This is a genomic window from Variovorax paradoxus (assembly GCF_030815975.1).
Classification (GTDB): domain Bacteria; phylum Pseudomonadota; class Gammaproteobacteria; order Burkholderiales; family Burkholderiaceae_C; genus Variovorax; species Variovorax paradoxus_N.
In genome coordinates this window covers 1,784,811-1,839,192 of the sequence record NZ_JAUSXL010000002.1, presented here as the reverse complement: position 1 = coordinate 1,839,192, position 54,382 = coordinate 1,784,811, and the positions used below count along the sequence as shown (strand labels likewise).

At 68.3% G+C, this 54,382-nt stretch carries 57 protein-coding genes and 1 pseudogene (2 of these 58 only partly in view); 41 read left to right on the top strand and 17 right to left on the bottom strand.

Annotation, left to right across the window (positions count from 1 at the left end):
• Positions 1-884 carry the 3' portion of a CYTH and CHAD domain-containing protein gene (locus tag QFZ47_RS12440; RefSeq protein ID WP_307655918.1) on the top strand. The gene continues 703 nt to the left of window position 1, outside the view, so the window shows 884 of its 1,587 coding nt (coding positions 704-1,587); the start codon falls outside the window, past its left edge; the stop codon is at positions 882-884.
• 18 nt (positions 885-902) lie between these two features.
• Here QFZ47_RS12440 and QFZ47_RS12435 read toward each other — a convergent pair whose 3' ends face one another.
• On the bottom strand, positions 903-1,379 hold the full coding sequence (locus QFZ47_RS12435; protein ID WP_307655917.1) for an FKBP-type peptidyl-prolyl cis-trans isomerase: 477 nt from the start codon (positions 1,377-1,379) through the stop codon (positions 903-905).
• A 138-nt stretch (positions 1,380-1,517) separates the two neighbouring features.
• Here QFZ47_RS12435 and QFZ47_RS12430 point away from each other — a divergent pair, with 138 nt between their 5' ends.
• Genes QFZ47_RS12430 through QFZ47_RS12405 form a run of 6 tightly spaced genes read left to right on the top strand, consistent with a single transcriptional unit; the run spans position 1,518 to position 6,298 of the window.
• The gene (locus QFZ47_RS12430) at positions 1,518-2,300 is read left to right on the top strand and encodes an amino acid ABC transporter ATP-binding protein (protein WP_307655916.1); all 783 of its coding nucleotides are present in this window, start codon (positions 1,518-1,520) and stop codon (positions 2,298-2,300) included.
• Between the two features lie 32 nt (positions 2,301-2,332).
• Entirely contained in the window at positions 2,333-3,286 is a 954-nt protein-coding gene (locus QFZ47_RS12425) for an aminotransferase class IV (RefSeq protein WP_307655915.1), read from the top strand.
• 53 nt (positions 3,287-3,339) lie between these two features.
• Complete coding sequence (locus QFZ47_RS12420; protein WP_307655914.1) at positions 3,340-4,191, top strand: transporter substrate-binding domain-containing protein; 852 nt, start codon at positions 3,340-3,342, stop codon at positions 4,189-4,191.
• Positions 4,192-4,224: 33 nt separating this feature from the next.
• Entirely contained in the window at positions 4,225-4,905 is a 681-nt protein-coding gene (locus QFZ47_RS12415; protein WP_307655913.1) for an amino acid ABC transporter permease, read from the top strand.
• A gap of 2 nt (positions 4,906-4,907) precedes the next feature.
• Positions 4,908-5,576: an amino acid ABC transporter permease gene (locus QFZ47_RS12410; RefSeq protein ID WP_307655912.1), complete on the top strand. Its 669-nt coding sequence runs from the start codon at positions 4,908-4,910 to the stop codon at positions 5,574-5,576.
• A gap of 38 nt (positions 5,577-5,614) precedes the next feature.
• Complete coding sequence (locus tag QFZ47_RS12405; RefSeq protein WP_307655911.1) at positions 5,615-6,298, top strand: GntR family transcriptional regulator; 684 nt, start codon at positions 5,615-5,617, stop codon at positions 6,296-6,298.
• 7 nt (positions 6,299-6,305) lie between these two features.
• Here QFZ47_RS12405 and QFZ47_RS12400 read toward each other — a convergent pair whose 3' ends face one another.
• Positions 6,306-7,247 carry a LysR family transcriptional regulator gene (locus tag QFZ47_RS12400; protein WP_307655910.1) on the bottom strand — a complete coding sequence of 314 codons (942 nt, stop codon included), beginning with the start codon at positions 7,245-7,247 and terminating at the stop codon, positions 6,306-6,308.
• Positions 7,248-7,332: 85 nt separating this feature from the next.
• Between QFZ47_RS12400 and QFZ47_RS12395 the strand changes: the two genes are divergently transcribed.
• From QFZ47_RS12395 to QFZ47_RS12275, 24 genes and pseudogenes are all read left to right on the top strand, one after another.
• Entirely contained in the window at positions 7,333-7,713 is a 381-nt protein-coding gene (locus QFZ47_RS12395) for a DoxX family protein (protein WP_307655909.1), read from the top strand.
• Between the two features lie 35 nt (positions 7,714-7,748).
• Positions 7,749-8,615 (top strand): pirin family protein, encoded by an 867-nt coding sequence (locus QFZ47_RS12390; RefSeq protein WP_307655908.1) that lies wholly within the window; start codon positions 7,749-7,751, stop codon positions 8,613-8,615.
• Positions 8,616-8,974: 359 nt separating this feature from the next.
• Positions 8,975-9,766 (top strand): class II aldolase/adducin family protein, encoded by a 792-nt coding sequence (locus QFZ47_RS12385; protein ID WP_307655907.1) that lies wholly within the window; start codon positions 8,975-8,977, stop codon positions 9,764-9,766.
• An 88-nt stretch (positions 9,767-9,854) separates the two neighbouring features.
• Positions 9,855-11,423, top strand: a complete 1,569-nt coding sequence (locus QFZ47_RS12380) for an ABC transporter substrate-binding protein (protein ID WP_307655906.1) — start codon at positions 9,855-9,857, stop codon at positions 11,421-11,423.
• A 40-nt stretch (positions 11,424-11,463) separates the two neighbouring features.
• Positions 11,464-12,435 carry an ABC transporter permease gene (locus QFZ47_RS12375; RefSeq protein WP_307655905.1) on the top strand — a complete coding sequence of 324 codons (972 nt, stop codon included), beginning with the start codon at positions 11,464-11,466 and terminating at the stop codon, positions 12,433-12,435.
• A complete protein-coding gene (locus QFZ47_RS12370; RefSeq protein ID WP_307655904.1) occupies positions 12,432-13,283 on the top strand; it encodes an ABC transporter permease in 852 nt (283 codons plus the stop codon). The genes QFZ47_RS12375 and QFZ47_RS12370 overlap by 4 nt, the downstream gene beginning before the upstream one ends.
• Entirely contained in the window at positions 13,280-14,938 is a 1,659-nt protein-coding gene (locus QFZ47_RS12365) for an ABC transporter ATP-binding protein (protein ID WP_307655903.1), read from the top strand. The genes QFZ47_RS12370 and QFZ47_RS12365 overlap by 4 nt, the downstream gene beginning before the upstream one ends.
• A pseudogene (locus QFZ47_RS12355) lies at positions 14,938-15,910 on the top strand (2-hydroxyacid dehydrogenase). The gene QFZ47_RS12365 and the pseudogene QFZ47_RS12355 overlap by 1 nt, the downstream one beginning before the upstream one ends.
• Before the next feature lie 26 nt (positions 15,911-15,936).
• On the top strand, positions 15,937-17,307 hold the full coding sequence (locus QFZ47_RS12350) for an aminotransferase (RefSeq protein ID WP_307655900.1): 1,371 nt from the start codon (positions 15,937-15,939) through the stop codon (positions 17,305-17,307).
• The gene (locus QFZ47_RS12345) at positions 17,304-18,362 is read left to right on the top strand and encodes a histone deacetylase family protein (protein WP_307655899.1); all 1,059 of its coding nucleotides are present in this window, start codon (positions 17,304-17,306) and stop codon (positions 18,360-18,362) included. The genes QFZ47_RS12350 and QFZ47_RS12345 overlap by 4 nt, the downstream gene beginning before the upstream one ends.
• On the top strand, positions 18,359-19,285 hold the full coding sequence (locus QFZ47_RS12340; protein ID WP_307655898.1) for a DMT family transporter: 927 nt from the start codon (positions 18,359-18,361) through the stop codon (positions 19,283-19,285). Before QFZ47_RS12345 ends, QFZ47_RS12340 begins: the two co-directional genes overlap by 4 nt.
• A 40-nt stretch (positions 19,286-19,325) precedes the next feature.
• Entirely contained in the window at positions 19,326-20,057 is a 732-nt protein-coding gene (locus tag QFZ47_RS12335; protein WP_307655897.1) for a GntR family transcriptional regulator, read from the top strand.
• Positions 20,058-20,075: 18 nt separating this feature from the next.
• A complete protein-coding gene (locus QFZ47_RS12330) occupies positions 20,076-21,104 on the top strand; it encodes a histone deacetylase family protein (RefSeq protein WP_307655896.1) in 1,029 nt (342 codons plus the stop codon).
• Positions 21,101-22,156, top strand: a complete 1,056-nt coding sequence (locus QFZ47_RS12325) for a phosphotransferase (RefSeq protein ID WP_307655895.1) — start codon at positions 21,101-21,103, stop codon at positions 22,154-22,156. Before QFZ47_RS12330 ends, QFZ47_RS12325 begins: the two co-directional genes overlap by 4 nt.
• Positions 22,157-22,166: 10 nt before the next feature.
• Positions 22,167-23,450: an aspartate aminotransferase family protein gene (locus QFZ47_RS12320; protein ID WP_307655894.1), complete on the top strand. Its 1,284-nt coding sequence runs from the start codon at positions 22,167-22,169 to the stop codon at positions 23,448-23,450.
• A gap of 90 nt (positions 23,451-23,540) precedes the next feature.
• On the top strand, positions 23,541-24,746 hold the full coding sequence (locus QFZ47_RS12315; protein ID WP_307655893.1) for a M20 aminoacylase family protein: 1,206 nt from the start codon (positions 23,541-23,543) through the stop codon (positions 24,744-24,746).
• Between the two features lie 22 nt (positions 24,747-24,768).
• Positions 24,769-25,764 carry a tripartite tricarboxylate transporter substrate-binding protein gene (locus QFZ47_RS12310; RefSeq protein WP_307658932.1) on the top strand — a complete coding sequence of 332 codons (996 nt, stop codon included), beginning with the start codon at positions 24,769-24,771 and terminating at the stop codon, positions 25,762-25,764.
• A 456-nt stretch (positions 25,765-26,220) separates the two neighbouring features.
• Positions 26,221-27,135: a dihydrodipicolinate synthase family protein gene (locus QFZ47_RS12305; RefSeq protein WP_307655892.1), complete on the top strand. Its 915-nt coding sequence runs from the start codon at positions 26,221-26,223 to the stop codon at positions 27,133-27,135.
• A gap of 40 nt (positions 27,136-27,175) precedes the next feature.
• Complete coding sequence (locus QFZ47_RS12300) at positions 27,176-28,321, top strand: branched-chain amino acid ABC transporter substrate-binding protein (protein ID WP_307655891.1); 1,146 nt, start codon at positions 27,176-27,178, stop codon at positions 28,319-28,321.
• 14 nt (positions 28,322-28,335) lie between these two features.
• A complete protein-coding gene (locus QFZ47_RS12295; protein WP_307655890.1) occupies positions 28,336-29,271 on the top strand; it encodes a 4-hydroxyproline epimerase in 936 nt (311 codons plus the stop codon).
• A gap of 113 nt (positions 29,272-29,384) precedes the next feature.
• Entirely contained in the window at positions 29,385-30,488 is a 1,104-nt protein-coding gene (locus tag QFZ47_RS12290; protein ID WP_307655889.1) for an NAD(P)/FAD-dependent oxidoreductase, read from the top strand.
• Positions 30,485-30,736 (top strand): (2Fe-2S)-binding protein, encoded by a 252-nt coding sequence (locus QFZ47_RS12285; RefSeq protein WP_307655888.1) that lies wholly within the window; start codon positions 30,485-30,487, stop codon positions 30,734-30,736. The genes QFZ47_RS12290 and QFZ47_RS12285 overlap by 4 nt, the downstream gene beginning before the upstream one ends.
• Positions 30,733-32,028 carry an NAD(P)/FAD-dependent oxidoreductase gene (locus QFZ47_RS12280; protein WP_307655887.1) on the top strand — a complete coding sequence of 432 codons (1,296 nt, stop codon included), beginning with the start codon at positions 30,733-30,735 and terminating at the stop codon, positions 32,026-32,028. Before QFZ47_RS12285 ends, QFZ47_RS12280 begins: the two co-directional genes overlap by 4 nt.
• 32 nt (positions 32,029-32,060) lie before the next feature.
• A complete protein-coding gene (locus QFZ47_RS12275; protein WP_307655886.1) occupies positions 32,061-32,729 on the top strand; it encodes a GntR family transcriptional regulator in 669 nt (222 codons plus the stop codon).
• Between the two features lie 31 nt (positions 32,730-32,760).
• On the opposite strand, the gene QFZ47_RS12270 is transcribed toward QFZ47_RS12275, so the two are convergent.
• From QFZ47_RS12270 to QFZ47_RS12245, 6 genes are all read right to left on the bottom strand, one after another.
• Positions 32,761-33,084, bottom strand: coding sequence for a hypothetical protein (locus QFZ47_RS12270; RefSeq protein ID WP_307655885.1), 324 nt, complete (start codon positions 33,082-33,084; stop codon positions 32,761-32,763).
• Between the two features lie 87 nt (positions 33,085-33,171).
• Entirely contained in the window at positions 33,172-33,342 is a 171-nt protein-coding gene (locus tag QFZ47_RS12265; protein WP_175543319.1) for a hypothetical protein, read from the bottom strand.
• 96 nt (positions 33,343-33,438) lie between these two features.
• Positions 33,439-34,878 (bottom strand): ATP-dependent RNA helicase DbpA, encoded by a 1,440-nt coding sequence (gene dbpA / locus QFZ47_RS12260; RefSeq protein ID WP_307655884.1) that lies wholly within the window; start codon positions 34,876-34,878, stop codon positions 33,439-33,441.
• A gap of 89 nt (positions 34,879-34,967) precedes the next feature.
• A complete protein-coding gene (gene infA / locus QFZ47_RS12255) occupies positions 34,968-35,240 on the bottom strand; it encodes a translation initiation factor IF-1 (RefSeq protein WP_015867950.1) in 273 nt (90 codons plus the stop codon).
• Positions 35,241-35,301: 61 nt separating this feature from the next.
• Positions 35,302-35,562 carry a hypothetical protein gene (locus QFZ47_RS12250; protein WP_015867949.1) on the bottom strand — a complete coding sequence of 87 codons (261 nt, stop codon included), beginning with the start codon at positions 35,560-35,562 and terminating at the stop codon, positions 35,302-35,304.
• Between the two features lie 388 nt (positions 35,563-35,950).
• The gene (locus QFZ47_RS12245; protein WP_307655883.1) at positions 35,951-37,006 is read right to left on the bottom strand and encodes a sugar phosphate isomerase/epimerase family protein; all 1,056 of its coding nucleotides are present in this window, start codon (positions 37,004-37,006) and stop codon (positions 35,951-35,953) included.
• 127 nt (positions 37,007-37,133) lie between these two features.
• Between QFZ47_RS12245 and QFZ47_RS12240 the strand changes: the two genes are divergently transcribed.
• A complete protein-coding gene (locus QFZ47_RS12240) occupies positions 37,134-38,021 on the top strand; it encodes a gamma-glutamyl-gamma-aminobutyrate hydrolase family protein (protein ID WP_307655882.1) in 888 nt (295 codons plus the stop codon).
• 16 nt (positions 38,022-38,037) lie between these two features.
• On the opposite strand, the gene QFZ47_RS12235 is transcribed toward QFZ47_RS12240, so the two are convergent.
• From QFZ47_RS12235 to QFZ47_RS12225, 3 genes are all read right to left on the bottom strand, one after another.
• Positions 38,038-38,220: a hypothetical protein gene (locus QFZ47_RS12235; protein WP_307655881.1), complete on the bottom strand. Its 183-nt coding sequence runs from the start codon at positions 38,218-38,220 to the stop codon at positions 38,038-38,040.
• A gap of 94 nt (positions 38,221-38,314) precedes the next feature.
• Entirely contained in the window at positions 38,315-39,187 is an 873-nt protein-coding gene (locus tag QFZ47_RS12230) for an N-formylglutamate amidohydrolase (protein ID WP_307655880.1), read from the bottom strand.
• Between the two features lie 12 nt (positions 39,188-39,199).
• Complete coding sequence (locus tag QFZ47_RS12225; RefSeq protein ID WP_307655879.1) at positions 39,200-40,165, bottom strand: tripartite tricarboxylate transporter substrate binding protein BugE; 966 nt, start codon at positions 40,163-40,165, stop codon at positions 39,200-39,202.
• 112 nt (positions 40,166-40,277) lie between these two features.
• Between QFZ47_RS12225 and QFZ47_RS12220 the strand changes: the two genes are divergently transcribed.
• Positions 40,278-41,204 (top strand): LysR substrate-binding domain-containing protein, encoded by a 927-nt coding sequence (locus QFZ47_RS12220; protein WP_307655878.1) that lies wholly within the window; start codon positions 40,278-40,280, stop codon positions 41,202-41,204.
• A gap of 13 nt (positions 41,205-41,217) precedes the next feature.
• Here QFZ47_RS12220 and QFZ47_RS12215 read toward each other — a convergent pair whose 3' ends face one another.
• Positions 41,218-42,216 carry a tripartite tricarboxylate transporter substrate binding protein gene (locus tag QFZ47_RS12215; RefSeq protein WP_307655877.1) on the bottom strand — a complete coding sequence of 333 codons (999 nt, stop codon included), beginning with the start codon at positions 42,214-42,216 and terminating at the stop codon, positions 41,218-41,220.
• Entirely contained in the window at positions 42,213-45,161 is a 2,949-nt protein-coding gene (locus QFZ47_RS12210; protein WP_307655876.1) for a DNA topoisomerase III, read from the bottom strand. The genes QFZ47_RS12215 and QFZ47_RS12210 overlap by 4 nt, the downstream gene beginning before the upstream one ends.
• A 185-nt stretch (positions 45,162-45,346) precedes the next feature.
• Here QFZ47_RS12210 and QFZ47_RS12205 point away from each other — a divergent pair, with 185 nt between their 5' ends.
• Genes QFZ47_RS12205 through QFZ47_RS12195 form a run of 3 tightly spaced genes read left to right on the top strand, consistent with a single transcriptional unit; the run spans position 45,347 to position 47,015 of the window.
• Positions 45,347-45,988, top strand: a complete 642-nt coding sequence (locus tag QFZ47_RS12205; protein ID WP_307655875.1) for an SET domain-containing protein — start codon at positions 45,347-45,349, stop codon at positions 45,986-45,988.
• Between the two features lie 2 nt (positions 45,989-45,990).
• On the top strand, positions 45,991-46,815 hold the full coding sequence (locus QFZ47_RS12200; RefSeq protein ID WP_307655874.1) for a biotin--[acetyl-CoA-carboxylase] ligase: 825 nt from the start codon (positions 45,991-45,993) through the stop codon (positions 46,813-46,815).
• 11 nt (positions 46,816-46,826) lie between these two features.
• Positions 46,827-47,015, top strand: a complete 189-nt coding sequence (locus QFZ47_RS12195; protein WP_307655873.1) for a sporulation protein — start codon at positions 46,827-46,829, stop codon at positions 47,013-47,015.
• A 12-nt stretch (positions 47,016-47,027) separates the two neighbouring features.
• On the opposite strand, the gene QFZ47_RS12190 is transcribed toward QFZ47_RS12195, so the two are convergent.
• The 3 genes from QFZ47_RS12190 to QFZ47_RS12180 form a co-directional block, all read right to left on the bottom strand.
• Positions 47,028-48,470: a sensor histidine kinase gene (locus tag QFZ47_RS12190; protein WP_307655872.1), complete on the bottom strand. Its 1,443-nt coding sequence runs from the start codon at positions 48,468-48,470 to the stop codon at positions 47,028-47,030.
• 43 nt (positions 48,471-48,513) lie between these two features.
• A complete protein-coding gene (locus tag QFZ47_RS12185) occupies positions 48,514-49,185 on the bottom strand; it encodes a response regulator (protein WP_307655871.1) in 672 nt (223 codons plus the stop codon).
• 68 nt (positions 49,186-49,253) lie between these two features.
• Positions 49,254-49,739, bottom strand: coding sequence for a MarR family winged helix-turn-helix transcriptional regulator (locus tag QFZ47_RS12180; RefSeq protein WP_307655870.1), 486 nt, complete (start codon positions 49,737-49,739; stop codon positions 49,254-49,256).
• A gap of 146 nt (positions 49,740-49,885) precedes the next feature.
• Between QFZ47_RS12180 and recA the strand changes: the two genes are divergently transcribed.
• The 3 genes from recA to QFZ47_RS12165 are packed head-to-tail and all read left to right on the top strand — an operon-like array spanning position 49,886 to position 51,896.
• Positions 49,886-51,004 (top strand): recombinase RecA, encoded by a 1,119-nt coding sequence (gene recA / locus QFZ47_RS12175; RefSeq protein ID WP_307655869.1) that lies wholly within the window; start codon positions 49,886-49,888, stop codon positions 51,002-51,004.
• A 27-nt stretch (positions 51,005-51,031) separates the two neighbouring features.
• Entirely contained in the window at positions 51,032-51,487 is a 456-nt protein-coding gene (gene recX, locus QFZ47_RS12170; protein WP_307655868.1) for a recombination regulator RecX, read from the top strand.
• Positions 51,474-51,896 (top strand): SRPBCC family protein, encoded by a 423-nt coding sequence (locus QFZ47_RS12165; protein ID WP_307655867.1) that lies wholly within the window; start codon positions 51,474-51,476, stop codon positions 51,894-51,896. The genes recX and QFZ47_RS12165 overlap by 14 nt, the downstream gene beginning before the upstream one ends.
• A gap of 28 nt (positions 51,897-51,924) precedes the next feature.
• Here QFZ47_RS12165 and argC read toward each other — a convergent pair whose 3' ends face one another.
• The gene (gene argC / locus QFZ47_RS12160; RefSeq protein ID WP_307655866.1) at positions 51,925-52,848 is read right to left on the bottom strand and encodes an N-acetyl-gamma-glutamyl-phosphate reductase; all 924 of its coding nucleotides are present in this window, start codon (positions 52,846-52,848) and stop codon (positions 51,925-51,927) included.
• Positions 52,849-53,051: 203 nt separating this feature from the next.
• On the opposite strand from argC, the gene sucC reads away from it, so the two are divergent.
• Both sucC and sucD read left to right on the top strand, forming a co-directional pair.
• Positions 53,052-54,221, top strand: a complete 1,170-nt coding sequence (gene sucC, locus QFZ47_RS12155; RefSeq protein ID WP_307655865.1) for an ADP-forming succinate--CoA ligase subunit beta — start codon at positions 53,052-53,054, stop codon at positions 54,219-54,221.
• Positions 54,222-54,231: 10 nt separating this feature from the next.
• On the top strand, positions 54,232-54,382 hold the 5' portion of the coding sequence (gene sucD, locus QFZ47_RS12150; RefSeq protein ID WP_307655864.1) for a succinate--CoA ligase subunit alpha. 743 nt of this gene lie beyond the right edge of the window; 151 of the gene's 894 nt are visible here — the first part of the coding sequence; the start codon lies at positions 54,232-54,234; the stop codon falls past the right edge of the window.

Sequence of the window (54,382 nt, the reverse complement as noted above, 5' to 3'; positions counted from 1 at the left end):
GCCGCGCCATCCAGCAGGCCGTGGTCGCATCGTGCCTGGCCCAGATGCTGCCCAACGCGAGCGAGCTCGCCGCGGGCAGCACCGATGAAGAACAGATCCACCAGCTGCGCATCGGCATCCGGCGCCTGCGCACAGCGCTGCGCGAACTCGGGCCGCTCGATGCGGGCAGCGGAGGTTTCGATGCGGCCCAGTGGGAGCCGCCGCTGGTCGAGGCTTTCCGCGCGCTCGGCGCGCTGCGCGACCGCGAGCAGATCGTGAAGCTGGCGCAGCCGCAACTGCGCGATGCGGGCGCGCCGGAGTTCGATCCGCTGGCCGGCGATGAAGCGGGGGCCGATGCGCCGCTTTCACCCGGCGAAGTCGTGCGTGCGCCGGCATTCCAGTCGGCGCTGGTTTCGCTGATCGGTTTCACCGCGGCGACGCCAGCAAAACCCGGCGACATTGCGGGAGAAGCCGCGCCAGAATCAGCGCCGCTGAACGCCGGCGATGCGCACCGCCTCCTGCGCAAGCAGCTGCAGCGCCTGCACCGGCAGACCGTGCGCGACGGCCGGCGCTTCGAATCCCTGGCCCCCGAAGACCAGCACCGCACCCGCAAGCGGCTCAAACGGCTGCGCTACCTTGCCGAATTCGTGGTGCCGTTGTTTGCTGCCGAGGGGGACGCCGGGCGCTACCTGAAGCGCCTGCGCCCCGCGCAGGACGCACTCGGCGAATTCAACGACGAAGCCGTGGCGCTCGCGCTCTACCGGGACGCCACCGGTCGCGATGCGCGCGCATGGTTTGCCGTTGGCTGGTTCAGCGCGCGCCATGCGGCCGGCGCGAAGGCGTGCCGCAAGGCGCTGGGCAGGATCGGGAAGGCGCCGCGGTTCTGGAAGAAGAAGAAAAACTAAGCAGCAGAACGCGACCGTTCAGTGGTGGTGCCCGTGCGCCCCATGCACATGCCGATGCTCGATCTCCACCGGCAGCGCCGCGCGCACGTCCGTCACCTGGAGGCTGAACTTCAAGGCCTTGCCGGCCCATGGATGGTTGCCGTCGAGCAGCACGACCGGCCCCTTGATCTTCATCACGGTGAAGAGGTGTTCGGTGCCATCGTCGAGCCGTCCCTCGAGTTGCCCGCCCACCTTCACGCCCGGCGGAAAGTCGGCCTTGGGGATGCTGCGCACCAGCGACTCGTCGCGCAGGCCGAAGGCGTCTTCAGGGGCGAGGTTCAGCGTGGCCTGGAAGCCTTTTTCCTTGCCATCGAGCGCTTCCTCGATCTTGGGCAGCGTGTTCTCGTAGCCGCCATGCAGGTAGGCCATCGGCTCGGGGCTGGCTTCGATGAGCTTGCCCTGGGCGTCGGCGACCTTGTACTTGAGGGTGACGACTGTGTCTTTTTCGATTTTCATGGGGGGCGATTCTCCCGCAGGGGCGAACCGGCCGTGCCGCGGCTGACGAGCGCCCCCGCGATACACGTGGCACGGACTTTGCATAGATGGTACAACTCCCGATTGTCGATTGTCCGACAATCAATAACATCCCATTCCATGACAGCCGCCCCGCCCGTTCTCCGCATCCAGGCCCTGCACAAGCGCTACGGCAGCCACCATGTGCTGCGCGGCATCGACCTCGACGTGCTGCCCGGCGACCGCATCGCCATCATCGGTTCGAGCGGCTCGGGCAAGAGCACGCTGTTGCGCTGCCTCAATTTCATGGAAACGCCCTCTGCCGGACAGGTGGTCCTCAAGGGGCGCGCCGTGGGCCGGCCCGTGGCGGGTTCCGACACCCTGCGCTACGGCGAAAGCGAACTCAGCGAGGTGCGCAAGCAGGTCGGCATGGTGTTCCAGCAGTTCAACCTGTTCCCGCACATGACGGTGCTGCAGAACGTCATGGAGGGTCTGGTGACCGTCAAGCGCCTGCCCGCGGCGCAGGCCAGCGAGCGCGCCATGGCCGAAATCGCCAAGGTGGGCCTGGCGGAAAAGACATCCGCCTACCCGGGCCACCTGTCCGGCGGCCAGCAGCAGCGCGTCGCCATCGCCCGGGCGCTGGCGATGGAACCCGAGGTGCTGCTGTTCGACGAGCCGACCTCCTCGCTCGACCCCGAACTGGTCGGCGAGGTGCTCGGCACCATCCGCGCGCTGGCGGACGAGGGCCGGACCATGCTGCTCGTGACGCACGAGCTCGGCTTTGCCTACCACTTCGCCAACAAGGTGGTGTTCCTCGCCGACGGACTGCTGCACGAAAGCGGCACGCCCGACGAGGTGCTCAAGCACCCGAAGCAGGAGCGCACGCAGCGCTTCATCGAGCGCTTCACCGCCTTCCATTTCTGACTTCCACGCGAATCACAGCAGGACTCTCATTCATGCCCGCCGACAGCGCCCCTTCGAAGACCAGTTCCCAGGCCTACGCCCCCGATGCACGCAACGACGAAGTGCTCGTCTACGTGAACGGGCAGTTCGTGCCGCGCCACCAGGCGGTGGTGTCGGTGTTCGACGCCGGCTACGTGTGCGGCGACGGCGTGTGGGAAGGCCTGCGCCTGGTCGACGGCCGCATCGTGTCCTTCGACGCCCACATCGACCGCATGTACGAGGGCGCGAAGTCGATCTCGCTGGACCTCGGCATGACCCGGGCGCAGACGAAGCAGGTCGTGGTCGACACCTTCCTGCGCAACGGCATGCGCGACGGCGCGCACGCGCGGCTCATGGTCACGCGCGGCGTCAAGAAGACGCCCAACCAGGACCCGCGCTTCATCATCGGCAGCGCCACCGTGGTCTGCGTGGCCGAGCACAAGGTGGTCACGCCGGACGCCAAGCGCAACGGACTGAAGCTCTTCACCTCGACCTTGCGCTGCAGTGGGCCGGACGTGTTCGACCTGCGGCTCAATTCGCACAGCCGTCTCAACCTGATCCAGGCCCTGATCCAGGCCATCCAGGCCGGCGCGGACGAGGCGCTGATGCTCGATCCGAACGGCTTCGTCTCGAGCTGCAACTCCACCAACTTCTTCGTGGTGCGCCACGGCGCGCTGTGGACCTCGTCGGGGCGCTACTGCTTCAACGGCATCACGCGCGCCACCGTGGTGCGGCTCGCACGCGAGGCGGGTATCCCGGTGCACGAAGGCGACTTCACGCTGGCCGAGGTCTACGCGGCCGACGAAGCCTTCGTCACCGGCACGCTGGCCGGCCTCACGCCTGTGTCATCGGTCGACGGCCGCGCGCTGGTGCCGCTCGGCCCACTCACGCAGCGCCTCGACGCGCTCTACCGCGCCTATATCACGAGCGCAAACGAGGCCCACGGCGCATTGCCCGCGGCCGCCTGAACACCGCCACACCGCCTGCTCCCTTCAACTCCAGTCCACGGAAAGCCCATCCCATGAACGCCACAACTCCCTTCCGGCGCCTGCGCCGTACCGTCGCTCTTGCGCTCGCCGCCTCCCTGACGCTCGGCAGCCTCGCCGCCGGCGCGCAGACCAACACGCTGCAGAAGATCAAGCAGAGCGGCGAGCTGCGCATCGGCGTCGCGCCCGGCGACCCGTGGTACTTCCGCGATCCTGCCTCGGGCACCTGGACCGGGCTCGGCGTGCTGCTCGGCGAACAGGTCGCCAAGGAGATGGGCGTGAAGATGACGCCGGTCGAGACCACCTGGGGCAACAGCGTGGCGGCGCTGCAGGCCGGGCAGATCGATGCCATGTTCGTGCTCGACGCCACGGAAGAGCGCAAGAAGGCGATCGACTTTCCGGCCAGCCCTCTGCTCTGGTATGCGCAGGGCGTGCTCGCGAAGGACGGCCTTGTTGCAAAGAACTGGGCCGACCTCGACAAGCCCGAAGTGCGCATCGGCGTGGCGCTCGGCACGGCGACCGACCGCGACCTGACCACGCGCCTGCCGAAGGCGAAGATCGAACGCTTCACCAACACCGACGAAACCGTGGCGGCCTTCATGTCGGGCCGCGTCGACGCGATCGGCTTCTACCACCCGGCGCTGGTCATCGCGTATTCGAAGATCCGCAAGGGCAAGGTGCAGGTGCCGCAGCCGGTGGTTGCGCTGCCGACCAGCGTAGGCATCCGCCGCGAGGCCGACGCCGGCTTTCGCAACCAGCTCGACGGCTTGATCGGCAAGCTCTACGCCTCGGGCCAGACGCAGGCACTGTACGGCCAGTACCTCAAGACCAAGGGCATCGACCCGGCCACCGTGCCCGGCGTGATGAAGGAAACGCTCGGCCAGTAGCCCGAGCGGATCGAACTGGCCGGGCGAGCGCACATGAACTACGACTGGGACTTCAGCGGCGTCTGGGCGCACCGCGACATGCTGCTCGCGGGCTTCGTCGGCACGATGAAGATCGCTGCCGTCGCCATCGCGCTGGGCGTGGTGTTCGGCGTTGTGCTCGCGGCCCTTCGGCTGTCGGGCAGGGCGTGGCTCGCCAGGCCCGCGCTGTGGATCATCGAGTTCTATCGCAACACGCCGCCGCTGGTGCACTTCTTCTGGGCCTTCTACGCATTGCCGGTGCTCATCGGCGTGAGCCTCGACCCTTACGCGGCAGCGGTCATCGCGCTGTCGACGCAGTCGGGCGCGTTCTTCGCCGAGGTGTTCCGCGGCGGCCTGGTGTCGATCGAGCGCGGGCAGTGGGAAGCGGCGCGCGCCATCGGCATGCGCTCGCACCAGGCCTTGCGCCGGGTGGTGCTGCCGCAGGCGCTCGCGCGCATGCTGCCGCCGTTCATCGAGCGTTCGTTCGAACTCATCAAGACCACCGCGCTGGCCTCCACGCTGGCCTACTCCGACCTGCTCTACCAGGCCATGCAGGTCAACTCGATCACTTTCCGCCCGCTGGAGGTGTACACGGTGGTCGCGGCCATCTTCTTTCTGGCGCTGTTCTCGCTGAGCCTGCTCGCGCGCATGGCCGAGCATCGCCTGGCCATTTCCACCCGCGCTGCAGGACACTGACGATGGACTTCACCTGGGACTTCTCGGCCGTGCTGCTGCACTGGCCCGTGCTGCTCAAGGGCGTGGGCGTCACGGCCGGGCTGTGGGCCATTGCCTTTCCCTCGGCCATGGCGATCGGCCTCCTGATCGCGCTCGGTGCGCGGTCGAAAAGCCGCCTCGTGGGCACCGCGACGCGCGGCTACATGGAGCTGTTCCGCAACATCCCGATCCTGATCCAGCTGGTGTGGTTCTTCTACGCATTCCCGATCCTCACGGGCTGGCAGCTCACGCCCTACGTGGCGGCGCTCTTGGCGCTCTCGCTCAACGCATCGGCCTACTGCTCGGAGATATTCCGCGGCGGCATCGCCTCGCTGCCGGCGGGCCAGTGGGAGGGCGCGCGCGCCCTGGGCATGCGGCGCACGCAGGTGCTGCGCCGCGTGGTGCTGCCGCAGGTGCTCAAGCGCATGCTGCCGGCCTTCACCAACCGCGGCATCGAGCTGGCGAAGAACACATCCATCGCGTCCGTCATCGCGGTGCACGAGCTCATGTACCAGGGCCGCGCGCTGAGCGCCGCCTACTACCGGCCGCTGGAAATCCTGACGGCCGTGGCCGTGGTGTACTTCGTGCTCATCTACCCTGGCGCCTATGCGGCGAGCCGCCTCGAAAAACGCCTTGCCTTGCGCAGCCATTGACGCCCACCGCCCACGCCCCCGACATCTGACCCGCCGCGATGAAAACCCTTCCCGATTTCGCACCCGCTCCCTCGGCCACGCGGCGCGACTACGTGGCGCAGACCCTGCGCGACGCCATCCTCACCGGGAAGATCGCGCCCGGCACGCAGCTGGTCGAGAGCCACTTCGCAATGCAGTTCGGCGTCAGCCGCGGCCTGCTGCGCGAGGCGATCCGCGAGCTCATCGAAACCGGCCTGCTCGTGAACAAGCCCTATGCCGGCACCTACGTGACGGACATCAGCGAAGAGACCATGAGCGACGTGTACGAAGTGCGCCGCATCATGGAAAGGCAGGCGTTCATCCGCTTGTGGCCGCAGCGCGACGAAGCCTTTCGCGCCGAGATGACCGCGCGCTACGAGGCATTGGCCGAAGCGGCTTCCAGCAGCGAGCTTCATCGCGAGAGCGCGGCGGAGGCCCACTTCCACGGCCTGGTCTACGAGCGCTGCGGCAATCAGCTGCTGCTCGACGTCTGGCGCCAGATGACGCAGAAGATCCAGCTCGGCTTTGCGGTGTGCCGCCTGACCCACGCGCCCAAGCCCGACTTCGCGGAGAACCACCACCTGTTCCTCGAGCTGGCCATCGGCAACAACCTCAACGCGATGCTCGAAGAGCTCGATGCGCATTTGTTGCGGGGCTTGTCGACCATTCGGCACGCGCTGCGCAACACGGCCCCGCGCGGCTGAGCATGGTTCATGAAATCCGGCCGGCCAGCGCCCCCCGCAACATCTCCGGCAACGCCTCCACCGCACCGAGCTTCTCCATCACCATCCCGATGAACGCCGACACCGCCAGCGGCAGGTGCTTGCGGCTCGGGTACAGCACGCTCAGCCCCTGCCCCGTGCGCTGGTACTGCGGCAGCACCGGCACCAGCCGGCCGGCCTCCAGGTCGAGCCGGGCCATGGTGGGCGGCAGCAGCGCGATGCCCAGGCCGGCGAGCGTGGCCTTGCGCAGCGCCTGCGCGGTGTTGCCGCTGAAGCGGCCCGCGACCAGCACTTCTTCTTCCGCGCCGCCGGGGCCGGCCAGGCGCCAGAGGGTGCGGCCGCTCGGATGGGGCGAGGTGACGCAATCGTGGTTCGCCAGGTCCTGCAGCGTGGCGGGCGCGCCGCGCGCGGCGATGTAGGCGGGGCTGGCGACCATGCCGTCGGTCCGGGCGTCCAGGAGCTTGCGGCCCACATAGCCCGAGTCGGGCAGCGCGCCGCCGCGGAATGCGATGTCGAACTGCTCGGCGATCAGGTCGGCCCTGGCGTCGCTGAGCACGAAGTCGACGCGCACCAGCGGATGCGCGGCCAGGAAGTCGGCCACCCATTCCATCGGGAAGAAATCGAAGAAATCGGCCGTTGCCGCCACGCGCACCAGCCCGCTGGGCTGCTGGCTGCCGGTGATCAGCTCCTGCCCGGCCTCGGCCAGCCCGTCGACCGCGCCCGCGCAGCGCTCGTGAAACGCCTGGCCCGCGCTGGTGAGCGTGAGCTTGCGGGTGGAGCGCTGCATCAGCCGCGTGCCCAGCTGCGCCTCGAGCTGTTGGATGCGCCGGCTCACGGTGTTGGGCGGCAGGCCCAGCCGGCGCGCCGCCTCGGCAAAGCTGCCGTGGCGCACCACCTGCACGAACATGGCGATGTCATTGAGGTCGAGCATGGCGGCGATTCCTTCTATGGATGGATGAGTGCAATCCGATTCTGCCGTCTAGTCGATCAATGGGTGCGACCCTAACCTATGGCCCATGACTTCCTCATCTCTCACTTCCCCGACCCAGCGCCGCGTCGTCTGGGGCGTTCGCATTCTTCTGGCGCTGGCCTTCGGCGCAGCCGGCCTCGCCAAGCTGGCCGGCGTGCCGCAGATGGCCCAGGTGTTCGAGGCGATCGGCTTCGGCCAATGGTTTCGCTACGTGACGGGCGTGGTCGAAGTGGGCGGCGCGCTGCTGCTGCTGGTGCCGGCGACCGGCTTCTTCGGTGGGCTGCTGCTGGCCGTGACCATGGTCTGCGCCGTGGCCACGCACCTTTTGCTGATCGGCGGCAACCCGGCGCCGGCCGTGGTGCTCATGCTGCTGTCGGCCTTCGTGGCCTGGCGCCTGCGGCCCGTGCCGGCGGCCGGGGCAGCCTGATCTCTCTTCTTCTTCCATTGGTTCAGGAGCATCCCATGACCACCGCCGTTGCCACCACCACCGCCACCGAAGCCCGCGCCATCGTCTACCGCACGCGCGGCGCGCAGCACGGGCCGATCACGCGGCTCATGAGCCCGGGCGACCTGGGCGAATTCCTCAAGCCCTTCGTGTTCCTCGACCTCTTCGGCTTCGACACTTCCGGCAGTCGCAAGGGCTTCGGCATGCATCCGCATTCGGGCATTGCCACGCTGACCTGGCTGATCGAAGGCGAGACGCTGTACGAAGACACGACCGGCGAGCAGGGCGTGCTGCCGGCCGGCGGCGTCGAGTGGATGCGCGCCGGCAACGGCGTGTGGCACGACGGCGCGCCCGCGCCGGAGACGAAGCGCGTGCAGGGCTTCCAGCTCTGGGTGGCCTTGCCGGCCTCGGAAGAAAACGCGCCGGCGCAAAGCATCTACCTGGCGCCCTCGCAGGTGCCGCAGGAAGGCCCGGCACGCGTGCTGCTCGGTCGCCTCGGCACGGCGCAAAGCCCCATTCCGGCCCCGGCGCCGATGAACTACCTGGCCGTACAGCTGAAGGACGGCGAGCACTGGCGCTACACGCCGCCTGCCGGCCACACCGTGGGCTGGGTCGCGGTGAACGCAGGCCGGCTCGACACGGGCGACAGCAGCGGCGAACCGGTCGCCACCGGCGAGCTGGCGGTGTTCGAGGAGTCCGGTGCGGCCATCGACTTCGTGGCGCGGGGCGACGCCTCCTTCGTGCTGGGCTCGGCGGTGAAGCATCCGCACGAACTGGTGCTGGGCCACTACTCGGTGCACACCAGCCAGGCGGCGCTCGACCGGGGCGAGGCCGAGATCCGGCGCATCGGCGCGAGGCTGCGCGAGGAAGGGCGGCTGCGCTGAGAGCCAGGGCGCGCGGCGGGCACTGCGGCCCCGCTGCAGCGCCCTGCCGATGACCTGAACGGCACTCCGCCGGTGCATCCGGCGCCTTCATGGCGCAGGTATGGCGCACAAAAAGGCCTCCTCCGGCCACTCCCGCCGCGCGCACTTCGCACAGTGCGCGCGGCGTTTCTTTTGGCGCCCGCCCTTTGCTGGCGCGCCTTTCACGCTTCGAGCTGCGCCACCCAGGGCTTACCCCATCACGCAGGCCTGCATATTGCTAAAGACTGTCGCGGGTTGACTGTCGACAGTTCGCACTGTCGATCCGATGAACCCAAAAAGGCGCCGGGGATTTCCGCCTGGCCTGAAAAGAGGAACGCGATATGCAACTGCAGGCAGTGGGCCGCAAGGCCCCACCCGTTTCCGATGCCGAGCGCCAGGTGCGCGAAGACCTGGCCGCCGCCTACCGCCTGGTGGCGCACTACGGCATGGACGACAGCATCTACACGCACATCTCGGCGCGCGTGCCGGGCGCCGAGGATCAGTTCCTGATCAACCCTTTTGGCATGCTGTTCAAGGACATCACGGCCTCGTCGCTGGTGAAGATCGACCTGGACGGCCGCATCCTCGACGACTCGCCCTGGGACGTGAACCCGGCCGGCTTCACCATCCACAGCGCGGTGCATTCGGCGCGCCACGACGCGGCCTGCGTGCTGCACACACACACGGTGGCCGGCGTGGCGGTGTCGTCGCTGGCGGGCGGGCTGCAGCCTTGCAACCAGTGGGCGCTGCAGTTCTACAACCGCGTGGTCTATCACGACTTCGAAGGCATCGCGCTCGACGCCGGCGAGCGCGAGCGCCTGGTGGCCGACCTGGGCCCGGCGGCGCGCGCGCTCATCTTGCGCAACCACGGGCTGGTCACGCTCGGGCGCACGGTGTCGGAGGCCTTCATCCTGATGCTCAACCTGGAGCGCGCCTGCCGCGTGCAGGTGGCCATCCAGTCGAGCGGCCTCCCGGTATATCCGGTGCCGGCCGAGGTCTGCGAAAAGACCGCGCAGCAGTACGAAAGCGGCGACAGCGTGCGCCAGCCGGGCCAGCCCGATCCGAACGCGCGCGAATGGCGCGCACTGCTGCAGCGCATCGATCCGCTTCCCGCCACGTCGTACCGCGACTGAGCGCGGCGCCGCGCGCGGCGCCTGCGTTCTTCCGTTCCCGTTTCTTCGTCCCCACCCGCTCGCACAGAGCCACAAGGAGTTTCCGCACATGAAACGTCGCAACCTCATCCAGATGGGTGCCGCTGCCACCGCCGGCCTGACGCTGGCAGGCGTTCCCTTGCACCTGCTCGCCGCGGGCAAGAAGGGCGGAGTGATCAACGCCGTGGTGCAGCCCGAGCCGCCGGGGCTGATGCTGGGCATCACGCAGAACGGTCCCACGCAGATGATCTCGGGCAACATCTACGAGGGCCTGCTGCGCTACGACGAGAAGATCAATCCGCTGCCTTCGCTGGCCACTTCGTGGACCGTCAACAAGGAAGGCACGCTCTACACCTTCAAGCTCAAGCCCGGCGTCGCCTGGCACGACGGCAAGCCCTTCACCTCGGCCGACGTGGTGTTCTCGGCCGACGTGTTCCTGCGCAAGACGCATGCGCGCCTGCGCGCCAACCTGGCCGCGGTGGAAAGCATCAAGGCCATCGATCCGCTCACGGTCGAGTTCAAGCTCAAGTACCCCTTCGGTCCGTTCATCGGCATCTTCGAGGTCGGCAGCATGCCGATGCTTCCGAAGCACATCTACGAAGGCACCGACTTCGCCACCAACCCGGCCAACGCCACACCCATCGGCACCGGGCCGTTCAAGTTCAAGGAATGGGTCAAGGGCTCATACATCCAGCTCGTGGCCAACGACAAGTACCACGTCAAGGACGTGCCGCTGGTCGAGAGCGTGTACTTCCACGTCATTCCCGATGCGGCCTCGCGCGCGGCGGCCTTCGAATCGGGAAAGGTCGACCTGGTGCCGGGCGGCGCGGTCGAATATTTCGACGTGCTGCGGCTCTCCAAGCTGCCGGGCGTGGCGGTCACCACCAAGGGCTGGGAGTTCTTCGCGCCGCATTCGTGGCTGTGGCTCAACAACCGCAAGGCGCCGATGGACAACGTCAAGTTCCGCCAGGCGGTGATGTACGCGATCGACCGCGAGGCCATGGCCAAGATCGCCTGGCAGGGCTTCGCCAAGCCCGCCACCGGGCCGTTCAACAGCAACATCAAGTTCCACAGCACCGACGTCGCCAAGTACCCGCGCAACGTGGCCACCGCCAAGAAGCTGCTGGAAGAAGCCGGCTACAAGGGCGAGACGCTGCGCCTGCTGCCCCTGCCCTACGGCGAGACCTGGGCGCGCTCGGCCGAGATCCTGCGCCAGAACCTTGCGCAGGCGGGCATCAAGGTCGAGCTGGTGGCCACCGACGTGGCCGGCTGGAACCAGAAGCTCAACGAGTGGGACTACGACCTCGCCTTCACCTACGTCTACCAGTACGGCGACCCGGCGCTGGGCGTGGCGCGCAACTACACCAGCAGCAACATCGCCAAGGGCTCGCCCTTCAACAACGTGGAAGGCTATTCGAACCCGAAGGTGGACGAGCTGTTCGACGCCGGCGCGAAAGAGGCCGACCCCGAGAAGCGCAAGGCGATCTACCTGCAGGTGCAGAAGATCCTGCTCGACGAAGTGCCCGTGGCCTGGCTGCACGAGCTCAACTTTCCGACGCTGTACCGCACCAAGCTGAACAACATCATCAGCTCGGGCATCGGCCTGAACGACAGTCTCGGCACCGCAACGCTCGCATGACGGCCAGCCCGCAGCACATGCAATTCCGCAGGAGCCGCCGATGAAACGTACGCAGTTCATGCTGGGCCGCGTGATGCAGGGCCTGCTGGCGATCCTGCTGATCGCCACGGTCAACTTCATGCTGGTGCGCGCCGCGCCGGGCGACCCGGTGTCGGTGCTGGCAGGCGAGGCGGGTGCGTCCGATCCGCAGTTCGTGGCGCAACTGCGCGCGCAGTTCGGGCTCGACCAGCCGATCACGACGCAGCTCGCCACCTACGTCGGCAAGGTGGTGCGGCTCGACCTGGGCTTTTCGTACCGGCAACAGCAGCCGGTGCTCAAGCTCATCATGGATCGGCTGCCGGCCACGCTGCTGCTCACGGGCACGGCGTTTGCGCTGTCGCTGCTGTTCGGCATCACGCTCGGCGCGCTGGCCGCGCGGCGCGCCGGCACCTGGGTCGACAGCTCGATCACCGTGGTGGCGCTCGTCTTCTATGCCACGCCGCTCTACTGGCTCGCGCTGATGGCGGTGCTGGTGTTCACGGTGCAGCTCGACTGGCTGCCGGGCTTCGGCTTCAGCACCGTGGGCTCCGGCGCCACCGGCCTGGCGCTGGCCTGGGACATCGCCGGCCACCTGGTGCTGCCGGCGCTGACGCTCGCGCTCTTCTACATGGCGGTGTATGCGCGCATGACGCGCGCCGCCATGCTCGAGGTGGCGCAGATGGACTTCGTGAAGACCGCGCGCGCCAAGGGCGTGAAGCCCGGGCGCATCTTGCGCGCCCACGTGCTGCGCAATGCGCTGCTGCCGGTGGTCACGCTCGCGGGCATCCAGGCCGGCGGAATGATCGGCGGCGCGGTGCTGACCGAGACCGTGTTCGCCTGGCCCGGCATCGGCCGCCTGATGTTCGACGCGCTGCTGCAGCGCGACTACAACCTGCTGCTCGGCGCCTTCCTGGTGACGGCCGCCATGGCCGTGTTGTTCAACCTCATCACCGACCTCGTCTACACGCTGGTCGATCCCCGGATCGAGCTATGACCCTGCTGCAAAGTCCATTCTGGCGGCGCTTCTGCCGCAACAAGGGCGCCGTGCTCGGCATGGCCGTGCTGGTGCTGGTGGCCGTGGTGGCCCTCATCGGCCCGTCGGTCGCGACCAACGATCCATGGAACATGGTCGAGCAGCCGTTCCTGCGGCCGTGGACCGAGCCCGGCTTCGCGCTCGGCACCGACACGCTGGGCCGCGACATTCTTTCGGGCGTAATTTATGGCGCGCGCATCTCGCTCTTGATCGGGCTGGTGTCCACCGTGGTCGCGCTGCTGATCGGCGTGACGCTCGGCGCCATTGCCGGCTACTTCGGCGGCTGGATCGACGCGGCGCTGATGCGCTTCACCGAGCTGTTCCAGGCCGTGCCGAGCTTCGCGCTCGCCATCGTGCTGGTGGCGATCTTCCAGCCCTCGGTCAATTCGATCGTGGTGGCCATTGCCATCGTCTCGTGGCCGCCGGTGGCGCGGCTGGTGCGCAGCGAGTTCCTCACGCTGCGCCAGCGCGACTTCGTGCAGGCCGCGCTGCTCGCGGGCCAGTCGACGCCGCGCATCATCCTCACGCAGATATTGCCCAACGCCATGTCGCCCATCATCGTGATGGCCTCGCTCATGACGGCCACGGCCATCCTGCTGGAGTCGAGCCTGAGCTTCCTCGGCCTGGGCGACCCGAACCAGATGAGCTGGGGCTACATGGTGGGCGCGGCGCGCACCGTGCTGCGCCAGGCCTGGTGGATGGCGCTGTTTCCCGGCCTGGCCATCGTGCTGACCGTGCTCGCGCTCAACCTGGTGGGCGAAGGCCTGAGCGACGGGCTCAACACGCGGCTCGACGGGAGGGGCAAATGAGCGCCACCGTCACACCCATGAAGCCGGTGCAGCCGGTGCTCGATGTCGTCGACCTGGGCATCAGCCTGCCCAAGGGCGCGGACCGCGCGCTGGCGGTCGACGGCGCCACGCTGTCGGTGCTGCCGGGCCAGACGCTGTGCGTGGTCGGCGAATCGGGCTCGGGCAAGTCGATGATCGCCAACGCCGTGATGGGCCTGCTGCCGCGCCCGCACGTCGAGCCCGTGGCGGGGCAAATCCTGTTCGAAGGCCGCGACCTGCTGCAGCTCACCGAGCCGCAGATGCGCGAGCTGCGCGGCCGGCGCATCGGCATGGTGTTCCAGGAGCCGATGACGGCGCTGAACCCCGTGATGCGCATCGGCGAGCAGATCGGCGAAGTCTTCGACGCGCACGGCAGCGTGCCCGCGGCCGAGAAGCGGCGGCGCATCCTGGCCGCGCTGGCCGACGTGGGGCTGCCCGACCCCGAGCTGCTGATCGACGCCTATCCGTTCCGCCTCTCGGGCGGCCAGCGCCAGCGCGTGATGATCGCCTGTGCGCTGGTGCTCGAGCCCGTGCTGCTGATCGCCGACGAGCCGACCACGGCGCTCGACGTGACCACGCAGGCGCAGATCCTCGCGCTGATCCGCGAGCTGCAGCAGCGCCGCGGCACGGCGGTGCTGTTCATCACACACGACTTCGGCGTGGTGTCCGAAATTGCCGACCACGTGGTCGTGATGCAGACCGGCCAGGTGGTCGAGGCCGGGCCGGTGCGCCAGGTGCTCGACGCGCCACAGCACCCCTACACGCGCAAGCTGATCGCGGCCATTCCCACCGGCCATGCGGAGCGCGACACCCCCACCGGCGAGATCGCGCGCGTGCTGCAGGTGCAGGACCTGTGCAAGACCTACACCTCGGGCAACGGCCTCTTCAAGCGCGGCCGCTCGGTGCAGGCCGCGAAGAACGTCAGCTTCGAACTGCGCCGCGGCCAGACGCTGGGGCTGGTCGGCGAATCGGGCTCGGGCAAGTCGAGCGTGGGCCGCTGCCTGGTGGGGCTCTCGCCGTTCGACAGCGGCCGCATCCTCTTCAAGGGCCGCAGCCTGTCGCAGGGCCCGGCGTTCCGCCGCGAGGCCGCGGGCAAGATCCAGATGGTGTTCCAGGACCCGTACGCGTCGCTCAACCCGCGCCACCGCGTGGGCGCGGCCATCGCGGGCGGGCCCATTGCACAGGGCGTGGGCAAGGCCGAAGCCATGGCACGCGCGATGGAACTGCTCAAGCTCGTGGGCCTGGGCGCCGACGCGGCCGAGCGCTATCCGCACGAGTTCTCGGGCGGGCAGCGCCAGCGCATCGGCATTGCGCGCGCGCTGGCGATGCAACCCGAGCTGCTGGTGGCCGACGAGCCGGTGTCGGCGCTCGACGTGTCGGTGCAGGCGCAGGTGCTCGAGCTCTTCGCGCAGGTGCGCGAGCAGTTCCAGCTTGCGATGGTCTTCATCACGCACGACCTGCGCGTGGCCGGCCAGATGTGCGACCACATCGCGGTGATGCAGCGCGGCGAGGTCGTCGAATACGGCGAGACGCACAAGGTGCTCGGCGATCCGAAGCACGCCTACACGCGCAAGCTGATCGAGGCGGTGCCGCGGCTGGTGTCGTCCGCGTCACCGGCCGAGGCGCTGGTCGCGTGATGGCGCCGCCGGACGACAAGGGCAAGGGCGGTACGCCCTGCGTCGCGATCCTGAGCGCGGTGCTGGACATGGAATACCTCGCCGCGGCCTTCCGCGAGGCCCATCCGGGCATCGACCTGCGCCTGGGTGAAAACCTCGGCGCGCTCGACCAGATCGATGCGGCCGTCTGCTGGTTTCCGCCGCATGGCCTGCTCGCCCGGATGCCGAGGCTTCGGCTCGTGCAGTCGCTGGCTGCGGGCATCGAGCACATCACGGCCGATGCGGCGGTTGCCGCGCCAGCTGCCGCTGTGCCGCATCGTCGACACCGGCATGGCGGCCGGCATGAAGGCCTATGTCTGCTGGGCCGTGGTGCAGCAGCACCGCGGCATGCGGGCCTACGTCGCAAGTTCCGCGGCTCGCCGATGGGAGGAGCAGCCGATCGAGTCGCCGCGCCACCACCGCGTGGGCATTGCCGGGCTGGGCACCTTGGGCATGGCCTGTGCCGAGGCGTTGGCCGCCATCGGCTACCAGGTGCGCGGCTGGAGCCGCAGTGCGAAAGAGGCGCTGCCGGCCGGCGTCGAAGGATTCCACGGCGCGGCGCAGCTCGACCAATTTCTTTCGGGCTGCGACACGCTGGTGTGCCTGCTGCCGCTGACCGCCGAGACGCACGGCTTTCTCGATGCCGCGCTGTTCGCCAAGCTGCCGCGCGGCGCGCACCTGATCAACGTCGGCCGCGGCGACCACCTGGTCGAGGCCGACCTGCAGCCGGCGCTCGATGCGGGCCAGCTCTCGGCGGCCACGCTCGATGCCTTCTCGCAGGAGCCGCTGCCGCCGGAGCATCCGTTCTGGGGCGACCCGCGCATCCTCGTCACGCCGCACATCGCCACGCGCACCGACAGCCTCGTGATCGCGCGCCAGACGCTCGACAACCTTGCGTCGGTGCGGCAGGGCCGGCGCCCCGCGAACCAGGTCGACCTGGCGCGCGGCTATTGAACTCCCCACACAACGGAACCGCCTTCATGAACGCCAGCACGCCTGCGGAGAACGCCGCCCACGACATCGCCGCGCATCTGCATCCCTTCACCAATCTTGCGACCCATCCGCAGGTCGGCCCGCTCGTGATCCAGCGCGGCGACGGCATCTTCGTGGAGGATGACCAGGGCCGCCGCTATCTCGAAGCGATGTCGGGCCTGTGGTGCGCCTCGCTGGGCTTCAGCAACGCACGCCTGGCCAAGGCCGGCAGCGATGCGCTGCACGGGCTGCCGTACTACCACACGTTCAACGGCCGCTCGAACCCGGCCGCCATCGCGCTGGCCGAGAAGCTGCTCGCGCTGGCACCGGTGCCGATGTCCAAGGTGTTCTTCGCCAACTCGGGTTCGGAGGCCAACGACTCGGCGGTCAAGCTGGTCTGGTACTACCACAACGCCATCGGCAAGCCTGCAAAGAAGAAGATCATCGCGCGCCGCAACGCCTACCACGGCGTGACCGTCGCGGCCGCGAGCCTGAGCGGCCTCGCGCCGAACCACCGCGACTTCGACCTGCCGATCGACCGCATCCTGCACGTCGACTGTCCGCACCATTTCCGCTATGCCGAAGCCGGCGAGAGCGAGGAAGACTTCGCGACGCGGCTGGCCGCTGCGCTCGAGCAGCGCATCCTCGAAGAAGGCCCCGAGACGGTCGGCGCCTTCATCGCCGAACCCGTGATGGGCGCGGGCGGCGTGCTGGTGCCGCCGGCCACCTACTTCGACAAGGTCCAGAAGGTGCTCGCGAAGTACGAGGTGCTGCTGATCGCCGACGAAGTGATCTGCGGCTTCGGCCGCACCGGCCAGATGTTCGGCTCGACCACCTTCGGCCTGAAGCCCGACATCCTGACCGCGGCCAAAGCGCTGTCCTCGGGCTACGTGCCGATCTCGGCCGTGATGGTGAACGAGAAGGTGCATGCGGCCGTGGCCGCCAACAGCGGCAAGATCGGCACCTTCGGCCACGGCTTCACCTACTCGGGCCATCCGGTGGCCTGCGCCATCGCGCTCGAGACGCTCAAGGTGTACGAGGACGAGAACATCCTCGCGCACGTGCAGTCGCTGGCGCCGCAATTCCAGCAGGGGTTGCAGAGCCACGCCGCGCGCAAGTACGTCGGCGAGGTGCGCGGCGTGGGGCTCATCGGCGCCATCGAGCTGTATGCCGACCCCGCGAAGCGCACGCCCTTCGATCCCGCGCAGAAGGCCGGCGCCCGGCTGGCCGAGCTCGCGCTGGCGCAAGGGCTCATCGTGCGCGCGATGGGCGATTCCATCGCCTTCTGCCCGCCGCTCATCATCACGGCCGAACAGATCGAAGACATGTTCGCGCGCTTCGGCCGCGCCATGGTGGTGTTCGAGGAAAGCTTCGCGTGAAGGCCTTCTTCACCGACGAGCAACTGCTGCACGATCCGCAGCAGTTCATGCGGCTGGGCCGCATCTGCAAGCCGACCGACCTGCCGAGCCGCGCGCATGCGCTGCGCGATGCGCTGGCCCTGCGCGGCATTGCGCTGGCCGAGCCGCGCGACTATGGCCGCGCGCCGCTCGAAGCCGTGCACAGCGCCGACTACCTCGACTACCTGGAAACCGCCTGGGCACTGTGGCGCGAGCTCGACGTGCCCGGCGTGGAGCCCGGCATCGAGGTGCTGCCGAATCTTTCGCCCTACTACAACGGCACGCCGGGCGTGGCGCGCGCGCCGTGTCCTTCACCTTCGCTGGTGGCACGCACGGGCTACTACATCAGCGACCTCTCGTGCCCGCTCGGCCCGCACACCTGGCGCTCGATATTGCGCTCGGCGCACACGGCAGTGGCGGCCGCCGATGCGGTGCTGGAAAGCGGCGACGCGGCCTACGCGCTGTGCCGCCCCTCGGGCCACCACGCGCACCGCGACCGCGCGGGCGGTTTCTGCTACATCAACAACAGCGCCATCGCGGCAGAGCGGCTGTGGGAGCGGCACGGCCGCGTGGCGGTGTTCGACGTCGATGCGCACCACGGCGACGGCACGCAGAACATCTTCTATGCGCGCGGCGACGTGCTGACCGTGTCGACGCATGCCGATCCCTCGGGCTACTACCCGTTCTACACCGGCTATGCGCATGAGCGCGGAGTCGGCGCGGGCGAAGGCTTCAACCTGAACCTGCCGCTCGCGCACGGCGCGGGCACCGCGGTGTTCCTGCAGGCGGTGGACGAAGGTACCGCCGCATTGCGTGAATTCGCGCCCAAGGCGCTGGTGCTCGCGCTCGGCTTCGACAGCTACAAGGACGACCCCATCAGCGTGCTGAAGCCCGACCTCGACGCCTACCGTCACATCGGCGAGCGCGTCGGCGCGCTCAAGCTGCCCACGGTGATCGTGCAGGAAGGCGGCTACATGGTCGAGGCCATCGGCCCCGCGCTCGACAACTTCCTGCAGGGCTTCCAGGCCGCGCGATGAGCAGCGCCGCCACGGCCCTCGCATTGCGCCCGGCGGGCTCCAGGAGCGCCGGCGTGGCGCTGTTCTTCTGCGCGCTGGTGGCCTTTGCTTCCTACGACGCGTTCTGCAAGCACATGCTGCAGTTCTACCCGGCGCCCTTCGTCAACGTGATGCGCTATGTCGCGGTGAGCGGCATTGCCTTCGCGATGCTGCTGCGCCATGGCGACCTGCGCATCTGGCACACGCGGCACAAGCCCTTGCTGCTGCTGCGCGGGCTGATGCTCGCGACGGTGGCGACCTGCTTCATGACGGCGCTCATCTGGATGCCGCTGGCCGAGGCCACGGCCATCTACTTCACCGCGCCGCTCCTGATGGTGACGCTGTCGCCGTGGCTGCTCGGCGAGCAGGTGCGGCGCAGCCGCTGGGTGGCGGTGACGGTCGGCTTCGGCGGCATGCTGCTGATCGTGCGGCCGGGGGCCGACCTACCGCTGCTCGGCACCGTGCTGATGGCCGTGGCCGCCGTCTGCTACGCGATTTTCCAGCTGCTCACGCGCCGGCTCGCGGGCCTGGTCGCGGGGCCGGTGCAATACGCCTGGACCGCGCTGGCCTGCTTCGTCGTCACGCTGCTTCCGGCGCCTTTCTTCCTGCCCGCCCACCAGCCGCCCTGGGCCGATGTGGCGCTGCTGCTCGCGGGCGGCGCCTGCAGCGCGGCGGCGCAATGGCTGCTGCTGGCCGCCTTCGAGCGCGTGGAGGCCTCCACGCTGGCGCCGCTCAACTACTTCCAGCTGCTGCTGGCCGTGGCCTTCAGCACCTTCTGGTTCCGCCGGCCGCCCGACGCGATCGCGATGGCCGGCATCGCGCTGATCATGGCGGCCGGCATCTACCTGGCCCGCGCGGGGCGGGGCCTGAAGACCGTATCGGCCGCGCCAGACGCCATCCGGTGAAGAATCGCCCCAGGCGCATACCAATGACGAGACAAGCAACATGGCAACTTCCCTGACAACTCCTCCTTCTGCCGACACGGCCCTCTTCGAGTCCGTCGAGTCGACCGACCTCGTCGGGCTGGTCGAGGCCCAGCTGACGCGCGCCATCGTCGAAGGCCGCCTGGCGCCCGGCAGCCGCATCGTCGAGGCCGACATCGCGCGCCGCATGGGCGTGAGCCGCGCGCCGGTGCGCGAGGCGGCGCGGCGGCTCGAGCGCCAGGGCGTGCTGGTGGCCAAGCCGCGCCACGGCTTCGCGGTGCGGACCATCAGCGTGCAGGAGATCGACGATCTGTTCGAGGTGCGCCTGAGCCTCGAACTCACCTCCATCGAGCTGGCCTGCCGCAAGGCCGACGACGCGGGCATTGCGCGCGTGCAGGCGCTGGTCGAGGCCATGGTGCGCGAGGCGAGCACGCAGCCGCAGCACCACCGCATTGCCACCGACCTGGCGCTGCACACGCTGATCTGCGAGCTGTCGGGCAATGCGCACCTGCACCGCATCTTCATGAACACGCAGACCGAAATGCAGATGATCATCGCGCTGATCGACGCGGTCTACCACGACCCCACCGCCATGGCCGAGACCCACCGCCCCATCGTCGACGCCCTGGTGCGCCGCGATCCCGAGGCCGCCAAGGCCGCGATGCGCGTGCACCTGGAAGACGCCTGGCAGCACGTGCGCGCACTGTTCGTGAAGCAGCACGGCGCCGCCGCGCCCCTTCCCGCCCACGCCTGAGACCGGAGAGACACGCCGATGAAAGTCGTCTACAGCGACACGCACAAGGACCACGACCCGCAGCTCTTCATGGTGCGCGGCAAGCTCAAGCGCAGCAACGAGCAGCCCGAGCGCGCGTTCCGCCTGCTCGAGGCGGTGCAGCGGGAAGGCCACGAGATCGTCGGCCCGCGCGACTTCGGCGCCGGCCCGCGCGCCGCCATCCACACGCCCGAGTACCTGCGATTCCTGGAGACGGCCTACGCGCGCTGGCAACTGCTGGACGATCCGTCCGAAGAGGTGATGCCCAACATCCATCCGTTTCCGGGCCAGCCCTGCACCTATCCCGACAGCGTGGTCGGCCAGGCCGGCTTCCACATGGGCGATAACGCCTGCTCCATCGGCGCGCGCACCTGGGAGGCTGCCATCGCCTCGGCCCACATGGCGACGCATGCGGCGCAGCTCGTGCTCGATGGCGAGCGTGCTGCCTATGCGCTGTGCCGCCCGCCCGGCCACCACGCCTATGCCGACCGCGCCAACGGCTTCTGCTACCTCAACAACGTGGCCATTGCCGCGCAGCACCTGCGCGGCGTGCACGAGCGCGTGGCCATCCTCGACATCGACGTGCACCACGGCAACGGCACGCAGGGCGTCTTCTACCGCCGCGCCGACGTGCTGACCATCTCGCTGCACGGCGATCCGCGCAACTTCACGCCCTTCTTCATCGGCCATGCGCACGAGCGCGGCGAAGGCGAAGGCCTGGGTTACAACATCAACAAGCCGCTCGCGCTGGGCACCGACATCGATGGCTACCTGCCCGCGCTGCGCGATGCCTGCGACAGCATCCGCGCCTATGCGCCCGGCGTGCTCGTGGTGGCGCTGGGCCTCGACGCGCACGAGCGCGATCCCTACAAGGGCATGAAGATCCAGACCGCCGGCTTCGCCGTGCTGCTGGCCGAGATCGCGCGCCTGGGGCTGCCCACGGTGCTGGTGCAGGAGGGCGGCTACCTCTCCGACGACCTCGGCCCGAACATCGCGAGCGCGCTGCGCGGTTTCGAGAGCGCCGCATGACGAATGTAGAGTTCGCCGACGCGCAGGTGCTCAGCGAAGCCTCGCCCGCGCTCGACGACGCCTGGGTGCGCGAGATGGCGCGCGAGCGCTACGGCATCGAAGGCGAGATGAAGCCGCTGACCGGCGAGCGCGACCGCAACTACCGGCTCGAGCGCACCACCGATGGCGCACGCTTCATGCTGAAGATCTCGCACCCGGCCGAGACCGCGCTGGTCGCCGACTTCCAGACCCAGGCCCTGCTGCACCTCGCAGCCACCGACCCCGGCCTGCCGGTGCAGCGCATCGTGCCGACGCGGGACGGTGCCGCCTCTTTCGTGTGCGACCCCGGCGACGGCCCGCCGCGCGTGGTGCGCCTCTTCACCTATTTGCCCGGCCTGCCGCTGCCCGAGGCGCCGCGCACGCCGCTGCAGCAGCAGAACCTCGCACGCATGCTGGCCCGGCTCGACCTCGCGCTCGCCGGCTTCGAGCATCCGGCCGGCGAGCTGTCGCTGCCCTGGGACCTGCAGCGCGCCGACAGCGTGCGCAGCCTGCTCGCACACATTGCGGAGCCGGAGCGCCGGGCACTCGCGGCCGCCGCGCTCGACCGCTTCGAGCGCGATGCCAAGCAGGTGCTGCGCACGCTGCCCGCGCAGCCGATCCACAACGACTTCAACATCTACAACCTGCTGGTCGACCCGGCCGACACCGACCGCATCGCCGCGATCCTCGACTTCGGCGACATGGTGCGCGCGCCCTGCATCAACGACCTGGCCGTGGCCGCCGCCTACCAGGCCGGCACGGACAGCGACCCGCTCGCGGCCATCGTGCCGCTGGTCGCCGCCTACCACGCGGTGCGGCCGTTGTCGGTGGCCGAGGTCGGCGTGCTGTTCGACCTGATCGTGGCGCGGCTCGTGATGGTGGTGGCCATCAGCGGCTGGCGCGCCGCGCGCTATCCCGAGAACGCGCCCTACCTGCTGCGCAACAACCCGCTCTCGTGGGCGCGGTTGCAGGCCTGCGAGCGCGTCGGCAGCGCCGCCGCGACAGCAGCCTTTCGCCGCGCGCTGAACCTCTGAGAGATCGCCCATGACTTCCCTCGCTTCCGCAACCCAGGCCCTCGTCGAGCGCCGCGCGCGCGTGCTCGGACCGGCCTATCGCCTGTTCTACGACACGCCGCTGCATCCGGTGCGCGGCGAAGGCGTGTGGCTGTACGACGCCGAGGGCCGGCCCCATCTCGACGCCTACAACAACGTCGCCTCGGTCGGCCATTGCCATCCGCACGTGGTCGAGGCCATCGCGCGCCAGGCCGGCGTGCTCAACACCCACACGCGCTACCTGCACGAGGGCGTGCTCGACTACGCCGAGCGGCTGCTCGCCACCCTGCCGGCCGAACTCGCGCATGCGATGTTCACCTGCACCGGCAGCGAGGCCAACGACCTCGCGATGCGCATCGCACGCGCGCACACCAAGGCCGAGGGACTGATCGTCACGCGCTTCGCGTACCACGGCGTCACCGCGTCGATCGCCGAGGCCTCGCCCTCGCTCGGCAAGTTCGTGCAGCTCGGCGATGCGGTGCGCACCGTGCCCGCGCCCGACAGCTACCGCATCGCGCCCGGCGACATGGGCCGCGCGTTCGCGCAGGGCGTGCGCGAGGCCATCGCCGACCTGAAGGCGCAGGGCCTCCGCCCGGCCGCGCTGATGGTCGACACCGTGTTCTCGAGCGACGGCATCTTCACCGATCCGCCCGGCTTCATGGCGGAGGCGGTGGACGCGGTGCGCGAGGCCGGCGGACTCTTCATCGCCGACGAAGTACAGCCGGGCCTGGGCCGCACCGGCGATGCCTTCTGGGGTTTCCAGCGGCACGGCGTGGTGCCAGACATCGTCACCATGGGCAAGCCGCTCGGCGCCGGCCATCCGCTGGCCGGCCTCGCGGTGCGCCCCGAGGTGCTGGCCGCCTTCGGCCGCGAGTGCCGCTACTTCAACACCTTCGGCGGCAACCCGGTCTCGATGGCCGCCGGCATGGCGGTGCTCGACGTGATCGAGCGCGAAGACCTGATGGCCAATGCGCAGCGCGTCGGCCGCCATCTGCGCGCCGGCATCGCGAAGCTCGCCGAGCGCCACGCGCTGATCGGCGACGTGCGCGGCGCGGGCCTGTTCGTGGGCGTGGAGCTCGTCACGGACCGCCGCGCCCGCACGCCGGCCACCGCAGAAACCGCGCGCATCGTCAACGGCCTGCGCGAGCGGCAGGTGCTGCTGAGCGCCACCGGCGAACACGGCAACACGCTCAAGATCCGCCCGCCGCTGGTGTTTTCCGAAGCCAATGCCGACCTGCTGGTCGAGACGCTCGACCAGGTGCTGGCCGGCCTCTGAGCGATCGCCTTTTCGCCCCTTTGCCGCTGCGCGTGGCGCCGCCTTGCGCCAGAATCGTTCGCCCCCACGACCTTTGCAACCCTTGCCACCATGAACATCGTCGACTCCTTTGCCAACAACGCCTCGCGCTTCGTCGATATCCGGCGCGACATCCACGCCCATCCCGAACTCGGCTTCGAGGAGCACCGCACTTCCGAAAAGGTCGCGGGCCTGCTCGCCGAATGGGGCATCGAGGTGCACCGCGGCATCGCCGGCACCGGCCTGGTCGGCGTGCTGCGCAAGGGCACCGGCACGCGCACCATCGGCCTGCGCGCCGACATGGACGCGCTGCCGCTGCACGAGGCCAACGAGTTCGCCCACAAGTCCACCCATGCGGGCCGCATGCACGCCTGCGGCCACGACGGCCACACCACCATGCTGCTGGCCGCCGCGTGGCACCTGTCGCAGCAGGGGCCCCATGACTTCGACGGCACCGTGCATTTCATCTTCCAGCCCGCCGAGGAGATGGGCAAGGCCGGCGCGAAGAAGATGATCCAGGACGGCCTGTTCGACCGCTTCCCGTGCGACGCGGTCTTTGCACTGCACAACTTCCCGGTCGGCGACGTGGGCCGCTTCGCGCTCAACGAGGGCGCGCTGATGGCCTCGAGCAACACCTACAAGATCACCATGCACGGGCGCGGCACGCACGCCTCGATGCCGCACACCGGCATCGACCCGGTGGCCGCGGTGGTCACGCTCGCGCAGCAGCTTCAGACCATCGTGCCGCGCACCATCCCGAGCACCGAGCGCGCCCTGCTCGCGGTCACCCAGCTGCAGGGCTCGGATGCACCCAATGTGATTCCCGACGTGGCCACGGTCGGCGGCACGATCCGCACTTTCTCCATCGAAGCCATCGACAAGATCGAGGCGCGGCTGCGCGAGGTGGCGGCCGGCGTGGCCGCGGCGCATGGCTGCACGGCCGAGGTTTTCTTCAACCGCTCCTCGCCGCCGGTGGTCAACCATCCGGCCGAGGCGCGCTTTGCCGCCAGCGTGATGCGCGAGGTGGTGGGCGACGGCATGGTCACCGACAACTTCCCCGCCGTGATGGGCGCCGAGGACTTCGCGCACATGCTGCTCGCGCGGCCCGGCTGCTATGCGTTCCTCGGCAATGGCGACGGCGACCACCGGCAGGGCGGCCACGGGCCCGGCCCTTGCATCATTCACAACACCTCGTTCGATTTCAACGACGAGATCATTCCGATCGGCGCCAGCTACTTCGTGAAGCTGGTGCAGCGCTGGCTGCCTTCGGGCGGCTGAACCCTTTTTCCTGCCAACGATGATGAAAGCGGCCAACCCGATGACCTCCACCCTGTTCACCCGGCGTTCGCTGGCTGTCCTTGCAGCCGCCGCGGCACTCGGCGCCTTCACGTTCGCGCACGCGCAGCAGCAGCGCGTGATCCACATCGTCGTGCCCTTCGGCACCGGCGCGGTGCAGGACACGGTGGCGCGCGCCTTCAACGCCGAGCTGGGCGCGGCGCTCAATGCCAGCGCGATCGTCGAGAACCGCGCGGGTGCGGGCGGCACGGTGGGCGCGGCTGCCGTGGCCAAGGCGCCGGCGGACGGCAACACGCTGGTGCTCGCGGCCGCGAGCCACAACATCGCGGGTTTCCTGTACAGCAAGCTCTCGTACGACCCGCTGAAGGATTTCGTGGGCGTAGCCAACATCGGCAACGCGGGCTATGTGCTGGCGGTGGCGAGCGGGCTCAACGTGTCGAACACGGCCGATTTCATCAAGGAGGTCAGGGCCAACCCGGGCAAGTACAACTACGCCTCGGCCGGCAACGGCAGCGCCACGCACCTGGCGATGGCGTCGTTCCTCGCCAAGGCCGGGCTGCAGATGACGCACATCCCGACCAAGTCCACGGGCGAGGCAGTCAACGAGGTGCTGGCGGGCCGCGTGCAGGCGGTCATTTCGTCGAGCATCGGCGTGATGGGCTTCCAGGACGATGCGCGCCTGAAGCTGCTCGCTTCCACCGGCCAGGCGCGCAGCCCGTTCCTGCCAAAGCTGCCGACGGTCGCCGAAAGCGGCCTGCCGGGCTACGCCTTCGATTCGTGGATCGGCCTGCTCGCGCCGGCCGGCACGCCCAAGGCCGAGGTCGAGCGCCTCAACGCCGCGGCCAACAAGGTGCTGGCCGAGCCGGTGATCCAGGAGCGCTTCAAGCGCCTGGGCGTGGAGCCGCGCACGCAGAGCGCCGAAGAGTTCCAGAAGCTGCTGCGCGCGGACTGGGATGCGATGGGGGCGGTGGTGAAGGCTTCGGGGGCGAAGATCGACTGAACGGGTCGCTCCTGACCTTGGCGCTGTCGTGCACGGCGCTGTTGTTCAGGGCGCTGCTGTTCGGGGCGCGTGCACAGGCCACCGGGTGCTCCCCTCCGCGAATGTCCCCCGGCCTGCGGCCTCCTCCTTGATTTCGCTGCGGGCAGCACCCGATGCCCTGTGCACCTGGACACGCTGTGGGTGTACCGCTGATCAACGACCGCTCTGCATAACGATCCCGTCGATGGGGTGCCTTGCGCAGCGAAATCAAGGGGGAGGCCGAAGGCCGGAGGACATTCGCGGAGCAAGGTACCCCGTCGGCGGGAGCGCGCCCTGAACAAAGCGCCAAAGCGCACGACGACCCAGATATCACACAAGACCCCACTCCGAAAGAGCGCTTGCCCCACGCATATCTTGACGATATATCGTTAATATATTTAAAGTACGACCCTTCCCCCCATTTCCAGGAGCGATCACGTGACCCAACCCCGCTGGCAAGGCATCTTCCCCGCCATCACCACCAAATTCCACGCCGACGAGAGCATCGATGCCGAAGGCACCGCGCGCCACATCGACTTCCAGATCCGCAACGGCATCCACGGCCTCGTGACCTGCGGCTCGCTGGGCGAAGCCAGCACGCTCACGCTCGAAGAGAAGTTGCAGGTCGCGAAGATCGCGCTCGAAGCCGCCGACGGCCGCATCCCGGTGCTGGCCAATGTGTCGGAAACGAGCACGCGCGAGGCGCTGCGCTATGTGGACGGCGCCAACAAGCTCGGCGTGGCCGGCTTCATGGTGATGCCTTCGGTGATCTACGTGGCCGATGCGCGCGAAGCCATGCTCAATGTGCGCACCATCGCCAGTGCCGCCCAGAAGCCGATCATGGTCTACAACAATCCGGTGGCCTACCGCGTCGACCTGAAGCCCGAGCACATGCTGGAGCTGGCGGACTGCGAGTGGATCGCTGCCATCAAGGAGAGCTCGGACGACATCCGCCGCATCACCGACCTGCGCAACACGGTGGGCGATCGCTACCAGCTGTTCCTGGGGGTGGACGACCTGGCCTACGAAGGCCTGGCGCTGGGCTGCGACGGCCTGCTGGCCGGCGTGGGCTGCGCGTTCCCGCGCGAGACGGTGGCGCTCTATGACCTGATGAAGGCCGGCAAGTTCGCCGAGGCGCTGAAGCTGTACCAGTGGATGACGCCGATGCTGCACCTGGATGTGTCGACCAAGCTGGTGCAGAACCTGAAGCTGATCGATGTGCTGGTGGGCGTGGGCAGCGAGCACATGCGCCGCCCGCGGCTGCCGCTGGTCGGTGCGGAGCGCGCGGCCATCGAGGCCATCGTGAAGAAGGCGCTGGCCACGCGGCCTGCGCAGTACCAGTCGGTTATGTAATAACAGCGCTCTTTTCATTGTTCCCAACCTAGGAAGAAGCATGAAGACAAAAGCAAGCATGGTTCCACTTCTCGGCGTCGTCGGCCTCGTGGCGCTGGCCATCGCAGGCCAGGCGCATGCGCAGCAGGAGCAGGTCGTCAAGATCGGCCACAGCGGCCCGCTCTCGGGCCCCAATGCCTTCGCGGGCAAAGACAATGAAAACGGCGTGCGCCTGGCCATCGAGGAGCTCAACGCGAAGAAGATCGCGGTCGGCGGCAAGACGCTGAAGTTCGAGCTGGTGTCCGAAGACGACCAGTGCGACGCCAAGTCCGGCGTGAGCGTGGCGCAGAAGCTCGTGGACGACGGCGTCAAGTACGTCATGGGCCCGTACTGCTCGGGCGTGGCGATTCCGGCGTCGCGCATCTATGCCGAAGGCGGCACCATGGTCTCCACCGTGGGCACCAACCCGAAGGTCACGCAGGGCGGCTACAAGAATCTCTACCGCATCATCGCAAGCGACAACCAGATCGGCTCCAGCATGGCGGTGTACGCGGCCAAGGAGCTGAAGGTGAAGAAGGTCGGCGTGATCGACGACCGCACCGCCTTCGGCCAGGGCCTGGCCGAAGAGTTCACCAAGGAAGCGAAGAAGCAGGGCCTCACGATCGTCGGCCAGGAGTTCACGACCGACAAGGCCGTGGACTTCACCGCCATCCTCACCAACATGAAGGCCAAGGCGCCCGAGGCGATCTTCTTCGGCGGCTACGCGCCGCAGGCCGCACCCATGGCGCGCCAGATGAAGCAGCTCGCGGTGCCCGGCAAGCTGCTGGGCGGCGACACCGTCTGCAGCCCGGCCACCGGCAAGCTCGGCGGCGACGCGGTCAACGACCTGGTGTTCTGCGCGCAGGGCGGCTCCATCCTCGAGAAGGCGCAGAGCGGCCCGGCCTTCAAGGCCAAGTTCAAGAAGCGCTTCAACGCCGACGCGGATGCGTACGCTGCCTCGTACTACGACCAGGTGCTGTTCATCGGCGAGTCGATGCAGAAGGCCAACTCCATCGATCCCGACAAGGTGGGCGCACAGCTCTACAAGGACACCTACAAGGGCGTGGCCGCCACCTATGCCTACGACGACAAGGGCAACATGAAGCAGGCGCCCATCACCGTCTTCACCTTCAAGAACGCGGCCCCGGTGCCCATCGCCAGCTACTGAACGGACGACGCCCCATGCAGCGCATCCAGATCATCGATTCGCACACGGGCGGCGAGCCCACGCGCCTGGTCATCGGCGGGTTTCCCGATCTGGGCGGCGGCCCCATGGCCGAGCGCCGCGCGCTGCTGGCCGAGCGGCACGACAAATGGCGCGCGGCCACCGTGCTCGAGCCGCGCGGCAGCGACGTGGTGGTCGGCGCGCTGCTGTGCGAGCCTGTGTCGAGCGATGCCGCCGCGGGCGTGATCTTCTTCAACAACACCGGCTACCTCGGCATGTGCGGCCACGGAACCATCGGCCTGGTCGCGAGCCTCGCGCACATGGGGCGCATCGGCGTGGGCGAGCACCGCATCGAAACGCCCGTGGGCACGGTCACGACCACGCTGCATGCCGATGGTTCGGTCAGCGTGCGCAATGTGCCGGCCTACCGGCATCTGCACCAGGTGGCGGTGGCGCTGCCCGGCCATGGCACGGTGCGCGGCGACGTGGCCTGGGGCGGCAACTGGTTCTTCCTGGTCAGCGAACACGGCCAGCGCGTGGCGAGCGACAACCTCGCCGCGCTGACCAGCTACACCACGGCATTGCGCCGCGCGCTGGCGGCGCAGGGCATCACGGGCTCGGGCGGCGCGGAGATCGACCACATCGAGCTCTTCGCCGAGGATGAAGACGGCGCCGACAGCCGCAACTTCGTGCTCTGCCCCGGCAACGCCTACGACCGCTCGCCCTGCGGCACCGGCACCAGCGCCAAGATCGCCTGCCTTGCGGCCGACGGCAAGCTCGCGCCGGGCGAAGTGTGGACGCAGGCCAGCGTGATCGGCAGCCGCTTCGAGGCCAGCTACGCGCTGGATGGCGGCCAGGTCATTCCGACGCTGCGCGGCCGCGCGCACATCAGCGCCGAAGCCACGCTGCTGATCGACGACAACGATCCTTTCGGATGGGGCATCCGGACATGAAGCTCGCCCCCAGTCTTCGCGCACCTCGTGTCGCTTCGCCAACCCCCTGCCGAGGGCAACACCGGCGGCCCGGCAAAGCGGGCTCCGCGGTGTTCCGCGACGTGCAGTAGGCCGTGCACGCGGATGTCATCGTCATAGGAGCCGGCATCGTCGGGGCCGCCTGCGCGCACGCGCTGGCGCAGGCCGGCCGCCGCGTGCTGGTGCTCGATGCGCGCATCGGCGGCGCCACCGGCGCGGGCATGGGGCACCTCGTGGTGATGGACGACAACCCCGCCGAACTCGCGCTGAGCCGCGATTCGACCGCGCGATGGCGCGTCCTCGCGCCGCACATGGACGAGGGCTGCGCGTACAGCGCCTGCGGCACGCTCTGGATTGCCGCCAACGAAGAAGAAATGGCCGAGGCCGAGCGCAAGCAGCAGCGGCTGCGTGAACACGGCATCGACAGCCGCCTGCTCGATGCGCCTTCGCTCGCACGCGCCGAGCCCGCGCTGCGCAAGGGCCTCGCGGGCGCGCTCGAAGTGCCCGGCGACGGCATCCTCTATGCGCCGAACGCGGCGCGCTGGCTGCTCGCGCAGGGCGGCGCTTCGGTCCGCGTCGAGCATGCGAAGGTCGATGCGATCGAACACGACGGCGCGCTGCGGCTCGCCGACGGCAGCCGGCGCAGCGCCCCGCAGATCGTGCTGGCCAACGGCATCGAAGCCACGACGCTCTGCCCCGAACTCCCGATCCGCCCGAAGAAGGGCCACCTGCTGATCACCGACCGCTATCCGGGCACTGTGCACCACCAGCTGGTCGAACTCGGCTACGTGACCAGCGCGCACCACAGCGACGGCGATTCGGTCGCTTTCAACGTGCAGCCGCGGCCCACGGGCCAACTGCTGATCGGCTCCTCGCGCCAGTTCGACACCACCGATCCGGCGGTCGAAGCGCCGATGCTCGCGCGCATGCTGCAGCGCGCGATCGGCTACCTGCCGGGGCTCGCGGACCTCAATGCGGTACGCTCCTGGACCGGCCTGCGCGCCGCCACGCCCGACGGGCTGCCGCTGCTGGGCAAGCACCCGTGGCGCCAGAAGCTCTGGCTCGCGGTCGGCCACGAAGGCCTGGGCGTGACCACAGCGCCGGGCAGTGCGCACCTGCTCGCGGCGCTGATGACCGGCGCCGCACCCGGATTCGACGCGGCGCCCTATGCGCCGCGCGGCTTGCTGGAGACGGCATGAGCACTCCTGTGCTGTTGCTGCACATCGACGGGCAACCCGTCCGCGTGAAAACGGGCAGCTCGGTCGCCGCCGCATTGCGCGTGGCCGGCGGCATGGGCGTGGCGCGCAGCTCCGTCACGGGCCAGCCGCGCGCGCCGTTCTGCGGCATGGGCGTGTGCCAGGAATGCCGCGTGCTGATCGACGGCCGGCAGAGGCTCGCCTGCCAGGCGGTCTGCGCCGAAGGCATGCGCGTGGAGACCTCGGAATGACGGCCCTGGCGCTGGAGCATTGCGATCTGCTGATCGTCGGCGCAGGCCCCGCCGGCATGGCCGCGGCAGTGGCGGCGGCACCGAGCGGCGCATCGATCGCCGTGATCGAGGACAACCCCGCGCCCGGCGGGCAGATCTGGCGCGACGGCCCGGGCGCCGCCTTGCCGCCCGCTGCGCGCAAGTGGCGCGATGCGCTCGAGCGCCACGCCAACATCCGCGTGTGCAGCGGCACGCGCGTCGTCGCGGCGCCTCTGCGCAACGAACTGCTGCTCGAAGATGCCGAACGCGGCTGGCGCATGCAGTGGACGAAGCTGATCCTCTGCACCGGTGCGCGCGAACTGCTGCTGCCGTTCCCGGGCTGGACGCTGCCCGGCGTGACGGGCGCGGGCGGATTGCAGGCGCTCATCAAGGCGGGCCTGCCGGTCGAAGGCGAACGCATCGTGATTGCGGGCAGCGGGCCTTTGCTGCTCGCCGCTGCGGCCACGGCGCGCGCGGCGGGCGCCAAGGTCGTGCGCGTCGCCGAGCAGGCTTCGTTCGCAGCGGTCGCAGGCTTTGCCGCCAGCCTGCTGCGCTGGCCGCGCAAGGCCGCGCAGGCGGTGGTGCTGGCCGATCCGCAGTACCGCACTTCGTCGCGCGTCGTCTCGGCGATGGGCGCCACGCAGGTCGAATCGGCCCGGCTTCTTCAAGGCGATCGCGAAGTGGCTATCGCATGTGATCGCGTGGCCTGCGGCTTCGGCCTCACGCCCAACACGCAGCTCGGCCGGATGCTGGGCTGCGCCCTCACGCCCGCCGATGCCGGTGCACAGGCGTTGGCCGTCGATGCGCTGCAAACGACCAGCCTGCCCGGCATCTACGCGGCCGGCGAATGCACGGGTTTCGGCGGCAGCGAGCGCGCGCTTGCCCAAGGCACCATCGCCGGCCATGCGGCCGTCGGCAACGAACGCTCAGCGAAGCCGCACGAAGCCGAACGCACCCGCTGGAATGCCTTCGCCGCGCAGCTGCACCGAAGCTTCGCGCTGTCCCCTGATATCCGTCGGCTGCCACGGCCGGACACCCTCGTCTGCCGCTGCGAAGACGTGCCGTTCTCGGCGCTCGCCGATTGCAGCGGCTGGACCGACGCCAAGCTCCATCGCCGCTGCGGCATGGGCGCCTGCCAGGGCCGCGTCTGCGGCGATGCGGCGCAGTTCCTGTTCGGTTGGACGCCGCCCGCGCCACGGCCGCCGCTCTCGCCCGCGCGCATTGCCACGCTGGCCGGCCTCGCGGTCCCTGATGACGATGTGGACCGACAATGAAGCCGAAGAAGCAGCAGCAGCAAAAGAAAACAATGCCCCCCCCGAAGACCGCGCCCCGCCCCCAGCCCAAGCGACGGGCCGCCGACCTCGCCTACGACGCGATCGAGACGCTGCTCTCCACGCTGCAGCTGGAGCCCGGCAGCCAGATCGTCGAAGCCGACCTGGCCGAGCGCACCGGCCTCGGCCGCACGCCGGTGCGCGAGGCGCTGATGCGCATGGTGTCGATCGGCCTCATCGTGCAGCAGCCGCGCCGCGGTCTGCTGGTGTCGACCATCGACCTGGCCGACCACCTCGACGTGGTCCAGACCCGGCGCGTGCTCGAACGGCTGATCGCGGCCTGCTCGGCGCGCCGTGCCACCGCGCTGCAGCGCAAGGAGATCGTGCGCTGCGCCGAACTGATGGTGAAGGCGGCCCATCGCGGCGACCTGAACGACTACATGCAGGCCGACCGTGCGCTCGACTTCGTCAACCACCAGGCGAGCCACAACGATTCGGCGGTGAAGGCGGTGACCCCGCTCATCGTTCAGTGCCGGCGCTTCTGGTACGCCTACCAGCACGAAGGCGAGATCGTGGAAGGCGCGAATGCGCACCTCGAACTCGCCCAGGGCATCGCGACCGGCGACGAAGCCGCGGCCATCGCGGGCGCCAACCGCCTGATGGACTATCTCGAGCTTTTCGCCCGGAAGATCATCGACAAATAAGCCTTGGACCGCACGGCGACGCGCCGGGGATCTACGCTTCGGCCGGCGGTGCCGGCTCGGGTCCGGGCCAGCCCAGCAGTTCGGCCAGCCGCTGCACGATCCAGCCGGCCTCGGCCACGGACACGCCGGCTTCGGGCGTTGCAAGCCCGGCATGGATGCGCCGCAGGATCTCGCTCTCCACCGGCACCTCGGTGTGGTGCTGGATCTGCGCATGGCCCACGAGGTGGCTGGCAAGGTCTTCGCAGATCTCGTAGCGCTCGCGCACCACGGCGATCGGCTCGCGTAGGCGCTGGCGCGCGTCGCTGTAGACCGCGAAGAACGAGGGCGGGATGAAGATCTGGTTGTCGTCGGACATGGCCGCCTTGGTTTTAGCGGGCCCAATGACAAAACGCGCCCGGGGGCGCGTTCGTCGTGGCTCCGAAGAAAGAGCCGCGGGGCTGGATCAGCCGCCCTTGGTGGGGCGCTTGCCCGGGTTCTTCTTGCTGCGCGTGGCGGTGCCGCGCTCGAGGCTGATCTTCTGGCCGCCACCGGTGCGAGGCGCGGTGTAGCCGGGCATGGGAGTCGGCTTCGGGCTGGCAAGACGGTCGGCTTCGGTACGGATTTTCTTGGGCATGGAAAGCTCGGATAAAAAGGATGTTCGACCCCCGATTAGGCCACATCGGCAGATTTCATCTGCCAAGCGCCGAAACGGAGGGCCATGGGAGGGATGTCAGGTCGACTGCGGTGTCAGCAGGCGCACCCTGACGCTCTTGCCTTTCACGCGGCCGTTGTCCAGCTTGCGTGCGGCTTCTTCGGCAATGCTGCGGTCCACCGCAACATAGGTCGAGTACTCGTTGACGTTGATCTTGCCGACCTGGTCCTTGGCATAGCCGCAGTCGCCGGTCAGCGCGCCCAGCACGTCGCCGGCGCGGATCTTTTCCTTGCGCCCGCCCACGATCTGCAGCGTGGCCATGGGCGGCGCGAGCGGCGCGCCCGTGGCCGGCGTGAGCTCGGCCAGTTCGTGCCATTCGGATTCGCGGCCCTGCAGCTGCTCGATCTTGCCGACGCTGCCCATCTCGTTCATGCTGGCCAGGTTCAGCGCCAGGCCTTCGGCGGCGCCCTGCTGGCCCACGCGGCCGGTGCGGCCGATGCGGTGGATATGGATTTCGGCGTCGGGCGTCACGTCGACGTTGATCACCGCTTCAAGGTGCGAGATGTCGAGCCCGCGCGCGGCCACGTCGGTGGCCACCAGCACCGAGCAGCTGCGGTTGGCAAACTGCACCAGCACCTGGTCGCGCTCGCGCTGCTCCAGTTCGCCGAACAGCGCCAGCGCGCTGAAGCCCTGCGCCTGCAGCACCTCGACGAGATCGCGGCACTGCTGCTTGGTGTTGCAGAAAGCCAGCGTGCTGACGGGGCGGAAATGGTCGAGCAAGAGGCTCACGGCGTGCAGCCGTTCGCTGTCCTTCACCTGGTACCAGCGCTGGCGGATCTTGCTGCCTTCATGCTGCGCCTGCACCGTGATCTGCTGCGGGCTCTTCATGAACTGCTGCGCGAGCTTGGCGATGCCTTCGGGGTAGGTGGCCGAGAACAGCAGCGTCTGGCGCTCCTTCGGGCACTGGCGCGCCACCTTCACGATGTCGTCGAAGAAGCCCATGTCGAGCATGCGGTCGGCTTCGTCGAGCACCAGCGTGTTGAGCGCCTCGAGGTTCAGGTTCTCGCGCTCCAGGTGGTCCATGATGCGGCCCGGCGTGCCCACCACGATGTGTGCGCCGTGCTCCAGGCTGGCAATCTGCCCGCGCAGCGCCACGCCGCCGCAGAGCGTGACCACCTTGATGTTTTCCTCGGCGCGCGCCAGGCGGCGGATCTCGGTCGTGACCTGGTCGGCCAGTTCGCGCGTCGGGCACAGCACCATCGCCTGGATGGCGAAGCGGCGTGCGTTGAGGTTGGCGAGCAGCGCCAGCGCAAAGGCGGCGGTCTTGCCGCTGCCGGTCTTGGCCTGCGCGATCAGGTCCTTGCCGAGCAGCGCCGGCGGCAGCGCGGCCGCCTGGATCGCCGTCATCTGCGTGTAGCCGAGCTGCGTGAGGTTGGCCAGCATCTGGGGCGAGAGCGCCAGCGTGGCAAAGCCGTTGTCGGCCTGGGGGCCGCCGGCTGTGGAAGGGGATGTGGTCATCGTTTTGCAGCCGAACGGCCGCAACAAAAACAAAGGCCTCGCCAAGCGCCCGTCGCACGGCGCTTGCAAGGCCCTTCGTCCGTCGCGGATCAGCGGCGAGGTGCGTTGTTGTTGCCGGAGTTGGTCGGCGGCGGGCCGCGACGCTCCAGGTGGCGGAAGGTGATACGGCCCTTGGTCAGGTCGTAGGGCGAGAGTTCGAGCGACACCTTGTCACCCGCCAGGATGCGGATGTGGTGCTTGCGCATCTTGCCGCCGCTGTAGGCGATCAGCTGATGGCCGTTGTCGAGCGTCACGCGGTAGCGCGAGTCGGGCAGGACTTCGGTCACTGCGCCGTTCATTTCGATCAGTTCTTCCTTGGGCATGTGTGATTACCTCTGAATTCTCGTTCGATGTGTGTTGGATATGAAGATGGGCGTGATTGTTTCAGCCCGCGCACGGCAAAGCGAGCGGCGCGCTGCGGGGGTGGCGTTCGCGCACCCAGCCGAGGCCCTGGGCGACGGCATAGCGTGCGGCGGCGGCGTGGCTGGCAAAGCGCGGCGTGAAACGCATCACGCGGTCGTGCATGCCGCTGCCGCGGCCGGAGCGGATCGAGACGGACGCGGCGAAATTGCCGTCGTCCTGATGGCGAATGAGCGGAGAAACAAGGTACTTGCCCACCGCGATACTGTGTTGAATGATGTCCATGAAGCCTGGGCACCCTGCGCGAAAAGTGTGCGCAAAATGCCAAAAAAATAATTGAAAACGGGCGTGGGCCGGCCGGAATGGCGCGGCGGACGCGCTATTCGCTTCAACAAGAACGAAGGCAGTGGTGGCAATCATGGGCGCCCGGTCTGGCGCTCCAACACACTGTGAAGCCGGCTTGAAAGAAAGAGGCCTGAAAAATCCAAGGGACGGTACAGGTCAGCCGGCGGAGTGACGAAAAGTGCTTCGTCGTGGTATCGAAACGAACCCGACATTATAGCGCGCGGGGCATGACAGTTGCTTGCCTTAAAAACAACGTATCGGTGAATCAGGCATCAAACACCCGCCGGCCAAGTGTTTGATGCTATCAAAAATATAGCTGAAAAGCGCCTCAGCCGATCCCGAGCACCCGCTTGTTCGCGGCCACGTCCACGCCGCCCGCCGCAAAATCGTCGAAAGCCCGCTCCGCCACGCGGATGATGTGGTCGGCAATGAAGGCCGCGCCCTCGCGCGCGCCGTCCTCGGGGTGCTTGATGCAGCACTCCCACTCCAGCACCGCCCAGCCCGGAAAGTCGTACTGCGCCATCTTCGAGAAGATGGCGTTGAAATCCACCTGCCCGTCGCCCAGCGAGCGGAAACGCCCCGCGCGGTTGATCCAGCTCTGGAAGCCGCCGTACACGCCCTGCTTGCCGGTCGGGTTGAACTCGGCGTCCTTCACGTGAAAGATCTTGATGCGCTCGTGGTAGTGGTCGATGTAGGCCAGGTAGTCGAGCTGCTGCAGCACGAAATGGCTCGGGTCGTACAGCAGGCAGGCACGCGGATGGTTGTTCACGCGCTCCAAAAACATCTCGTAGCTCACGCCGTCGTGCAGGTCTTCGCCCGGATGGATCTCGTAGCCCACGTCCACGCCCGCCGCGTCGAAGGCATCGAGGATCGGGCGCCAGCGGCGCGCGAGTTCGTCGAAGGCCTCCTCGATGAGCCCCGGCGGGCGCGGCGGCCACGAGTAGAGGTACGGCCAGGCCAGCGCGCCCGAGAAGGTGGCGTGCGCCGCGAGCCCCAGGTTGGCCGAAGCCTTGGCCGCGAAGTGCAATTGCTCCACCGCCCACTGCTGGCGCCGCACCGGGTCGCCGCGCACCTCGGGCGCCGCGAAGCCGTCGAAGCCCGCGTCGTAGGCCGGATGCACCGCGACCAGCTGGCCCTGCAGATGGGTCGACAGCTCGGTGATCTCGAGCCCGTGCACGGCGAGCGTGCCCTTGACTTCGTCGCAGTAGGTCTTGCTCTGGGCGGCCTTCTTGAGGTCGAACAGGCGCGCGTCCCAGCTCGGGATCTGCACGCCCTTGTAGCCCAGCCCCGCGGCCCAGCCGGCAATGGCGTCGAGCGAATTGAACGGCGCTGCGTCCCCGGCGAACTGGGCCAGGAATATGGCCGGGCCCTTGATCGTTTTCATGGCTTGTCTTCCTTCTTGGTCGTGGCGGCGTTGAAAGCATACTTGGCGTGTCGTCCGACCCCGTGCGAGAGGCCAAAGCGCCACAATGGACTTTCCTTTCCGCACAGCACGTCCTGCCCGTCCCGCGATGCCGCAACCCGTTTCCGCCCGGCTGAAGATCGGCTTGTCCGCCTGTTTTTCCCATGCCGATCCGGCGCGTTCGCTGTTCACCAACAAGACGCTGCAGTACGTCGAACAGTCCATCGCGCACTGGCTCATGTCGGCCGGTGCCATGGTGGTGATGGTGCCCTGCCCCACGGGCGAAACCGCGCGCGGCGACACCAAGCTCTCGCACTATGCCGAATGGCTCGACGGCGTCGTGATGCACGGCGGCGCCGACGTCTGGCCCGGCAGCTACGGCGAGGTGCCGCTGCAGGATGCGTGGGTGGGCGACCGCCTTCGCGACCTGTACGACCTGGCGCTGGTCGAAGCCTTCGAACAGGCCGGCAAGCCCATCTTCGGCGTCTGCCGCGGGCTGCAGCTGATCAACGTGGCCTTCGGCGGCACGCTCTACCAGGACATCGAGGCGCAGCACCAGCATCCCGAAACCGTCCGGCACCGAGACCCGGTCACCTATGACCAGAACTTCCACCAGATCGAGATCGTCGAGGGCACGCGCCTGGCCAGGCTCTATCCCGAGGTGAAGACCGCCAAGGTCAACAGCATCCACCACCAGGGCGTGAAAGACCTGGCGCCGGGTTTCGAGATCGAGGCCTGGAGCCTGCCCGACCGCGTGCCCGAGGCCATTCGCCGCAGCGCCGACAGGGGCCGCAGCTACATCGCCGCCACGCAGTGGCACCCCGAATTCCACAAGTACGGCAGCACCGAAACGGTGGACGACACGCCCATCCTGCATGACTTCCTGTGGGCCTGCGCCACCGCGAAGGTCGCGCCGCGTACCCTGCCGGATGCGGGGCACGGCCGGATCCGCGACCGCGCGGCGCGGGTGCTGCGCCAGGCGCTGCTGCGGCGCTGACGGGCGCCCCGGCCGGCTAGCGCCGGTCGGATCGGTTCGTGCTGCCGCTCACGCCCGCATCGATGGTTCCGAACACCGTGACGCCGCTGCCGGACGGCGAGACGGTGCGGTCGCTGCCGCCGGCCGGGCCCGTGCCGGCGCAGCCCGCCGCCAGGGCGCCCATCGCAATGGCAAGAACAGCTGCAATGAATGGCTTCACGTAAAACTCCAGGCAAGGGTGGGACTTGCGGCCACTATAGGCCGGCATCTTTCCGGCCCTGTAACAACACACCGGCCGACGGCAGGGTTGTTGATCAGCGCGGATCGGTGGCCAGCAGCATCGCCACCATCGACTGCAGATCCTGCCGCAGCCGCGCCGCGCCCGCCTCGTCGAGCGCCAGCGTGGCCTCGTCCATGTAGAGCCTGCGGTTGACCTCGACCTGGATGCTGTGCCGGTGCCCGGCCGGCCGGCCATGCCGGCGCACCAGCTCCACGCCCTTGTAGGGATGGTTGTAGTCCACGCTGTAGCCGCGCGCGCGCAGGTGCTCGCAGATCCTTTGCGACAGCGCCGGGTCGGCGGTGCTGCCGTCGCGGTCGCCGATCACGAAGTCCGCATGCAAGAGGCCCGGGAAATCGGTGGCATGGCTGCCCGCCACCGCCGGCATCGAGTGGCAGTTGATGTGGATGCTGTAGCCGTGCCGCGCATGCGCCGCGTCGATCGCCTCGGCCACCGCCGCGTGATAGGGCCGCCAGCAGTTGTCGATGCGCGCGCGCACCTCGTCCACGCCGAGCAGGCGGTCGTAGATGGGCAGCCCCTCGTCGGTGAGCTTCCAGACCAGGCCCTTGCCGAGCCGCACCTTGGAAAGCACGCGCGGGTCGGTCGACAGGGGCCCGGTCCACGGGCCGTCGAGCAGCGCGGTGTCCAGCTCGGTGGTGTCGCGGTTGGCGTCCAGGTAGCTGCGCGGAAAGTGCGCCTCGATCCACGCCGCGCCCATGGCGGGCGCAAAGGCGTAGAGCTTCTCGACGTGCGTGTCCTCGGCGCGGCGCAGCGTGGCGATGTCGCACACGGGCCGGAAGTCCTCGGGGTAGACGGTGCCGCTGTGCGGCGAATCGAGCACCAGCGGCGTGTGCCCGGCAACGCTCGTCACCTGGGCGCGGGTTTGGATCAGTTTCAGGACAGGATGCATAGGCGGGCGAGATCAGTCCAATCGGATGCGAGCGAAGGCGGCAACCTTCTTCATCTTCTCGATCTCGCTGTCGATCTGCTTGGTGAACTCGGCCGGCGTGGTGCCCGACGCATAGAGCCCCTGCAGCGCCAGACGCTCGCGCACCGAGGCGTCCTTCAGCGCCGTGGCCACGGCCTGCTGCATGCGCAGCGCGATGTCGGCCGGCGTGCCGGCGGGCGCCACCAGCCCGAACCACGACGGATCGTTGTTGGCCGGATAGCCGAGCTCGCGGTAGGTCGGCACCTCGGGCAGCACGTCGAGCCGGCTGCTCCAGGACACGGCCAGCGCCTTGAGCTTGCCCGCCTTCACGTGCGGCAGCGAAGAAGCCACCTGGTCGAAGTACACCGGCACCTCGCCCGCGAGCACGTCGTTGATGGCCGGGCCCGCACCGCGATAGGGGATGTGCACCATCGAGGTTCCGGTGCTGCTCTTGAAGAGTTCGCCCCACATGTGGCCGATGGTGCCGTTGCCCGGCGATGCATACGACACCTTGCCCGGATTGGCCTTCAGGTACTTCACGAGTTCCGCGAAGCTCTGCACCGGCAGCACCCGCGGGTTGATGACGACCACGCCCGGCGCCTTCACCAGCTCCGTCACGGCAACAAAGCCCTTGACGGGGTCGTAGGGCAGCTTCTGGTACACGGCCGGGTTCACGCCATGCGTGGAGAGCGTGGCCACGCCGAAAGAGAGGCCATCCGGCGCGGAGCGGGCCACTTCGGCCATGCCGATGGAGCCGCCGGCACCGGCGCGGTTGTCGATGACCACGGGCTGCTGGAGGATCTTGGCCAGCGGCTCCGACAGCACGCGCGCCGTGATGTCGGTGGCGCCGCCGGGCGGGAAGGGCACGATCATGCGGATCGGCTTGCCCTGCTGGGCAAAGGATATTCCAGGAGCGACAGAAACAGCGGCCAGGGCGGAAAGAAGATGACGACGTTGCATGGGGGTTTTTCCAATGAGACGGAAGTAATGAAGCAAGAGTTGCTGCATTGCTTGAAGCAAAGGATAGACCAGCTAACATTCTGATTTGGAATGTTTTAATGGGCATCCAGCCATGTCGCTCCGCCGCCTCAACCCGCCCCTGAACCTGCTGCGCGCCTTTTCGACCGTGGTGCGCTTCGGCGGTGTCTCGCGCGCTGCCGAGGCGCTGCACCTGACGCAGGGCGCGGTCAGCAAGCAGGTGCAGGAGCTGGAGCGCTGGATCGGCGCGCCGCTGTTCGAGCGCAGCCGCAAGCGCCTGGCGCTCACGCCCGCGGGCGAGCGCTACGAGAAGGCCGTGCGCGCCGTGCTCGCGCAGCTGGAGGCGGCCACGCTGGAACTCATCACCAGCGGCGACGGCGGCGGCGCGCTGCACCTGTCCACCCTGCCCACCTTCGGCGCCAAGTGGCTGATTCCGCGCCTGCCCGACTTCCAGCGCCTGCATCCCCAGATCACGCTGCATTTCGTCCCCTTCGTGCATGGCTACGACTTCGAGCGGCCCGAGCTCGACTGCGCCATTTTGTTCGGCGACGGCCACTGGCCCGGTGCGCGCTCGCATTACCTCGCCGGGCGGGACGTGGCGCTGATCGCGCCGCGCGCGGAGCTGGCCGAAGCCGCCATCCGCACGCCGCAGGACGTGGCGCGCTGCACCCTGCTGCGCCACGTGACGGTGCCGCAATCGTGGCTGCAGTGGAGCGAGGCGCACGGCGTGCGCGGGCTCGATCCGCTCGCAGGCCCGCAGTTCGACCAGTTCCAGACCATGATCCGCGCGGTAATGGTGGGCATGGGCGTGGCACTGGTGCCGCGCTGCCTGGTGCAGGACGAGATCGCTTCGGGGCTCGTGGACGAGCCGCTGCCGGACGGCGGCTACCGCGGCGACCAGGGCTACTGGTTCTGCTACCCCGAGGGCCGCGGGCAACTGGCCACGCTCGACCACTTTCGTCGCTGGCTGCTGGCGGATGCCGACCGCAGCGCGGAGGAAACGTCGCCGGTCCTCGCCTGACCGGCGCCGTGGGCTACTCGGGCTTGGCGCCCGACGCCTTCACCGCGCCGCCCCAGCGCTGGATCTCGTTCGCCACGAAACGGTCGAACTCGGCGCCCGTGGTGGGCGCGGGCTCCGAACCGCGGTCGCGGATGAAGCGCGCCATCTGCTCGCTCTTCAGGATCTCGGTCACTTCCTGGTTCAACCGCGCCGTGATCTCGGCCGGCGTGCCGCGCGGCGCCATCAGGCCGAGCCAGCCCACGGCCTCGAAGTCCCTGGTGCCGGCCACGCCGCTTTCGCGCACGGTGGGTACGTCAGGCAGCTGTGAGGAGCGTTTGGCCGAAGTCACCGCCAGTGCAACCGCCCTGCCCGACTTGATGTGCGGCAGCGCGGCCGTCACCGAATCGACCATCAGCGGAATCTGGTTGCCCAGGAAGTCCGACTGCGCCGGCCCGCTGCCGCGGTACGGAATGTGGGTGATGAACACATGCGCGGCCGACTTGAACATCTCGCCCGACAGATGCTGCGTGCCGCCGATGCCGGCGCTCGCATAGCTCAGCCGGCCGGGCTCGGCCTTGGCCCGTGCGGCCAGCTCGGCCATGCTGCGGATGCCGCTTTCGGGCGTGGCCAGGAACACCAGCGGCACCGTGGCGATGAGCGAGATGCCCACCAAGTCCTTGCGCGGATCGAAGCCCGGCTTGGCATAGAGCGTCTGGTTCACCGCCATCGCGCTGCCCGCCACCACCAGCGTGTAGCCGTCGGCCGGCGAGCGCACCACGAACTCGGTGCCGATGTTGCTGCCGGCGCCGGCCTTGTTGTCCACGATCACCGGCTGGCCCAGCCGCTTGCCGAGCTGCTCGGCCAGTGCGCGCGCGAAGATGTCGGTGGCCTGCCCGGGCGGGAACGGCACCACCAGCTTCACGGGCCGGTCGGGCCATGCCGCGGCCTGCGCCAGGCCGGCCGTGCCGGCAAGCAGCAATGCCGCGGTGCCGGCCGCCAGGCCAGCGGCGAAACGCCTGCGCCCGGCCCTCATGGCGCCGACAGGTGCTTGCCCACGATGCCCGCGAGCTCGAACATCGTCACCTGGTCCTTGCCGAACACCGGCTTGAGCTTGGCGTCGGCATTGATCGCGCGCTTGTTGGTCGCGTCCTGCAGGCCATTGGCCTTGATGTAGTCCCAGAGCTTCTTGATGACCTCGGTGCGCGCCACCGGTTCGGCGCCGATCACCGCAGCCAGCGAGTCGCTGGGCTTCAGGCCCGCGCCGGGCTTGCGCGGCGCGGCGGCTTTCTTCGCGGCCGGCGCCTTCTTGGCGGCGGGCGTCTTCTTCGCCGCCACCTTCTTGGCCGCCGCGGTCTTGCCCGCCGGCGCGGCCTTGCCGAAGGTCTTGCGCGGCGGGAACTTGCTGCCGCCTTCGCGCGGCGCGAATTCGAAGGTCACCTTGCCCTCCTCGGCGTTCCACGTCAGGAAGGCCTTGAAGGCGCGGCGCGTGCGCATGCTCACGAACTTGTCGAGCAGGTCGGTCTTGCCGGTGGCCAGCAGCTTTTCCATCTGCGCGCGCTCCACCGGCTGCTGCAGGATGATCTTGCCGGTCTTGAAGGTGCAGCTGGGCGTCGGCTGCGCGGTGGTGGGCACCGACTTCTCGCAGACGTAGTTGCTGCCGTGCTCGAACACCGGTGCGCCGCAGACCGGGCACGGGCCCACCGTGTCCTGCTCGCTGAAGTCGACGATCTCGCCGGTGTCGCCGTTCTTGTCGTCGCCGAAGTCGAACTCCAGCTTCCAGTTCTTCGCTTCCTCGTCGTACTTCAGGATGATCTCGGAGGTGAAGGGCCAGCCGGCCTTGGATCGGAAGCCTTCCAGCGGGCCGATGTGCTTGTCGCGCACGAGCGCCTCGGCCTCGGCCACCTCGAAGGTGCGCCCGGCCGGCGACTTGCCGAACGAGAAGCCGCAGGCGTCCTCGCCCGCGCCGCTCTTGCCGACGCAGCCGTAGCGGCGGTAGTTCTCCTTCACCACGCCGCCGCAGTTGGGGCATGGTGTGGAAAGCGTCGTGTAGTCGCCCGGCACGGTGTCGCGGTCGTATTCCTTCGCCTTCTTGACGATGTGCTGCGTCATCTCGGCGATCTCGCGCATGAAGGCGTCGCGGCTCAGCGCGCCCTTCTCCATCTGCGCGAGCTTGTATTCCCATTCGCCCGTGAGCTCGGCCTTGGAGAGTTCTTCCACGCCCAGGCCGCGCAGCAGCGTCATGAGCTGGAAGGCCTTGGCGGTCGGGATCAGCTCGCGGCCTTCGCGCAGCATGTACTTTTCGGTGATCAGGCCTTCGATGGTGGCCGCGCGCGTGGCTGGCGTGCCCAGGCCTTTTTCCTGCATGGCCTCGCGCAGCTCGTCGTCGTCGATGGTCTTGCCGGCGCCTTCCATGGCGCCCAGCAGCGTGGCTTCCGAATAGCGCGCGGGCGGCCGGGTCTTCAGCGCCTTCAGGTCGGCCGATTCGGTCTTCACCGTCTCGCCCGGCTTCACCACCACCAGGTTCTTGCCGTCCTTCTCGTCGTCGTCGCTGATGGCTTCCTTGCCCCAGATGGCCAGCCAGCCCGGCTTGACCAGCACCTTGCCGTCGCTGCGGAAGGGGTACTTCCTGCCGCCGGTTTCCACCGTGCTGATGCGGGTGGTCACCTGGAATTCGGCGCTCGGGAAGAACACCGACATGAAGCGGCGCACCACGAAGTCGTAGAGCTTCTGCTCGGCGTCGGAGAGGCCGCTGGGCGCCTGCAGCGTGGGAATGATGGCGAAGTGGTCCGACACCTTGGCGTTGTCGAAGATGCGCCTGTTCGGTTTCACGTAGCTGCCATCGACCGCCTGCTGCGCGAAGGGCGCGAGGTGCTTCATGCCGCTGTCGGCGAGCATCTTCATGGTGTCCTTCACCACCGGCAGGTAGTCCTCGGGCAGCGCGCGAGAGTCGGTCCGCGGATAGGTCAGCGCCTTGTGGCGTTCGTACAGGCTCTGCGCCAGCGCCAGCGTGGTCTTGGCCGAGAAGCCGAAGCGGCCGTTGGCCTCGCGCTGCAGCGAGGTCAGGTCGAACAGCATCGGCGAGGCCTGGGTGGTGGGCTTGCTTTCCTCGGTCACGGTGGCGGGCTTGCCACGCGCCGCATCGGCGATCTCGCGCGCCTCGCGCTCGCTCCACACGCGGTCGGCGCGGATCTCCGCGTCGGCCACGCCGTCGGGGCCGGGCGGCGGCTTCTTGAAGTTGGCGTCGAACCACTTGCCCGGGTACTGGCCGGCCTCGGCCTGGAACGCGCCGTGGATTTCCCAGTAGTCGCGGCTCACGAACTTGCGGATTTTTTCCTCGCGCTCGACCACCACCGACAGCGTGGGCGTCTGAACGCGGCCCACCGTCGTCAGAAAGAAACCGCCGTCGCGCGAATTGAAGGCCGTCATGGCGCGCGTGCCGTTGATGCCCACCAGCCAGTCGGCCTCGGAGCGCGAACGCGCGGCATCGGCCAGGCCCTGCATCTGCTTTTCGGTGCGCAGCGCGTCGAAGCCGTCACGGATGGCCTGCGGCGTCATCGACTGCAGCCACAGGCGCTTCACGGGCTTGTTCAGGCCGGTCTTGCCGCCCGCGTACTGCTCGATCAGGCGGAAGATCAGCTCGCCCTCGCGGCCCGCGTCGCAGGCGTTGATGAGCTGCGTCACGTCCTTGCGCTTGGCCTGCTTGACCACGGCGTTCAGGCGCGTCTTCGTCTTGTCGACCGGCTTCAGGTCGAAGTGGGGCGGAATCACCGGCAGGTTCGCGAAGCTCCACTTGCCCCGCTTGACGTCGAACTCCTCGGGCGCCTGGATTTCGACCAGGTGGCCGACAGCGCTGGTCACGACATAGCTGTCGTTCTCGAAATGCTCGTCATGTTTGTCGAACTTGCCGGCCACCGGCGTGAGTGCACGGACGATGTCCTGTGCCACCGACGGCTTTTCTGCGATTACCAAGGTCTTCATCAACAATTCCTAAACAAGAGTTCTCAGGCCGGCGCCGGGCCGCCCCAAGGCGGCCTGCGGCCCCCTCGGGGGGCAGCGACGACACGCAGTGCGGGAGCGTGGGGGCCACATACAATCTGCGGCTTCCCGCGTGTGCGCACGCGCACACGCGCATGTGTGCATATTCAACCTAACAGACTTCGGCGATGCCTTCCAAATCCCCACTTTCCGGCGGCCGCCGCATTCAGACGCGGCGCTCCACCGTCCACGGCAACGGCGTGTTCGCCGTCCAGGACCTGGCGGAAGGCGAGACGCTGATCGAATACAAGGGCGAGGTCATCAACTGGAAAGAGGCGCTGCGCCGCCATCCGCACGACCCGGCCCAGCCGAACCACACCTTCTACTTCCACATCGACGACGGGCGGGTGATCGACGGCAACGTCAAGGGCAACGCCGCGCGCTGGATCAATCATTCGTGCGAACCGAACTGCGAGGCCGACGAGATCGATGGGCGCGTTTATATCAAGGCGCTGCGCAACATTGCTGCAGGAGAAGAGCTCAACTACGACTACGGCCTGATCATCGACGAGCCCTACACGCCGAAGCTGCTGTCCGAATTCCCCTGCTGGTGCGGCTCCGAGAATTGCCGCGGCACGCTGCTGACGCCCAAGGACGAAGACGAGGAAAAGAAAAAGAAGAAAAAGGCCAGGAAGAAGGCCGACAAGAAAAAGGCCGAGAAAAAGGAAGCCAAAAAGGCGGACAAGAAGGCCGAAAAGAAAACTGAAAAGAAGGCCGAAAAGAAGCCGGAAAAAAAGAAGTCCAAGAAGGACGAGGCCGGCAAGGCCTGAACATGAGCACCACGGCTGCCTGGTTCGAAGACCGGATCGCCGCGGCGGTGGCGCCGCTGCTGCCCGGCTTTGCGGTCGAGGCCGTGGCCGAGATAGCCTCCACCAACACCGAGCTAATGCGCCGCGCGCGCGCCGGACGTGTCGAGCCGATCCTGCTGGTGGCCGAGCGCCAGACCGCCGGGCGCGGCCGGCTCGGGCGGCCCTGGCAGAGCGCGCAGCAGGGCGAAGAAAAAAGCGCCGCCTCCCTCACCTTCTCGCTGGGCCTGCCGCTCGCGCCGCGCGACTGGGCGGGCCTTTCGCTGGCCGTGGGCGTGAGCGTGGCCGAAAGCCTCGATCCCACGGGCGCGGCCAAGGTCGCGCTCAAGTGGCCCAACGACCTGTGGGTGAACGACCGCAAGCTGGCCGGCATCCTGATCGAAACCGCCATGCCGCACACGGGCGGTGCCGACGTGCCGGCCCCGCCGCGCTACCTGGTGATCGGCATCGGCATCAACATCGGCCCGCGCGAAGCCGATGGCATGCGCACCCCGCCGGCCTGGCTGCGCCAGTGGCGCCCCGATGCCACCGCGCCCGAGGTGCTGGCCGAGCTGGCCGCACCGCTGGTGCACAGCGTGCAGGCCTTCGAGGCGCAGGGCTTCGCGCCGTTTGCCGAACGCTTTGCCGCGCGCGACGCGTTGCGCGGCCGGGAGGTTCAGCTCAGCGACGGCGGCTTCGGCCTGTGCGAAGGCGTGGCCTGGGGCGGCGAGCTCCAGGTGCGCACGGCCGACGGGTTGCAGCTGATCTCGAGCGATGAAGTCAGCGTGCGCCCGCGCGGCATGGCGTTCTGAGGCCGGTCACCATGAAGCTGCGCCTGGTACTCATTGCCCTGCTCATCGCCAACCTCGGCTACTGGCTGTGGTCGCGCGGCGATCTCGCCGGCTTCGGCCTGGCGCCTGCGAGCCTCAATGAGCGCGAACCGCAGCGCCTCGCGCGCCAGGTGCACCCCGAGTGGCTCCAGATCCGCAAGGACGCCAAGGGCGCGCCTTGAAGGCGCTGCGCCTCAGGGCGCGGCTTCGCCCTCGAAGCGCACCGTGAAGCGCACCCCCGGCGGCTGCCGGCCCGGATGCGCATCTTCCAGCTTTACCTGTGCATGGTGCTGGTTGGCAATCTCGCGCACGATCGGCAGGCCCAGCCCCGAGCCGTCGGCCTCGTTGCCGAGCACGCGGTAGAACGGCTCGAACACCAGTTCGCGGTCGGCTTCCGCAATGCCCGGCCCGTTGTCCTCCACCTGCAGCAGCACCACGCGGCCGAACGGGTCGGCCAGCACGCGCGCGGTGATCACGCCGGTCCGCTCGGCGGTCGAGGGCGTGTAGTTGATCGCGTTGTCGAGCAGGTTGCGCACCAGCTCCTTCAGCAGGGTCTGGTTGCCTTCGATCACCACGCCGGGCGCGCCCGCCTCGGCACCGTCGTAGCCCAGGTCGATGCGCTTCTCGATCGCGCGCGGTACCGCTTCGCGCACCACCTCGATGGTGAGCCGCGCCAGGTCGCAGGCCTGGCGGCCGGTGCCGGCGCCGGTGCTTTCGGCGCGCGCGAGCGAGAGCAGCTGGTTCACCGTGTGGGTGGCGCGCACGCTGGCGCGGCCGATCTGCTTGAGCGACTGCTTGAGCTCGTCGGCATTGGCGCCCTCGCGCTGCGCCAGGTCGGCCTGCATGCGCAGGCCCGCGAGCGGCGTCTTGAGCTGGTGCGCCGCATCGGCCAGAAAGCGCTTTTGCGTGTGGATCGAATCGTTGAGCTTGTCGAGCAGTTCGTTCACCGAAGACACCAGCGGCACCACTTCGAGCGGCACCGACGATTCGTCCAGCGGGCTCAGGTCCCCCGGGCGCCGCTCGCGGATGCGCGCCTCCACCACCGACAGCGGCTTGATGCCGCGCACCAGCGCCAGCCAGATCAGCAGCACCGCCAGCGGCAGGATCGCGAACTGCGGCAGCAGCACGCCCTTGATGATCTCGGTGGCCAGCACCGACTGCTTCTCGCGCGTTTCGGCCACCTGCAGCAGCGCCGGCTCCGCTTCGCTGTCGGGGCCGGCGAGCCACAGCGATGCCACGCGAACCGACTTGCCGCGCATCTCGCCGTTTCGCAGCGTGACCACGCCGGGGACCGGGGGCTCGTCGGTGTTGGGATGCGGCACATCGGGCTCGCCGCTGAGCAGCGCACCGTGGCTGTCGAGCACCTGGTAATAAACGCGGTCGGCGCCATCGGCCCGCAGGATCTCGCGCGCCGGCTGCGGCAGCACGAATTGCGTCTGCCCCTGCCGCACCGTGACCAGCCGCGCCAGCGTCTGCACGTTGTATTCGAGCGCGCGGTCGAAGGGCGCATTGGCAATGCCCTGCGCCACCAGCCACGTCACGCCGATGCTCACCGGCACCAGCAGCAGCAGCGGCGTGAGCATCCAGTCGAGGATCTCGCCGAACAGGGAGCGCTGCGCGCGCTGAAAGAGTTTCAAAGGACTCGCCCCCGGTCTTCGCGCACCATGTGCCGCGATCGATTCAAGGGATTTTCTCGAGGCAGTAACCGAGCCCGCGAACCGTGGCAATGCGCACCGGCCCCTTCTCGATCTTCTTGCGCAGCCGGTGGATGTAGACCTCGATCGCGTTCAGGCTCACTTCCTCGCCCCATTCGCACAGCCGCTCCACCAGCTGGTCCTTGCTGACCAAGCGGCCGGCGCGCTGCAGCAGCACCTCCAGCAGGCCCAGTTCGCGCGCCGAGAGCTCGACCATCTTGCCGTCGATGGTGGCCACCCGGCCGGCTTGGTCGTACACCAGCGGGCCGTGCTTGATCGTGTTGCTGGTGGCGCCCATGCCGCGCCGCGTGAGCGCCCGCACGCGCGCCTCGAGCTCCTGCAGGCTGAAGGGCTTGGCCATGTAGTCGTCCGCGCCGTGGTCCAGGCCCTTGACGCGTTCCTCCACGCTGTCGGCCGCGGTGAGCACCAGCACCGGCAGCTGCGAGCCGCGCGCACGCAGCCGCTTGAGAATCTCGATGCCGTGCAGGCTGGGCAGCCCCAGGTCCAGGATCAGCAGGTCGAACTCGCTGTGCGTCATGAGCGCGGTGTCGGCCTGCGATCCGTTCGCCACGTGGTCGACCGCCGCGCCCGAGGTGCGCAGGCTGCGCAGCAGGGCATCGGCCAGCACCTGGTCGTCTTCGGCAATCAGAATCCGCATGAGCCACCTCCGGCCGGTTCGGGCGCCGCGCCGGCGCCGCGTTCACATATGTCTCGCTCCAGCCGAGTCTAGCCCTCTGTGTAGGCTTCCAGTCCGATGGTTACCACGGTGGCAATGTCGTGGCCCACGCTGGCGCGGAACTCGCGCTCGGCCTGCGTCACCGCGCTGCGGAAGGCGTCGAGCCACGCGAGGCCGTCGGTGGTGAAGAGCACGCGCCGCGCCCGCGCGTCGAGTGGATCGGGCCCGCGCGTGACCAGGCCCCAGGCCTCGCACTGATCCACCAAGGCGCCCATCGCCTGCTTGGTCATGCCGGCGCGCGCGGCCAGCTCGGTCAGGCGCGAGCCCTCGCGCGCCAGGTGCCGCGTGATGTGGATGTGCGCGGCGCTCACCTGGGCGCGCGCGGCCAGGTTCGACAGCGCCAGCGGTACGTCGGCGTCGTGCGCCATGAGTTCGAGCACGCGCTCGTCGAAGCGGCGCATCGCATGGCCCAGCAGGCGGCCCAGGTGGGTTTGCCGCCAGGCGTCCGGATCGGTCGGAAAAGCTTGTTCGGCCATCGGCTAGATGGTAAAGCAAACTGACCAAAAAATGGGTTTACTCAAACCAACGAGCCTCTACACTACTGTTCAAGCATCCAGCCTGTAATTAAAAGCAGACGGACCGCAACCACACACAAACCGTTGATTTTCAAGGAGATTTCTTCATGGACGCACTCGTCAAAGGCACCAGCATCTCGGTCGCAGGCAGCGAAAAGGCCAAGGCACTGCAAGCCGCCCTGGCCCAGATCGAAAAGCAGTTCGGCAAGGGCACGATCATGCGGCTCGGCGAGGGCGAGGCGCTCGAAGACGTGCAGGTGGTTTCCACCGGCTCGCTGGGCCTGGACATCGCGCTGGGCGTCGGCGGCCTGCCGCGCGGCCGCGTCATCGAAATCTACGGCCCGGAATCCTCGGGCAAGACCACGCTCACGCTGCAGGTCATCGCCGAGATGCAGAAGCAGGCCGGCACCTGCGCTTTTGTCGATGCCGAGCACGCGCTCGACGTGCAGTACGCCCAGAAGCTCGGCGTGAACCTGTCCGACCTGCTCATCAGCCAGCCCGACACCGGCGAGCAGGCGCTCGAAATCGTCGATTCGCTGGTGCGCTCGGGCGCCGTCGACCTGATCGTGGTCGACTCGGTCGCCGCGCTCACGCCCAAGGCCGAAATCGAAGGCGAAATGGGCGACTCGCTGCCCGGCCTGCAGGCCCGCCTGATGAGCCAGGCGCTGCGCAAGCTCACCGCCACCATCAAGAAGACCAACTGCATGGTCATCTTCATCAACCAGATCCGCATGAAGATCGGCGTGATGTTCGGCTCGCCCGAAACCACCACCGGCGGCAATGCGCTGAAGTTCTACGCCTCGGTGCGGCTGGACATCCGCCGCATCGGCACCATCAAGAAGGGCGACGAGGCCATCGGCAACGAAACCAAGGTCAAGGTGGTGAAGAACAAGGTCTCGCCTCCCTTCAAGACGGCCGAGTTCGACATCCTGTTCGGCGAAGGCATCAGCCGCGAAGGCGAAATCATCGACATGGGCGTCACGGCCAAGATCCTCGACAAGTCGGGCGCCTGGTACGCCTACAACGGCGAAAAGATCGGCCAGGGCCGCGACAACGCCCGCGAGTTCCTGCGCGAGAACCCCGAGCTGTCGCGCGAGATCGAGAACAAGGTGCGCGAGTCGCTGGGCATTCCGCTGCTGGCGGCCGATGCCAACGCCCCCGCCCCGGAAAAGGCCGAGAAGCCCGCCAAGGCGGCCAAGGCCGACAAAGCCGACAAGGGCGAGTAAGCAGGCGAGCACGCACGGAAGCGGCGCATGGCTTTCGGTGCCCCCTCCCTCAAAGGCCGCGCGCTGCGGCTCCTGAGCCAGCGCGAGCATTCGCGCGCGGAGCTGGAGCGCAAGCTGGCCAGGCACGAAGAAGCACCCGGCGAACTGGCCCGCGCACTCGACGAGCTGGCCGCAAAGGACTTCATCAGCGAGCCGCGCGTGGTGGCCTCGGTGCTGGACCAGCGCGCCGCTCGCTCGGGCGCACTGCGGGTGCGGCAGGAACTGCAGGCCAAGGGCATTGCACCGGAGGCCATTGCACAGGCCGTGGCCAGCCTGCAGGACACCGAAGTGGAGCGCGCCACGGCCCTGTGGCGCCGCCGCTTCGACGCACCGCCCGCCGATGCGAAGGAGCGTGCCAAGCAAACCCGCTTCCTGCTGGCGCGCGGCTTTTCGGGCGCGGTGGTGGCCAAGGTACTCAGGAGCGATTTCGATGGCAACGAATGAAGATCCCGCGGCGCAGTCCCGCGTCGTCACGCAGCGCGTGGCCTGCGACTGGCGCCATGCCTATGCGCTGGCTTCCGATCCGGCGCGGCTGCCCGATTGGGCCAGCGGCCTGGCCAAGAGCGCATTGGTCCCGCATGGCGATCACTGGGTGGCCACGACGCCGGACGGCGAAGCCCGCCTGCGCTTCACGCCGGCCAACGAATTCGGCGTGCTCGACCATTGGGTGGCCCCCGAGGGCGTGCCCGAGGTCTATCTGCCGTTCCGCGTGATCGGCGTCGCGCCGGGCATCTGCGAACTGCAGTTCACGCTGCTGCGCCAGCCGCACATGGACGATGCGGCCTTCGAGCGCGACGCCGCCTGGATCGCGCGCGACCTGCAGTCGCTGCGGCGCCTGCTCGAAGCCGGCTGACGATCCGCCGCCTGCCGGTGGCTGGCGCTCAGAGCGCCAGCATCAGCTTCAGGTTCTGCACCGCGGCGCCGCTCGCGCCCTTGCCCAGGTTGTCGAGGCGCGTGATCACCACGGCGTGGCGGTGGTCCTCGTTCGGGAACACGCGGATCTCGAGATTGTTGGTGTCGTTGAGCGCCAGCGCGTCGAGCTTGCCGTCGTTGGTGGGCGGCAGCACCTTCACGAAATGCTCGGGCGTGTTGCTCTTGGCGTAGTGCGCGGCCAGGGCCTCGTGCAGGTCGCCGGCCTTCGGCTTGCCGGGCAGCAGGTCGAGGTGCAGCGGCAGCTGCACCAGCATGCCCTGCTTGAAATTGCCCACCGAAGGAATGAAGACCGGCCGGCGGGTCAGGCCGGTGTACTTCATGATTTCAGGGATGTGCTTGTGCTTGAGGCCGAGCGCATAGGTCTCGAAAAGCGGCGCCTTGCCGTTCTCGTAGTCTTCGATCATGGCCCGCCCGCCGCCCGAATAGCCGCTCACCGAAGGCAGCGAAATCGGAAAGTCGGCCGGCAGCAGGCCGGCATCGACCAGCGGGCGCACCATGGCGATGGCGCCCGTCGCATAGCAGCCCGGGTTGCCGACGCGGTCCGCCGCGGCCACGGCCTGCCAGTGGCCTTCCACCAGTTCAGGAAAGCCGAACACCCAGCCGGGCGCCACGCGGTGCGCGGTGGAGGCGTCGATGATCTTGGGCTTTTTGCCCGACAGCTGATCGATCAGCGCGACCGATTCGCGCGCCGCATCGTCGTGCAGGCACAGCACCACCAGGTCGACGCCGGCCATCAGCTCGCGCTTGGCGGCCGCGTCTTTTCGCAGCTCGGGCGCAATGCTCACGAGTTCGATCTGCGGCATCGTCTGGAGCCGCTCGCGAATCTGCAAACCGGTGGTGCCGGCTTCGCCGTCGATGAAAACCTTGGCCATATCGGAGTATGCGTAGAGGAGCTAGAAGAAAGTACGTATTGACCGCAAGGTCGCCTCGTGTATTGGTGCGCCGCACCATGATACAGTCCGCGGTTGTTCGCCGCCCCCAGCCGCCAGGCTGCCGTCGCCCGCGAGCAACAGAGCCAAAGACGCCTCAGACCCCAGATCTCCCGTTCTCAACCTCCTTCCGAGAGACATCCCTCATGAAGATTCACGAGTACCAAGGCAAGGAAATTCTTGCCAAGTTCGGCGTGCCGGTGCCGCGCGGCATTCCGGCCTACACGGTTCAGGAGGCGGTCGAGGCCGCCCAGAAACTTGGAGGCCCGGTATGGGTCGTCAAGGCCCAGATCCACGCGGGTGGCCGCGGCAAGGGCGGTGGCGTCAAGGTGGCCAAGTCCATCGAAGACGTCAAGAAGCTCGCCGGCGAAATTCTCGGCATGCAGCTCAAGACCCACCAGACCGGCCCCGAAGGCCAGAAGGTGCGCCGCCTCTACATCGAAGATGGCGCCGACATCAACAAGGAATACTACATCTCGGCCGTGACCGACCGCGCGACCCAGAAGGTCGCGTTCATCGCGTCGAGCGAAGGCGGCATGGACATCGAGGAAGTGGCCCACTCCTCGCCAGAGAAGATCATCACGGTGTTCGCCGACCCTGCGGCCGGCCTCACCGACGCGCAAGCCAAGCAGATCGCCGACGGCATCGGCATGCCGGCCGACTCGACCGCGCAAACGGTCGACATCCTCAAGAAGCTCTACACCTGCTACATGGAGACGGACGCCTCGCTGGTCGAGATCAACCCGCTCAACCGTGACAGCAAGGGCAAGGTCATGGCGCTGGACGCCAAGTTCAACTTCGACAGCAACGCGCTGTTCCGCCACCCCGAAATCGTGGCCCTGCGCGACCTCGACGAAGAAGACGCGGCCGAAGTCGAAGCCTCCAAGTTCGACCTCGCCTACATCAGCCTGGACGGCAACATCGGCTGCCTCGTGAACGGTGCCGGCCTGGCCATGGCCACCATGGACACCATCAAGCTGTTCGGCGGCGAGCCGGCCAACTTCCTGGACGTGGGCGGCGGCGCCACCCCCGAGAAGGTCACCGAAGCCTTCAAGATCATGCTGAAGAACAAGAACGTGGAAGCCATCCTCGTCAACATCTTCGGCGGCATCATGAAGTGCGACACCATCGCCACCGGCGTGATCGCGGCCTGCAAGGCCGTGAACCTGCAAGTGCCGCTGGTCGTGCGCATGAAGGGCACCAACGAAGTCGAAGGCAAGAAGCTGCTGGCCGATTCGGGCCTGCCGATCATCAGCGCCGACACCATGGCGGACGCGGCCCAGAAGGTCGTTGCAGCGGTCAAGGCCAAGGCCTAAGGAACAAGTCATGTCGATCTACATCAACAAAGACACCAAAGTCATCACGCAAGGCATCACCGGCAAGACCGGCCAGTTCCACACCGAGAAGTGCCAGGAATACGCGAACGGCAAGAACGCCTTCGTGGCGGGCGTGAATCCCAAGAAGGCCGGCGAGTCGA

Bases quoted from the DNA above. Each gene is read 5' to 3' on its own strand.
- QFZ47_RS12435 (WP_307655917.1), bottom strand. From the start codon at position 1,379: ATGAAAATCGAAAAAGACACAGTCGTCACCCTCAAGTACAAGGTCGCC.
- QFZ47_RS12430 (WP_307655916.1), top strand. From the start codon at position 1,518: ATGACAGCCGCCCCGCCCGTTCTCCGCATCCAGGCCCTGCACAAGCGC.
- QFZ47_RS12425 (WP_307655915.1), top strand. From the start codon at position 2,333: ATGCCCGCCGACAGCGCCCCTTCGAAGACCAGTTCCCAGGCCTACGCC.
- QFZ47_RS12420 (WP_307655914.1), top strand. From the start codon at position 3,340: ATGAACGCCACAACTCCCTTCCGGCGCCTGCGCCGTACCGTCGCTCTT.
- QFZ47_RS12415 (WP_307655913.1), top strand. From the start codon at position 4,225: ATGAACTACGACTGGGACTTCAGCGGCGTCTGGGCGCACCGCGACATG.
- QFZ47_RS12410 (WP_307655912.1), top strand. From the start codon at position 4,908: ATGGACTTCACCTGGGACTTCTCGGCCGTGCTGCTGCACTGGCCCGTG.
- QFZ47_RS12405 (WP_307655911.1), top strand. From the start codon at position 5,615: ATGAAAACCCTTCCCGATTTCGCACCCGCTCCCTCGGCCACGCGGCGC.
- QFZ47_RS12400 (WP_307655910.1), bottom strand. From the start codon at position 7,247: ATGCTCGACCTCAATGACATCGCCATGTTCGTGCAGGTGGTGCGCCAC.
- QFZ47_RS12395 (WP_307655909.1), top strand. From the start codon at position 7,333: ATGACTTCCTCATCTCTCACTTCCCCGACCCAGCGCCGCGTCGTCTGG.
- QFZ47_RS12390 (WP_307655908.1), top strand. From the start codon at position 7,749: ATGACCACCGCCGTTGCCACCACCACCGCCACCGAAGCCCGCGCCATC.
- QFZ47_RS12385 (WP_307655907.1), top strand. From the start codon at position 8,975: ATGCAACTGCAGGCAGTGGGCCGCAAGGCCCCACCCGTTTCCGATGCC.
- QFZ47_RS12380 (WP_307655906.1), top strand. From the start codon at position 9,855: ATGAAACGTCGCAACCTCATCCAGATGGGTGCCGCTGCCACCGCCGGC.
- QFZ47_RS12375 (WP_307655905.1), top strand. From the start codon at position 11,464: ATGAAACGTACGCAGTTCATGCTGGGCCGCGTGATGCAGGGCCTGCTG.
- QFZ47_RS12370 (WP_307655904.1), top strand. From the start codon at position 12,432: ATGACCCTGCTGCAAAGTCCATTCTGGCGGCGCTTCTGCCGCAACAAG.
- QFZ47_RS12365 (WP_307655903.1), top strand. From the start codon at position 13,280: ATGAGCGCCACCGTCACACCCATGAAGCCGGTGCAGCCGGTGCTCGAT.
- QFZ47_RS12350 (WP_307655900.1), top strand. From the start codon at position 15,937: ATGAACGCCAGCACGCCTGCGGAGAACGCCGCCCACGACATCGCCGCG.
- QFZ47_RS12340 (WP_307655898.1), top strand. From the start codon at position 18,359: ATGAGCAGCGCCGCCACGGCCCTCGCATTGCGCCCGGCGGGCTCCAGG.
- QFZ47_RS12335 (WP_307655897.1), top strand. From the start codon at position 19,326: ATGGCAACTTCCCTGACAACTCCTCCTTCTGCCGACACGGCCCTCTTC.
- QFZ47_RS12330 (WP_307655896.1), top strand. From the start codon at position 20,076: ATGAAAGTCGTCTACAGCGACACGCACAAGGACCACGACCCGCAGCTC.
- QFZ47_RS12325 (WP_307655895.1), top strand. From the start codon at position 21,101: ATGACGAATGTAGAGTTCGCCGACGCGCAGGTGCTCAGCGAAGCCTCG.
- QFZ47_RS12320 (WP_307655894.1), top strand. From the start codon at position 22,167: ATGACTTCCCTCGCTTCCGCAACCCAGGCCCTCGTCGAGCGCCGCGCG.
- QFZ47_RS12315 (WP_307655893.1), top strand. From the start codon at position 23,541: ATGAACATCGTCGACTCCTTTGCCAACAACGCCTCGCGCTTCGTCGAT.
- QFZ47_RS12310 (WP_307658932.1), top strand. From the start codon at position 24,769: ATGAAAGCGGCCAACCCGATGACCTCCACCCTGTTCACCCGGCGTTCG.
- QFZ47_RS12300 (WP_307655891.1), top strand. From the start codon at position 27,176: ATGAAGACAAAAGCAAGCATGGTTCCACTTCTCGGCGTCGTCGGCCTC.
- QFZ47_RS12295 (WP_307655890.1), top strand. From the start codon at position 28,336: ATGCAGCGCATCCAGATCATCGATTCGCACACGGGCGGCGAGCCCACG.
- QFZ47_RS12285 (WP_307655888.1), top strand. From the start codon at position 30,485: ATGAGCACTCCTGTGCTGTTGCTGCACATCGACGGGCAACCCGTCCGC.
- QFZ47_RS12280 (WP_307655887.1), top strand. From the start codon at position 30,733: ATGACGGCCCTGGCGCTGGAGCATTGCGATCTGCTGATCGTCGGCGCA.
- QFZ47_RS12275 (WP_307655886.1), top strand. From the start codon at position 32,061: ATGCCCCCCCCGAAGACCGCGCCCCGCCCCCAGCCCAAGCGACGGGCC.
- QFZ47_RS12270 (WP_307655885.1), bottom strand. From the start codon at position 33,084: ATGTCCGACGACAACCAGATCTTCATCCCGCCCTCGTTCTTCGCGGTC.
- QFZ47_RS12265 (WP_175543319.1), bottom strand. From the start codon at position 33,342: ATGCCCAAGAAAATCCGTACCGAAGCCGACCGTCTTGCCAGCCCGAAG.
- dbpA (WP_307655884.1), bottom strand. From the start codon at position 34,878: ATGACCACATCCCCTTCCACAGCCGGCGGCCCCCAGGCCGACAACGGC.
- infA (WP_015867950.1), bottom strand. From the start codon at position 35,240: ATGCCCAAGGAAGAACTGATCGAAATGAACGGCGCAGTGACCGAAGTC.
- QFZ47_RS12250 (WP_015867949.1), bottom strand. From the start codon at position 35,562: ATGGACATCATTCAACACAGTATCGCGGTGGGCAAGTACCTTGTTTCT.
- QFZ47_RS12245 (WP_307655883.1), bottom strand. From the start codon at position 37,006: ATGAAAACGATCAAGGGCCCGGCCATATTCCTGGCCCAGTTCGCCGGG.
- QFZ47_RS12240 (WP_307655882.1), top strand. From the start codon at position 37,134: ATGCCGCAACCCGTTTCCGCCCGGCTGAAGATCGGCTTGTCCGCCTGT.
- QFZ47_RS12230 (WP_307655880.1), bottom strand. From the start codon at position 39,187: ATGCATCCTGTCCTGAAACTGATCCAAACCCGCGCCCAGGTGACGAGC.
- QFZ47_RS12225 (WP_307655879.1), bottom strand. From the start codon at position 40,165: ATGCAACGTCGTCATCTTCTTTCCGCCCTGGCCGCTGTTTCTGTCGCT.
- QFZ47_RS12220 (WP_307655878.1), top strand. From the start codon at position 40,278: ATGTCGCTCCGCCGCCTCAACCCGCCCCTGAACCTGCTGCGCGCCTTT.
- QFZ47_RS12215 (WP_307655877.1), bottom strand. From the start codon at position 42,216: ATGAGGGCCGGGCGCAGGCGTTTCGCCGCTGGCCTGGCGGCCGGCACC.
- QFZ47_RS12210 (WP_307655876.1), bottom strand. From the start codon at position 45,161: ATGAAGACCTTGGTAATCGCAGAAAAGCCGTCGGTGGCACAGGACATC.
- QFZ47_RS12205 (WP_307655875.1), top strand. From the start codon at position 45,347: ATGCCTTCCAAATCCCCACTTTCCGGCGGCCGCCGCATTCAGACGCGG.
- QFZ47_RS12200 (WP_307655874.1), top strand. From the start codon at position 45,991: ATGAGCACCACGGCTGCCTGGTTCGAAGACCGGATCGCCGCGGCGGTG.
- QFZ47_RS12195 (WP_307655873.1), top strand. From the start codon at position 46,827: ATGAAGCTGCGCCTGGTACTCATTGCCCTGCTCATCGCCAACCTCGGC.
- QFZ47_RS12185 (WP_307655871.1), bottom strand. From the start codon at position 49,185: ATGCGGATTCTGATTGCCGAAGACGACCAGGTGCTGGCCGATGCCCTG.
- QFZ47_RS12180 (WP_307655870.1), bottom strand. From the start codon at position 49,739: ATGGCCGAACAAGCTTTTCCGACCGATCCGGACGCCTGGCGGCAAACC.
- recA (WP_307655869.1), top strand. From the start codon at position 49,886: ATGGACGCACTCGTCAAAGGCACCAGCATCTCGGTCGCAGGCAGCGAA.
- recX (WP_307655868.1), top strand. From the start codon at position 51,032: ATGGCTTTCGGTGCCCCCTCCCTCAAAGGCCGCGCGCTGCGGCTCCTG.
- QFZ47_RS12165 (WP_307655867.1), top strand. From the start codon at position 51,474: ATGGCAACGAATGAAGATCCCGCGGCGCAGTCCCGCGTCGTCACGCAG.
- argC (WP_307655866.1), bottom strand. From the start codon at position 52,848: ATGGCCAAGGTTTTCATCGACGGCGAAGCCGGCACCACCGGTTTGCAG.
- sucC (WP_307655865.1), top strand. From the start codon at position 53,052: ATGAAGATTCACGAGTACCAAGGCAAGGAAATTCTTGCCAAGTTCGGC.